This window comes from Streptomyces sp. NPDC041200, from assembly GCF_055591805.1.
Window position 1 is genome coordinate 57,672 of sequence record NZ_JBVIZF010000023.1, and the last position, 44,193, is coordinate 101,864.

General features: G+C 70.0%; 47 protein-coding genes (1 of these 47 cut by a window edge). 22 read left to right on the plus strand and 25 right to left on the minus strand.

Annotated features, from left to right (window positions below; all coding sequences use genetic code 11):
- Positions 1–565 carry the 5' portion of a WD40/YVTN/BNR-like repeat-containing protein gene (locus ACZ6CL_RS32680; RefSeq protein WP_468942527.1) on the minus strand. It extends 1,712 nt beyond the left edge of the window, so the window shows 565 of its 2,277 coding nt (coding positions 1–565); it begins with the start codon at positions 563–565; its stop codon lies beyond the left edge, outside the window.
- 240 nt (positions 566–805) lie between these two features.
- Here ACZ6CL_RS32680 and ACZ6CL_RS32685 point away from each other — a divergent pair, with 240 nt between their 5' ends.
- Positions 806–2,029, plus strand: coding sequence for a glycoside hydrolase family 10-like protein (locus ACZ6CL_RS32685; protein WP_468942401.1), 1,224 nt, complete (start codon positions 806–808; stop codon positions 2,027–2,029).
- Between the two features lie 171 nt (positions 2,030–2,200).
- Here ACZ6CL_RS32685 and ACZ6CL_RS32690 read toward each other — a convergent pair whose 3' ends face one another.
- Both ACZ6CL_RS32690 and ACZ6CL_RS32695 read right to left on the minus strand, forming a co-directional pair.
- Entirely contained in the window at positions 2,201–2,401 is a 201-nt protein-coding gene (locus ACZ6CL_RS32690) for a DUF1918 domain-containing protein (protein ID WP_398293184.1), read from the minus strand.
- A 127-nt stretch (positions 2,402–2,528) separates the two neighbouring features.
- Positions 2,529–3,530 (minus strand): DMT family transporter, encoded by a 1,002-nt coding sequence (locus ACZ6CL_RS32695; RefSeq protein WP_468942404.1) that lies wholly within the window; start codon positions 3,528–3,530, stop codon positions 2,529–2,531.
- Here ACZ6CL_RS32695 and ACZ6CL_RS32700 point away from each other — a divergent pair.
- The 3 genes from ACZ6CL_RS32700 to ACZ6CL_RS32710 all read left to right on the plus strand — a co-directional run bounded on the left by ACZ6CL_RS32700 (position 3,529) and on the right by ACZ6CL_RS32710 (position 6,260).
- A complete protein-coding gene (locus ACZ6CL_RS32700; protein WP_468942407.1) occupies positions 3,529–4,974 on the plus strand; it encodes an aminotransferase-like domain-containing protein in 1,446 nt (481 codons plus the stop codon). The two genes, ACZ6CL_RS32695 and ACZ6CL_RS32700, sit on opposite strands and share 2 nt — an antisense overlap.
- A 70-nt stretch (positions 4,975–5,044) precedes the next feature.
- Positions 5,045–5,626, plus strand: a complete 582-nt coding sequence (locus tag ACZ6CL_RS32705) for a histidine phosphatase family protein (RefSeq protein WP_468942408.1) — start codon at positions 5,045–5,047, stop codon at positions 5,624–5,626.
- Between the two features lie 85 nt (positions 5,627–5,711).
- A complete protein-coding gene (locus tag ACZ6CL_RS32710; protein ID WP_468942411.1) occupies positions 5,712–6,260 on the plus strand; it encodes an allene oxide cyclase barrel-like domain-containing protein in 549 nt (182 codons plus the stop codon).
- 15 nt (positions 6,261–6,275) lie between these two features.
- Here ACZ6CL_RS32710 and ACZ6CL_RS32715 read toward each other — a convergent pair whose 3' ends face one another.
- The 5 genes from ACZ6CL_RS32715 to ACZ6CL_RS32735 form a co-directional block, all read right to left on the minus strand.
- Positions 6,276–6,764 (minus strand): nucleoside deaminase, encoded by a 489-nt coding sequence (locus tag ACZ6CL_RS32715; protein ID WP_468942414.1) that lies wholly within the window; start codon positions 6,762–6,764, stop codon positions 6,276–6,278.
- Positions 6,765–6,797: 33 nt separating this feature from the next.
- Complete coding sequence (locus tag ACZ6CL_RS32720) at positions 6,798–7,313, minus strand: GNAT family N-acetyltransferase (protein ID WP_468942415.1); 516 nt, start codon at positions 7,311–7,313, stop codon at positions 6,798–6,800.
- A gap of 1 nt (position 7,314) precedes the next feature.
- Positions 7,315–8,565: an RNA polymerase sigma factor gene (locus ACZ6CL_RS32725; protein ID WP_468942418.1), complete on the minus strand. Its 1,251-nt coding sequence runs from the start codon at positions 8,563–8,565 to the stop codon at positions 7,315–7,317.
- Between the two features lie 42 nt (positions 8,566–8,607).
- A complete protein-coding gene (locus ACZ6CL_RS32730) occupies positions 8,608–8,964 on the minus strand; it encodes a YciI family protein (RefSeq protein ID WP_468942420.1) in 357 nt (118 codons plus the stop codon).
- Positions 8,965–9,119: 155 nt separating this feature from the next.
- On the minus strand, positions 9,120–10,658 hold the full coding sequence (locus tag ACZ6CL_RS32735) for an MFS transporter (RefSeq protein ID WP_468942421.1): 1,539 nt from the start codon (positions 10,656–10,658) through the stop codon (positions 9,120–9,122).
- Between the two features lie 108 nt (positions 10,659–10,766).
- Between ACZ6CL_RS32735 and ACZ6CL_RS32740 the strand changes: the two genes are divergently transcribed.
- Positions 10,767–11,819, plus strand: coding sequence for a helix-turn-helix transcriptional regulator (locus ACZ6CL_RS32740; protein WP_468942424.1), 1,053 nt, complete (start codon positions 10,767–10,769; stop codon positions 11,817–11,819).
- Positions 11,820–11,871: 52 nt separating this feature from the next.
- Positions 11,872–12,324, plus strand: a complete 453-nt coding sequence (locus ACZ6CL_RS32745) for a PaaI family thioesterase (protein ID WP_468942426.1) — start codon at positions 11,872–11,874, stop codon at positions 12,322–12,324.
- A 90-nt stretch (positions 12,325–12,414) separates the two neighbouring features.
- Here the strand turns inward: ACZ6CL_RS32745 and ACZ6CL_RS32750 are convergent, their stop codons facing one another.
- From ACZ6CL_RS32750 to ACZ6CL_RS32770, 5 genes are all read right to left on the minus strand, one after another.
- Positions 12,415–13,395 carry a methyltransferase gene (locus ACZ6CL_RS32750; RefSeq protein WP_468942429.1) on the minus strand — a complete coding sequence of 327 codons (981 nt, stop codon included), beginning with the start codon at positions 13,393–13,395 and terminating at the stop codon, positions 12,415–12,417.
- A gap of 76 nt (positions 13,396–13,471) precedes the next feature.
- On the minus strand, positions 13,472–14,185 hold the full coding sequence (locus ACZ6CL_RS32755) for a hypothetical protein (protein WP_468942430.1): 714 nt from the start codon (positions 14,183–14,185) through the stop codon (positions 13,472–13,474).
- 42 nt (positions 14,186–14,227) lie between these two features.
- On the minus strand, positions 14,228–14,887 hold the full coding sequence (locus tag ACZ6CL_RS32760) for a TenA family transcriptional regulator (RefSeq protein ID WP_468942433.1): 660 nt from the start codon (positions 14,885–14,887) through the stop codon (positions 14,228–14,230).
- Between the two features lie 90 nt (positions 14,888–14,977).
- The gene (locus ACZ6CL_RS32765) at positions 14,978–15,442 is read right to left on the minus strand and encodes a PaaI family thioesterase (RefSeq protein WP_468942436.1); all 465 of its coding nucleotides are present in this window, start codon (positions 15,440–15,442) and stop codon (positions 14,978–14,980) included.
- Positions 15,443–15,479: 37 nt separating this feature from the next.
- Positions 15,480–16,592, minus strand: coding sequence for a ferritin-like domain-containing protein (locus tag ACZ6CL_RS32770; protein WP_468942438.1), 1,113 nt, complete (start codon positions 16,590–16,592; stop codon positions 15,480–15,482).
- 380 nt (positions 16,593–16,972) lie between these two features.
- Between ACZ6CL_RS32770 and ACZ6CL_RS32775 the strand changes: the two genes are divergently transcribed.
- Together ACZ6CL_RS32775 and ACZ6CL_RS32780 are read left to right on the plus strand one after the other, a co-directional pair.
- The gene (locus ACZ6CL_RS32775) at positions 16,973–18,073 is read left to right on the plus strand and encodes a hypothetical protein (RefSeq protein ID WP_468942441.1); all 1,101 of its coding nucleotides are present in this window, start codon (positions 16,973–16,975) and stop codon (positions 18,071–18,073) included.
- Positions 18,074–18,507: 434 nt separating this feature from the next.
- Positions 18,508–19,371, plus strand: coding sequence for an alpha/beta hydrolase (locus ACZ6CL_RS32780; protein WP_468942444.1), 864 nt, complete (start codon positions 18,508–18,510; stop codon positions 19,369–19,371).
- Between the two features lie 356 nt (positions 19,372–19,727).
- Here the strand turns inward: ACZ6CL_RS32780 and tcuA are convergent, their stop codons facing one another.
- Positions 19,728–21,200 carry an FAD-dependent tricarballylate dehydrogenase TcuA gene (gene tcuA, locus ACZ6CL_RS32785; protein ID WP_468942446.1) on the minus strand — a complete coding sequence of 491 codons (1,473 nt, stop codon included), beginning with the start codon at positions 21,198–21,200 and terminating at the stop codon, positions 19,728–19,730.
- A gap of 241 nt (positions 21,201–21,441) precedes the next feature.
- On the opposite strand from tcuA, the gene ACZ6CL_RS32790 reads away from it, so the two are divergent.
- The 6 genes from ACZ6CL_RS32790 (at position 21,442) to ACZ6CL_RS32815 (ending at position 27,729) form a co-directional block, all read left to right on the plus strand.
- Positions 21,442–22,347, plus strand: a complete 906-nt coding sequence (locus ACZ6CL_RS32790) for a LysR family transcriptional regulator (protein ID WP_468942449.1) — start codon at positions 21,442–21,444, stop codon at positions 22,345–22,347.
- Positions 22,348–22,811: 464 nt separating this feature from the next.
- The gene (gene argC, locus ACZ6CL_RS32795) at positions 22,812–23,840 is read left to right on the plus strand and encodes an N-acetyl-gamma-glutamyl-phosphate reductase (protein ID WP_468942452.1); all 1,029 of its coding nucleotides are present in this window, start codon (positions 22,812–22,814) and stop codon (positions 23,838–23,840) included.
- On the plus strand, positions 23,837–24,994 hold the full coding sequence (gene argJ, locus ACZ6CL_RS32800; protein ID WP_468942454.1) for a bifunctional glutamate N-acetyltransferase/amino-acid acetyltransferase ArgJ: 1,158 nt from the start codon (positions 23,837–23,839) through the stop codon (positions 24,992–24,994). Before argC ends, argJ begins: the two co-directional genes overlap by 4 nt.
- Positions 24,991–25,950, plus strand: a complete 960-nt coding sequence (argB, locus tag ACZ6CL_RS32805; RefSeq protein ID WP_468942456.1) for an acetylglutamate kinase — start codon at positions 24,991–24,993, stop codon at positions 25,948–25,950. Before argJ ends, argB begins: the two co-directional genes overlap by 4 nt.
- Positions 25,947–27,149, plus strand: a complete 1,203-nt coding sequence (locus tag ACZ6CL_RS32810) for an acetylornithine transaminase (RefSeq protein ID WP_468942459.1) — start codon at positions 25,947–25,949, stop codon at positions 27,147–27,149. The genes argB and ACZ6CL_RS32810 overlap by 4 nt, the downstream gene beginning before the upstream one ends.
- Positions 27,150–27,168: 19 nt before the next feature.
- Positions 27,169–27,729, plus strand: a complete 561-nt coding sequence (locus tag ACZ6CL_RS32815; protein ID WP_468942462.1) for an arginine repressor — start codon at positions 27,169–27,171, stop codon at positions 27,727–27,729.
- Positions 27,730–28,026: 297 nt separating this feature from the next.
- Here the strand turns inward: ACZ6CL_RS32815 and ACZ6CL_RS32820 are convergent, their stop codons facing one another.
- Both ACZ6CL_RS32820 and ACZ6CL_RS32825 read right to left on the minus strand, forming a co-directional pair.
- Positions 28,027–29,016, minus strand: coding sequence for a bile acid:sodium symporter family protein (locus ACZ6CL_RS32820; protein WP_468942465.1), 990 nt, complete (start codon positions 29,014–29,016; stop codon positions 28,027–28,029).
- Positions 29,017–29,073: 57 nt separating this feature from the next.
- Complete coding sequence (locus ACZ6CL_RS32825) at positions 29,074–29,664, minus strand: pyridoxamine 5'-phosphate oxidase family protein (RefSeq protein WP_468942468.1); 591 nt, start codon at positions 29,662–29,664, stop codon at positions 29,074–29,076.
- 51 nt (positions 29,665–29,715) lie between these two features.
- On the opposite strand from ACZ6CL_RS32825, the gene ACZ6CL_RS32830 reads away from it, so the two are divergent.
- Entirely contained in the window at positions 29,716–30,102 is a 387-nt protein-coding gene (locus tag ACZ6CL_RS32830) for a DUF488 domain-containing protein (protein WP_468942470.1), read from the plus strand.
- Between the two features lie 18 nt (positions 30,103–30,120).
- Here the strand turns inward: ACZ6CL_RS32830 and ACZ6CL_RS32835 are convergent, their stop codons facing one another.
- From ACZ6CL_RS32835 to ACZ6CL_RS32845, 3 genes are read right to left on the minus strand one after another with little or no spacing between them, the layout of a single operon-like run.
- Positions 30,121–30,912 carry an FAD:protein FMN transferase gene (locus tag ACZ6CL_RS32835; protein WP_468942473.1) on the minus strand — a complete coding sequence of 264 codons (792 nt, stop codon included), beginning with the start codon at positions 30,910–30,912 and terminating at the stop codon, positions 30,121–30,123.
- Positions 30,909–31,370: an FMN-binding protein gene (locus ACZ6CL_RS32840; protein ID WP_468942475.1), complete on the minus strand. Its 462-nt coding sequence runs from the start codon at positions 31,368–31,370 to the stop codon at positions 30,909–30,911. The genes ACZ6CL_RS32835 and ACZ6CL_RS32840 overlap by 4 nt, the downstream gene beginning before the upstream one ends.
- Before the next feature lie 14 nt (positions 31,371–31,384).
- Positions 31,385–32,755, minus strand: a complete 1,371-nt coding sequence (locus ACZ6CL_RS32845) for a ferredoxin reductase family protein (protein WP_468942478.1) — start codon at positions 32,753–32,755, stop codon at positions 31,385–31,387.
- A gap of 133 nt (positions 32,756–32,888) precedes the next feature.
- Between ACZ6CL_RS32845 and ACZ6CL_RS32850 the strand changes: the two genes are divergently transcribed.
- Entirely contained in the window at positions 32,889–33,440 is a 552-nt protein-coding gene (locus tag ACZ6CL_RS32850; RefSeq protein ID WP_468942481.1) for a hypothetical protein, read from the plus strand.
- On the opposite strand, the gene ACZ6CL_RS32855 is transcribed toward ACZ6CL_RS32850, so the two are convergent.
- The 3 genes from ACZ6CL_RS32855 to ACZ6CL_RS32865 all read right to left on the minus strand — a co-directional run bounded on the left by ACZ6CL_RS32855 (position 33,424) and on the right by ACZ6CL_RS32865 (position 35,812).
- Positions 33,424–34,593 carry a Cmx/CmrA family chloramphenicol efflux MFS transporter gene (locus ACZ6CL_RS32855; RefSeq protein WP_468942484.1) on the minus strand — a complete coding sequence of 390 codons (1,170 nt, stop codon included), beginning with the start codon at positions 34,591–34,593 and terminating at the stop codon, positions 33,424–33,426. The genes ACZ6CL_RS32850 and ACZ6CL_RS32855 overlap by 17 nt on opposite strands.
- Positions 34,594–34,730: 137 nt before the next feature.
- The gene (locus tag ACZ6CL_RS32860) at positions 34,731–34,976 is read right to left on the minus strand and encodes a DUF397 domain-containing protein (RefSeq protein WP_468942487.1); all 246 of its coding nucleotides are present in this window, start codon (positions 34,974–34,976) and stop codon (positions 34,731–34,733) included.
- A complete protein-coding gene (locus tag ACZ6CL_RS32865; protein WP_468942488.1) occupies positions 34,973–35,812 on the minus strand; it encodes a helix-turn-helix domain-containing protein in 840 nt (279 codons plus the stop codon). Before ACZ6CL_RS32865 ends, ACZ6CL_RS32860 begins: the two co-directional genes overlap by 4 nt.
- Positions 35,813–35,979: 167 nt before the next feature.
- Between ACZ6CL_RS32865 and ACZ6CL_RS32870 the strand changes: the two genes are divergently transcribed.
- The gene (locus tag ACZ6CL_RS32870) at positions 35,980–36,429 is read left to right on the plus strand and encodes an ATP-binding protein (RefSeq protein ID WP_468942491.1); all 450 of its coding nucleotides are present in this window, start codon (positions 35,980–35,982) and stop codon (positions 36,427–36,429) included.
- Here ACZ6CL_RS32870 and ACZ6CL_RS32875 read toward each other — a convergent pair.
- Together ACZ6CL_RS32875 and ACZ6CL_RS32880 are read right to left on the minus strand one after the other, a co-directional pair.
- On the minus strand, positions 36,410–36,652 hold the full coding sequence (locus ACZ6CL_RS32875) for a hypothetical protein (protein ID WP_468942493.1): 243 nt from the start codon (positions 36,650–36,652) through the stop codon (positions 36,410–36,412). The genes ACZ6CL_RS32870 and ACZ6CL_RS32875 overlap by 20 nt on opposite strands.
- An 89-nt stretch (positions 36,653–36,741) precedes the next feature.
- On the minus strand, positions 36,742–37,128 hold the full coding sequence (locus ACZ6CL_RS32880) for a helix-turn-helix domain-containing protein (RefSeq protein WP_468942496.1): 387 nt from the start codon (positions 37,126–37,128) through the stop codon (positions 36,742–36,744).
- Positions 37,129–37,545: 417 nt separating this feature from the next.
- Here ACZ6CL_RS32880 and ACZ6CL_RS32885 point away from each other — a divergent pair, with 417 nt between their 5' ends.
- From ACZ6CL_RS32885 to ACZ6CL_RS32895, 3 genes are all read left to right on the plus strand, one after another.
- Positions 37,546–37,854: a hypothetical protein gene (locus ACZ6CL_RS32885; RefSeq protein WP_468942499.1), complete on the plus strand. Its 309-nt coding sequence runs from the start codon at positions 37,546–37,548 to the stop codon at positions 37,852–37,854.
- Positions 37,855–38,055: 201 nt separating this feature from the next.
- The gene (locus tag ACZ6CL_RS32890; protein WP_468942502.1) at positions 38,056–38,259 is read left to right on the plus strand and encodes a NucA/NucB deoxyribonuclease domain-containing protein; all 204 of its coding nucleotides are present in this window, start codon (positions 38,056–38,058) and stop codon (positions 38,257–38,259) included.
- Between the two features lie 230 nt (positions 38,260–38,489).
- Positions 38,490–39,221 carry a dienelactone hydrolase family protein gene (locus ACZ6CL_RS32895; RefSeq protein ID WP_468942504.1) on the plus strand — a complete coding sequence of 244 codons (732 nt, stop codon included), beginning with the start codon at positions 38,490–38,492 and terminating at the stop codon, positions 39,219–39,221.
- A gap of 264 nt (positions 39,222–39,485) precedes the next feature.
- Here ACZ6CL_RS32895 and ACZ6CL_RS32900 read toward each other — a convergent pair whose 3' ends face one another.
- Positions 39,486–39,704, minus strand: coding sequence for a hypothetical protein (locus ACZ6CL_RS32900; protein WP_468942507.1), 219 nt, complete (start codon positions 39,702–39,704; stop codon positions 39,486–39,488).
- 58 nt (positions 39,705–39,762) lie between these two features.
- Here ACZ6CL_RS32900 and ACZ6CL_RS32905 point away from each other — a divergent pair, with 58 nt between their 5' ends.
- Positions 39,763–43,815, plus strand: coding sequence for a polymorphic toxin-type HINT domain-containing protein (locus tag ACZ6CL_RS32905; protein WP_468942509.1), 4,053 nt, complete (start codon positions 39,763–39,765; stop codon positions 43,813–43,815).
- Between the two features lie 14 nt (positions 43,816–43,829).
- The gene (locus tag ACZ6CL_RS32910; protein WP_404040179.1) at positions 43,830–44,069 is read left to right on the plus strand and encodes a hypothetical protein; all 240 of its coding nucleotides are present in this window, start codon (positions 43,830–43,832) and stop codon (positions 44,067–44,069) included.
- The last annotated feature ends 124 nt before the right edge of the window (positions 44,070–44,193 follow it).

The window sequence follows — 44,193 nt, forward strand, 5'->3', positions numbered from 1 at the left end:
TGACCCCGGAGTCGGTGGAGCGCCACAGGCCGTTGCCGCTGGGCGCGCCGAGGTACAGCACGCTGTTCCGGTTCGGGTCGACCGCCAGCCGCTCGCCCATGCCACGGCCCGGCATGTTGCCGCCGAGCTTGAAGGGGAGCGCGGTCGCCTGCCAGGTGGCGCCCCGGTTGGAGGAGCGCAGGATCGCGCCGTTGCCCGGGTCCCAGCTGTTGGTGTACGTACCGGCCGCCACGTACACCTTGTCCGGCGCGACCGGGTCGCTGGCCAGGCTGACCACGCCGGTCCACCCCCAGTGGTCCCAGCCCACCGAGTCCAGCAGCGGCACCCACCGCTTGCCGGACTGGTCCCAGCGGTACGCGCCGCCGATGTCGGTGCGGGCGTAGGCGAGGTTCTTCTCCTTGCGGTTGAAGACGATGCCGGGGACGAAACCCCCGCCGTCGACGCGGACGTTCTTCCAGCTGTAGCTGTCGGCCCTGTGCTGTGGTGCGGGGGAGTCGTCGGGGCGGGCCGCGGCGGGGGCGGCGGCCGCGGTCAGTAATCCGCCGACGAGTGCCAGCGCGGCCATGAGCGCGCCGAGCGGTGTTCTCCTGCCTCTGCTGCTGCCTCTGCTGCGCACGGGAACTTCCTCTCCGGGCGTGGGGGTGTGGAGTGTGTGTTTGGGAGCGCTCCCATGCGTGCGTGCTTTCGATGCTAACGGCCGGATGGCCCTGCGAGAAGAGTGAAGTCAGCGGGTACCCATTGCCGCCCGCCCCCAAGGCGCCCATCATCGGCGGGAGTTGTGGTGTGACGCGAGCGAGGAGTGAGCATGGGTCGGATCACGGGCATCACACGGCGAAGTCTGACGGCCGCGGCCGCCGGGGCACTGGCCACGGCCGCCTGGCCGGGCGAGGCGGCGGCGGACGAAGGCGGGGGGCGGCGCAGACAGTTCCGCGGGATGTGGCTGGCCACGGTCGCCAACCGCGACTGGCCCGCGCGCCCCGGACTCCCCGCCGCCGAACAGCGGGCCTCGCTGCTCGCCTTCCTCGACACCGCCGTCGAGCGGCGGCTCAACGCGGTCGTCTTCCAGGTCCGGCCCACCGCCGACGCGCTGTGGCCGTCCCCGTACGAGCCCTGGTCGGAGTGGCTGACCGGCGCGCAGGGCCAGCACCCGGGCTGGGATCCGCTGGGCACGGTGGTGCGCGAGGCGCACCGGCGCGGTCTGGAGCTGCACGCCTGGTTCAACCCGTACCGCGTCGCGAACCACGCCGACCCCACCCGGCTGCTCCCCACCCATCCGGCCCGGGTGCACCCCGACTGGGTCGTGCCGTACGGCGGCAAGCTCTACTACAACCCCGGGCTGCCGGAGGTCCGCCGCTTCGTCCAGGACGCGATGCTGCACGCGGTCGCGCGCTACGACATCGACGCCGTCCACTGGGACGACTACTTCTACCCCTATCCGGTAGCGGGCCAGGTCTTCGACGACGACGCGGCGTACGCGCGCCACGGCGCGGGCTTCCCCGACCGGGCCGCGTGGCGGCGGAACAACATCGACCTGCTGGTGCGGGAGACGGCCGTACGGATCAAGCGGCTGAAGCGGGGCGTGCGGTTCGGCATCAGCCCCTTCGCCGTGTGGCGCAACCGCGCCACCGACCCGCTCGGCTCGGACACCCGGGCCGGGGTGCAGACGTACGACGACCTGCACGCGGACACCCGGCGCTGGGCGCGGGAGGGCTGGGTGGATTACGTCGTCCCGCAGGTCTACTGGAACATCGGCTTCGCGGCCGCCGACTACGCGAAGCTCGTGCCCTGGTGGGCGGATGTCGTGCGGGGCACCGGAGTCAACCTCTACATCGGCGAGGCGCTGTACAAGGCAGGCGATCCGGCGCAGCCCGCGCCCTGGCAGGACCCGGCGGAGCTGTCCCGGCACCTCACCCTGTGCGCGGACTATCCGCAGGTGCGGGGCAATGTGTACTTCTCGGCGAAGGAAGTGGCCGCCGACCGCAACGGCGCCATGGCGCGCGTGGTCGCCGACCACTATCCCCGCCAGTGAGTGAGCCGAAGGGGCGCGCTGGTGTCGAAAGGGAGAGCGCGCGCAGGCCGCGAGGAACGAGTGGCCGAGCACGGTCGACCGTCGACACCGGCTTTTGCGCCCCGGAGGCGAACGAGCCCAGGAAATGGGGCACGTCCGCCCCGCTGAGCCCGGTCCGCGCCGCCGCTACCGCTACCGGCGTCCGGCGGGCAGGTGACGTACGACGGAGTCGGGGCCCGGGGAGAACAGGCATTCGTGGCCGTCGTCCTCGTAACGGACGCGGTACGGCGGTTCACCGTGGTCCCCGAGCACTTCGATGATCTCTGCGGTCCGGTCGTGAACTCCGACAACCCTGCCGTGCACCAGCAGCTTGTCGCCTACGGTCGCCTCCATCTGCGTGACCTCCTGTAGTGGCTACCCGGAGGGCAAATGCGATCCCTGTGGCCAGTCTATGGCCGGTGCGCCCGGATCGCGCCCGCCGGGTTCGCCCCGGTTAGCGCCCGTTGTCCACCCCCGTTGTTCATCCCCGCTGCGTCACCCCGATGCACACCAGCACCGCGACGGCGGCGATCGGCGCGGCGGGGCCGATGTGCTCGCCGAGCAGCAGCACCGACCACACCAGGGTCAGCAGCGGCTGGGCCAGCTGCAGCTGGCTGGCCCGGGCCACGCCGATGGCGGCCATGCCCCGGTACCAGACCACAAGACCCACGAACTGCGAGCCGACCGCCAGCCACAGCAGTCCGGCGACGGCGTGCCCGCCGAGCCGCACCGGCTCGGTGTACAGCGCGATCGCCGCGCCCGGAAGCGCCACCGGAACACACGCCACCAGCGCCCAGCCGATCACCTGCCAGCCCGGCATGGAGCGGGCCAGCCGCCCGCCCTCGGCGTAGCCCGCCGCGCACACCAGCAGCGCGCCGAACAGATACAGATCGCCGGTGGACAGCGCGCCGCCGCTCTGCTGCACCGCGAAGCCGATCACCACAGCGGCCCCGGTCAGCGCCGCCGCCCAGAACCGGCGCGAGGGCCGCGTCCCGGTGCGTACGGCGGAGAACACGGCCGTGGTGAGCGGCAGCAGCCCGACGACCACGGCGGCGTGCGAGGTGGTGGAGGTCTGCAGCGCGAGCGTGGTCAGCAGGGGAAACCCGACCACCACCCCGGCCGCGACCACCAGCAGTCCGGGCCAGTGGCGCCGCTCCGGCGCCGCCGCCCGCCGCGCCACCAGCGCGCCCCCGGCCACCAGCGCGGCGAGCACCATCCGGCAGGTGGTCACCGACCAGGGGCCGAGCCCCTCCAGGGCCCAGGCGGTGCCGGGGAAGGTGAGGGAGAAGGCGACCACTCCGAGGGCGGCCAGCAGCGTGCCGCTCCGGGCGGCCCCGTGTGCGGCGGTGCCCTGTGCGGTGGCGCCCTGTGCGGTGGTGTCGCCTGCGGGGGTGGCGGGCGTGCCCGGCGTGTCCGGCCGGGGGCCCGCCGCACTGCTCACCGCTATCGTGTCGTCGTCAGTAGCGCTATCCTGTGCTCTCATGCAAGAGCGTAGCAGTGTCGCCGAACTGGCAGAAGCGCTGCGGCGGGAGCTGAACCGCTACTCTCCAGGTGAGAAGCTGCCCTCCAGTCGCGCCCTCGTCGAACGCCACCGGGTCAGCCCGGTCACCGTCTCCCGTGCCCTGGCCGCCCTCGCCGCCGAGGGGCTGGTCGTCACCCGGCCCGGGGCCGGTGCCTTCCGGGCCGCGCCGCGCGTCGAGGCGCCACGGGCCGGGGACACCTCCTGGCAGGAGGTCGCGCTGAGCGTCGAGACGCCGGGTGAATCCGTCCCGCGCTCGGTCGACGCCTCGGGCGTGCTGGCCACCCTCGCCGCCCCGCCGCCCGGGATCCTGGAGCTGAACGCCGGGTACCTGCACCCCTCGCTCCAGCCCGAGCGCGCCATGGCCGCCGCCCTGGCCCGGGCCGGACGGCGGCCCGGCGCCTGGGGCCGCCCGCCCATGGAGGGCCTTCCTGAGCTGCGCGCCTGGTTCGCCCATGAGATCGGCGGCCGCGGCGGTACCGTCGCCGCCGCCGACGTCCTGGTCACCGCGGGCGGCCAGTCCGCGCTGACCTGCGCGCTGCGCGCCCTCGCCCCGCCCGGCGCGCCCGTCCTCGTCGAATCGCCCACGTACCCTGGCATGCTCGCCGCCGCCCGCGCCTCCGGGCTGCGCCCGGTTCCCGTCCCGGTCGACGCCGACGGCATCCGCACCGATCTGCTCGCCGAGGCGCTGCGGGCGGGCGGCGCCCGCGTCGTGGTCTGCCAGCCGCTGTTCCAGAACCCGACCGGCACGGTGCTCTCCGCCGAACGGCGCCGCGAGGTGATCCGGATCGCGCGTGCGGCGGGGGCGTTCGTGATCGAGGACGACTTCGCGCGCCACCTCGTCCACGAGGACGCGCCCCCGCTGCCCCCGGCCCTCGCCGCGGACGATCCCGACGGGGTCGTGGTCCACGTCTGCTCCCTCACCAAGATCACCTCGCCCAGCCTCCGGGTGGGCGCCCTCGCCGCCCGTGGCCCGGCGCTGGAGCGGCTGCGCGCGATCCAGGTCGTGGACAGCTTCTTCGTCCCGCGCCCGCTGCAGGAAGCCGCGCTGGAACTGGTCGGCGCGCCCTCCTGGCCGCGCCATCTGCGGACCGTCGCCGCCGAGCTGCGCACCCGCCGCGAGGCACTGGTCACGGCGGTACGGCGGGAGCTGCCCGAGCTGCCCGCGCCACACGTGCCGCCCGGCGGCTACCACCTGTGGCTGCGCCTGCCGCACGGCACCGACGAGGGCGCGCTCGCCTCCGCCGCGCTGCGCGCCGGGGTCGCGGTGGCCCCCGGCCGCCCGTACTTCAGCGCGGAGCCGCCCGCGCCGCACCTCCGGCTGAGCTTCGCGTCGGTCGCGGGCACCGGCGAACTCGCCGAAGGAGTACGGCGGTTGCGTACCGCGTACGACGAGATGCCGGCGTAGGGTCCGGGCCGCCCCCGGGATCTCGCGCAGGAGCCCACCCCGGGGGCCCGGTGAACCGTACGATGCGCGAATGACGTTTCGGCTGACGCTGGTCGCCGCAGGCGCGACCTCCTCGCTGCTCGGGGAGCGCTTCGGCGACGACCGGCCGCTGGATCCGGCGGGCCGCCGCGCCGCCGAGCGCGCCGCGCCCGTCCTCCTGCCGCTGGCCGCCGCCGAGCTGCGCTACTGCTCACCGTCGCCGCGCAGCCGCGAGACCGGCCTCGCGCTCGGGTTCACCCCGCTCGTCCAACTCGCCCTGCGCGACTGGGACATGGGCCGCTGGGGCGGCCGTACCCTCGCCGATGTGATGGCGCGCGAGCCGCGCGCGGCCGACGTATGGCTCGCCGACCCCCGCGCCGCGCCGCACGGCGGCGAATCGCTGCTGGCGTTCATCACCCGGGTCGGCGGCTGGCTGGACACCCGGCCGGTCGAGGAGCACGTCAAGATGCTCGCGGTGGCCGACCCCGGGGTGATACGCGCCGCCCTGATGTACGCCATCAAGGCACCGCCGCACTGCTACTGGAACATCGACGTGATCCCGCTGTCCACGGTCACTCTCACCGGCCGCGCCGGGCAGTGGCGGCTGCGGGTGGAGGGCGACGTGCCGAGCTGACGGCCCCATGATCACCCGGATGATCATTTCGGGTCGCCGTCGCCGGTACGGGCCGCAACGCTGATGCCGGAGCCCCTACGACCCGATGGGAACTGTCATCATGCGCTACCTCCGCCACCTCCGACACCTCTCTCTGAGCGCCGCCACCGCCGTGACCGCCGCCCTCCTGTGCGCCGCCCCGGCGTCGGCCGCCGCACCGACGCCCCTCTGGGGCCACTGGCCTCCGATGTACCCCATCGGGCGCGAGCAGGTCTTCGACCTGGTCGCGCACCAGACGCAGTTCAGCTTCGTCGATGTGGGAACGCCCGGGCCCAGCCAGGGGGACGAGTTCGTCATCAGCGGTGACCTCCTCCAGGGCACTGCCGTGGTGGGCCACTACGGCGAGGTCTGCACGCTGACCCGGGTCGGCCCCGTCGTCGACTCGTTCGACCAGCAGTGCGTGGGCACGCTCACCCTTCCCGATGGGGACCTCACCATTCAGGGGCTGATCTCCGTCACCGCGGCCGGACCCGAGGCCGACATCAACCTCGCGATCACCGGCGGTACCGGGCGCTACCGGACGGCACACGGTTACGTGCACGCCGCCCTCGCCAGTGCGACGGACACCAACTTCACCGTGCACCTCATCCGCTGACCTCCCCCGGGCCCATCAGCCGGCACCGTGGAAGCGGCGGTGCAGCATACGGACCTCCTCGGCGAGCGCCGGATACGGACCCTTCACCACCGCGCCGGGCACCACCTCCCGGATCGGCAGGGTCCGCACCGGCGGCGCGGACACGCCGAGTTCGGCGAGCCAGTCCGACAGCTGCTCCGACGAGCTGGCGTACACGATGCGGCCGAGCCCGACCCAGCCGTGCGCGGCCGCGCACATCGGGCAGTGCTCGCCCGAGGTGTAGACGGTGGCCGCGGCCCGCTCCGCGGGGGTCAGCCGCGCCGCCGCCCAGCGCGCCAGCGCGAACTCCGGATGGCGGGTGTGGTCGCCGCCCGCCACCCGGTTGTGGTCCTCGGCGAGGACGGTCCCGTCGGCCGCGACGAGCAGCGATCCGAACGGCTCGTCGCCCGTCTCCAGCGCCTCGGTCGCCAGCTCCACACAGCGGCGCAGATGCCGCAGGTCGTCGTCGGTCGCGTGGTCCGCCACGATGCCTCCCCGGTGGTGATCAGGGCCAGCATGCTAATCGGTCAACTCCTCGGCCAGCAGGTCCATCAGCAGGGCGTCGTGCCAGCTGCCGTCGGGCCCGCGCTCGTAGCGGCGCATCACGCCCACCGGGCGGAACCCCGCCTTCTCGTACGCGCGGATGGCGGCGGCGTTGTCGGCGGCCGGGTCGATCACGACGCGGTGGTGGCCGTGGTCGTTGATCAGGTGGCGGGCCAGGGTGCGGACGGCGTCGGTGCCGAGCCCCCGGCCGTGCACCGCCGGGTCCAGATAGATGTCGATGCTCGCGTGCCGGTAGTCCGGGTCCGGCTCCTCCGACCACTGGATCATGCCGACCACGGCCCCCTCGTACACGACGGCCAGCGTCTCGGTGTCCGCGTCGGCCAGGTCCTCGGTCACCGCCGCCACCAGGTCCGCGCCGCCCCGCCAGCGCGCGTACACCTCGGGCCGCGCGCGGATGGCGGCGAGCCGGGGGATGTCGGTGGGGACGGTGGGGCGCAACACCACCCGCGCGCCGTGCAGAGTCGTCCGCACCTCAGACCCGCGCGGCCCTCTCCCGCAGCAGGCGGCGCTCGGGGGCGTTGCGGGTGAGGGAGGCGGCGCGCTCGTACTCCGCGCGCGCCTCCTCCCGCCGCCCCAGCCGCTCCAGCAGATCACCGCGGACGCTCGGCAGCAGGTGGTAGTCGCGCAGCGCGGGATCCGCCACCAGGGCGTCGACCAGTACGAGAGCGGCCGCGGGGCCCTCCGCCATCGAGACGGCCACCGCCCGGTTCAGCTCCACCACCGGGGACGGGGTGAGGGCGGCCAGCCGGTCGTAGAGGGTGGCGATGGTCGTCCAGTCGGTGTCCTCGTAGCGGACCGCCCGCGCGTGGCAGGCGGCGATCGCGGCCTGGAGGGCGTACGGTCCGTGGCCCGCGTGGTGCAGGGCCTCGACGCCGCGGTGGATGAGCAACCGGTTCCACTTGGCCCGATTCTGGTCGGCGAGCAGCACCGGCGCGCCGTCCGGGCCGGTGCGGGCCGGGATGCGGGAGGCCTGGAACTCCAGCAGCGCGACCAGCCCGTGCACCTCGGGCTCCTTGGGCATGAGCCCCGCCAGTACCCGGGCCAGCCGCAGCGCGTCCTCGCACAGGGCCGGGCGCACCAGATCGTCCCCGGCCGTCGCGGAGTAGCCCTCGTTGAAGATCAGGTAGATGACCTCCAGCACCGAGGAGAGCCGGGCGGCCCGGTCCTCCCCGTACGGCACCTCGAAGGGGACCCGGGCCTTGGCCAGCGACCGCTTCGCCCGGACGATCCGCTGCGCGACGGCCGCCTCGGAGGCCAGGAAGGCGCGGGCGATCTCCTCCGTGGTCAGCCCGCCCAGCAGCCGCAGGGTCAGGGCGATACGGGCCTCGGGCGACAGCACCGGATGGCAGGCGGTGAAGATCAGCCGCAGCAGGTCGTCGTCGATGTCGTCGGGGTCGTCGAGGTCCGCGGAACCGGGCGGCGGTACGTCCTCCAGCGCCCGCCCGACCTCGGCCAGCTTGCGCGCGTACGTCTCCTTGCGGCGTACGAGGTCGATCGCGCGGTGCTTGGCGGCGGCCATGAGCCAGGCTCCCGGCTTGTCCGGGACGCCCGACTCCGGCCACTGCTCCAGCGCGGCGATCAGGGCATCCTGCGCGAGTTCCTCGGCGATGCCGACGTCCCGCACGATGCGGGCGACACCGGCGATGATCCGCGCGGATTCGATCCTGAAGACCGCTTCGACCGTCCTGGTCGCTTCGGTCGCGTGTGCTGCCGTCACGGCCACCCATCAGAGCAGCCGCCCGGTGGTGCGGCAAGCGGAACCGGATCAGCCCTCGTCGATCTCGCGGACCTCGGCGGTGACGGTCCAGTAGTCCTCGTGGGTCTCCAGGAACCGCTTCGTCCACTCCAGCGCCTCGGCCTTGTCCTTGGCCTGGATGAGGGAGTAGCCGCCGATGACCTCCTTGCTCTCGGTGAACGGCCCGTCGGTGTAGCCGATCTTGCCGCCGGACCAGGTGACCCTGGTCCCCTCGGAGGTGGGCTTGAGCCCGGCCGTGTCGAGCATGACGCCCGCCTTGGTGATCTCCTCCAGCAGCGCGCCCATGCGCTCCATCAGCTCGGGGCTGGGGCCCTCGGCGGGGGCGTTCTTCTCGTCGATGCGGATCAGGGTCAGAAAGCGCGGCATGGTGACTCCTCGGTCGCCGGGCGGGGCCTGTCCCCGCCTCTCACCCCTGCGTCGAACGGGAGACGCCCGGATCGACACCTCCCCGGAAAAATCTTCGGGGATTTTTCCGGGGAGCGCGATCACAGGGGCAGCGCGATCACAGGGGGGGGAACGGATCAGCCCATGTGCACCGGGCCCGCCTCCTCGCCGTGCTGCTGCTTCTTCGCGTTGATGGCGAACGCGGTGACCGCGAGCCCCGCCAGGAACATGACGGCCGCGGCGGCGAAGGCCCGGGTGTAGCCGTGGGTCAGCGCCTCACCGGCCCTCGCCACCAGGGCGGCGTCGTGCGTGGCCAGCCCCCGGTAGAGGGCGGCGGCCGCTCCGGGCAGCCGGTCGGTCGCCGCCGAGGTGGAGAGGGTCGACATGACCGCGAGGCCGAGGGCGCCGCCGACCTGCTGGGCGGTGTTCAGCAGCGCGGAGGCGATTCCGGTGTCCTCCTGCCGCACCCCGCTGACCGCGCCCAGTGTCATCGGCACGAACCCCATGCCCAGGCCCAGCGCGGTGACGAACATCGCGGGCATCAGATGGCCCGCGTACGACGAGTCCGGCTCCAGGGTGGAGAACCACACCATGCCCGCCGCCGCGACCGCCAGGCCCGGCCCGGCTATCAGCCGCGGCGCGAGGTGGGCGACCAGCTTGGAGCTGAGCCCCGCGGCCACGGCCATGCCGATGCTGAAGGGCAGATACGCGAAGCCGGTCCTGACCGGGCTGTAGCCCAGGATCAGCTGCATGTAGAGCGTCAGGAAGTAGAAGGTGGCGAACATGCCCGCGCCGATGCACAGCATGGTGGCGTAGCTGCCCCACCGGCTGCGGTCCCGGAACAGCCGCAGCGGCATCATCGGGTGCCCGGCCCGAACCTGGACCAGCAGGAACGCGGCCAGCAGCACGGCCGCCGCGGCGAAGGAGCCGAGGGTGAGGCCATCGGCCCAGCCGTGGTCGCCGCCCCGGGTGATGGCGTAGACCAGCGCGATCAGACCGCCCGTGCCGGTGATCGCGCCGGGCACGTCCAGCCGCCCGGGACTACGGTCGGCCTCGACCAGGGTCCGGGTCCCGGCGAGGACGGCCAGCCCGATCGGGATGTTGACGAAGAACACCCAGCGCCAGTCGAGGACATCGGTGAGCGTGCCGCCCAGCAGCAGACCGACCGTGGCGCCGACCCCGCCCATGGCCGCGTACACGCCCATCGCCGTGTTGCGCGCCTTGCCCGCCGGGAACGTCGTGGCGATCAGGGCCAGCGCGCTGGGTGCGGCCATCGCGGCGGCCACGCCCTGCAGCACCCGGGCGCCGATCAACAGCCCCTCGCCCGGGGCCAGTCCGCCGAGCACCGAGGCCAGGGTGAAGACGGTGATCCCGGTACGGAACATCCGCCGCCGCCCGAACAGGTCCCCGGCCCGCCCGCCGAGCAGCAGCAGCCCGCCGAAGGCCAGCGCGTACGCGTTGACGATCCACGCCAGATTGCCGTCGGACACGGCCAGATCGGTCTGGATGCTGGGCAGGGCGATGTTGGTGATCGTGGCGTCCAGAACCACCATCAGCTGCGCCGCGGCGATCACGAACAGGGCCAGCCCGAGATGGCGGCCCCCGGGGGATCTTCCGGGGGATGTCCCTGCGGTCTGCGGCCGCGCGGGGACGGCGGTGGTGGTGTCTGCGGACATCGAAGTCTCCATGGAATGAGCTGAATCGCGGACCGGCGTCGGCCCGCGCGCCCACTTTCCCCGCAATACATGACACCTGCCGTCATGTTTTTCGGCGATCCTCGGAGCATGAAATCCGACCGGATGCTGTCGATCCTGCTGCTGTTGCAGACGCGCCGACAGGTGCCGGCCACCGAGCTGGCCGAGCGCCTGGAGGTGTCCGTACGCACCATCTTCCGCGACGTCGAGGCGCTCTCCTCGGCCGGAGTGCCCGTCTACGCCGAACGCGGGCGCAATGGCGGCATCGCCCTGCTGCCCGGCTACCGAACCGATGTGACCGGGCTGACCGCCGACGAGGCGCGGGCGCTGTTCGTGCTGGTCACCGACCGGGCCCACGCCGATCTGGGGCTCGGCCGGGCCATCGGCTCGGCGCTGCGCAAGGTCATGGCCGCGCTGCCGCAGCCGCACCGCGACGCCGCCGCGCTGACCCGCCGCCGCATCCTGGTGGACCCGGTCCGCTGGCGCAGCGGGCCCCGGGCGGCGGTGGCCGACCTGGGGGTGCTCCAGGACGCCGTCTTCACCGACCGGCGGCTGCGGCTGCGGTACCGGCACGGCCGCGACGGCCGCGAGGCGTCGTACACCCTCGATCCGTACGGTCTGGTCGACAAGGCGGGCGTCTGGTACCTGGTGGCCGATCACCGCGCCCGGCCGCAGCTGTTCCGGGTGGACCGCATCCTGACGGCGTCGGTCGCCGACGAGCCCGTACGGCGGCGCGAGGGCGCCGAACTGGCCGATGTGTGGGACACCCTGCGCCGCCAGATCGACGACCTCCCCACGGGGGTGGACGTGGTGGTGCGGGTCCGGCGGGCGTCCCTGCGCCGCTTCCTGAGCATCTACCGCGCCGATCTGTCCGCACCGCCGCCCCCCGAAGCGGACCCCGCCCAAGGTGGTGGCGAGGACCGCGTGGAGTTCCACCTGCGCTTCAGCGTCATGGGCGCGGCCCTGCCCCTGCTCGCCTTCGGCGCCGACGTCGAGGTGATCTCGCCGGAGTCGCTGCGCGAGGAGCTGGCCCGCGTCGCGGCGGAGGGCACGGCCCTCTACTCCGGCGGATGCCAGGCGGGGGTCGGGGCCCGGGGCCCGGAGGATTCGCAGGGCTGCCCGCCGTGGCCGTCCTCGGAGTGACTGCGCAGCCGCTATGGTCTCGTCTTCCCCCTCCGTGAGCTCTAGGGTCGGGATGGTGACCACAAATCAACAAAGGCAAGGCGTGTTCTGGGATGTGCAGGCCGGGCGGGTCCAGCCACCTCCCGCGGCCGTGACTCTCGGCTGGGAGCTGATCGAGGTGGATCCGGATGCCGGCACCATCGAGGTGGCTTTCACGGCCGGGGAGCAGTTCCTGAATCCGGTGGGTTCGGTCCAAGGTGGATTCCTGGCGGCGATGCTCGATGACACGCTGGGGCCCGCGTTGGTCGCGACGTTGCCGGAGGGGCAGTTCGCGCCGACGCTTGATCTCCATGTCCAGTTTCTGCGGCCGGCCTTGCCCGGGCGCCTTGTCGGGCGCGCACGGATCGTCCAGCGCGGATCCGAGGTGTGCTTTCTCGCGGGTGAACTCCTCGACTCGCGTGGCAGGCCAGTGGCCGTGGCAACGGCGACCGCGCGAATCAAGTCCATTGCGAAGAAGTCCGGCTGAACGCGGTCGAGGAAGGCCGGAATGGCTCCCCGTCGGATGCCGTGCTTTGACGGGGAGCCGGGGCACGCGGACGTCGTACCGTTTCCGAGGTCAGGCCGGGACACCTTCGAACAGGCAGTAGCCGAACGGAGGGAAGGGCTCCGTGGACCGAGCCAGCTTGAACCCGGCCTCCTCGAAGAGGCGACCGAATTCACTCGCGGTGCGTTCCCGTCCGCCGGTCACGACCAGCATCAGGATGTCGCGCAGGTACCAGTGGCTCTCGTTCCTGCCGGCGGCGGCCGTTTCCGGCAGCCTGCGCTCGGTGACGAGCAGGCGCCCGTCCACCGGAATGGCGGATCGGATCTTGCGCAGGATGGCCACAGTCTGCCGGTCGTCCCAGTCGTGCAGAATCTCCTTCAGGAGGTAGGCATCGCCGCCGGCGGGCACTCTCTCGAAGAAGTCGCCCTCCACCACCTGGCACCGTGACGTGACGCCGGCGTCGGCGAGCGTGCTGTCAGCGCCTGCGAGTCCGACGGACGTATCGAAGAGGACGCCCTCAAGCTTCGGATGATCTCGCAGGATGCGGGAGAGGAGGGTGCCATCGCCGCCGCCGATGTCGACGACCTTGTGGAATCTGGAGAAGTCGGCGGCAGCAATGATGCCGGGCGTCGTATCGCGGGTGTGCTCGGCCTGCGAACGGTTGAAGACGGCGGCTGCGCCTGGATTGCGCGCGTAGTACTCGGTCCAGCTCATGCCGTGTGCCAGGTCCCAGGCCGGTGTTCCGGTCCGCAGGCTGGGCACCAACTGCTCCCAGCTACGCCACGTCTCGGGGCCGCCTCCCATGAGCACGAGGCCACGGACCGAATCCGGCACGCCCTCGCGGAGAGGCTGCCCCAGGTCCGCGAGCTCGAACTGGTCGGCTGAGGCCTGGACGACGATGCCCAGCCCGGCCAGAGCCAGCAGCAGCCGCCGCAGCGACGGGGCGTGAGTGCCGGTACGGTCGGCCAGGCCGTCGGTGGTACACACACCCTCGGCGAGCAGATCGGCGATTCTGAGTTCGGCCGCGGCGTGTATCGTCTTTGCCGCCATCATGTGAAGCAGCGGAAGTAAGAGGTGAACGGTTCCGGGCGAAGCGGCGGGAACAGGGTCCGGCTGCTCATTCTTCGGGTCAACCGTTGAGCGCAAGTTCACCGTCCATGGAGTGCGGGCGGGCACGCTTCGCCTCAGCATCGATTTTTTTCATCGTGACCTTCCGATGAAAGTAGTGATAGCCGCGGACGATGGCGTAGTCGACCTGTTCACGGTCCTCCGTCCTGAAATACGTGACGAAGTCGTTGATGTTGTCGTCGCCCAGCAAGTGAAGGGGTTCGTGGCATACCGGGATGGTCCCGAAGTCGACGAACAACGGAAGGATTTCATGCCTGATGACACCGGCGACGATGTCGTACCCCTTCTCGTGGGACAGCACCGCACAGTTGCGCAGGATGACGCCGAGCAGGAGGTCGCCCCGGAAGGTCTTCTCGATGGCAACGTTGTTCACTTCGAGAATCCGCTTGTCGCGGGCGCCCGGGATGACCTTGTGCAAGGTCGAATCCGGTTCCGCCGGCGTGAGCCGGAAGATTGCCACCAGCCGACCTTCGAAAGTGATCTTGTAGCAAACAGCGGCGGTTCCGGGGAGGAATTCTTCGCTGTACAGGCCGAGCGGCTTGAGGGCCTCCCTCAGGAACTCACGGTAGTCGTCAAGGCCCTTCGCTCCGGCGATCTCATGGATCTGGTACTTCCGCACTTCCTGAAGGACGTCCTCGTCCTGGGGCGCTGCCGTGAAGGTTGACGTGTTCTTCGGATTACTGTCGTCCAAGTCTGCGATCACTTCGGACTGCATGACGTGTTCCCCCGCATCGGATTGTCGGAGTCCGGGTCCGGATCACGCGCTCTCAAGCACGTCGCGGAACATCTGCGCGTAGTAGTAGATGGTCATGCGGCGTCCATGGATGACCTCGTCCAGGTCGGACTCCTTCAGCAGAAGGTCGTTGACAGCCTCCTTCACGTCCTCGATGTGCCGGGCGTCGAAGCCCGCGTGGCTCTTGATGAACGTGACCTGGTTCTTCTCCAGACCGTAGGTCTCTCTGAGCATCTCGGCCATGGACTTGCCGAGGTCGGCACCGAGCCCCTCGGTCAGGCTCGCGACGCCGAGGATGCCAAGCGGACTCCCGTAAGTCGCCATGTAGTAGTTCTGGGAGACCAGCCCCCACGAGCCGCGTTTGGGCGGAACGGCCAACACCTGCTCGACGTCCACGCCCAGGTTCTCCAGGTCCCGGATGCACAGCAGGTCGTGGTTGTTCTCCTCGGCAACCTGCTCGAAGAACCAGTCGCGCAGCTTGCGGTACTCGTCGTCGAGCCGGGCACCCGCCAGTGACAGCATCCGGGAGGTGTGGCGGACCATGTGGTAGGTCTCGCGGAGGTAGGCGACGTAGTGTTCCTGCTTCATCTGGCCGCCGGCGACCACCTCGATCAGCGGATTCTGCCCGATCTCGCTGTCGAACTCGTTCTGGGTCGCGGCCAGGAGCTTCTCGAAGTTGCTCATGGGGGTATCCCCTTTCGGTGACTGTTGCGCATGACGCTGCTCAAGGAACGGTGCGACGGCGCCCTCGGAGGATCGCGAACTCGTCCGGTGTCAGGCCGGCCTTGGCCGCAGGCTCTCCGGCCAGGGCAGCAGGCGGTAGACACCCGTCGCGCGGGCCAGGGCGAGCCCGTCCGCGTTCCTCAGGCGTGCCTCGAGAAACGCGGACTTGCCGTTCATCGAGGTGATCCGCCCCTCGCCGAAGATCTCTCCGACCATGACCGGCTTGATGAAGTCGATGGACATGGAGACGGTGGTGGGCAGGAACCGGGCCTCGTGGAGGCCGACGATCGCCGACCCCATGCACTCGTCCAGCATGGCGGTGATGAAACCGCCGTGCACCGTGCCACCGGGGTTGGTGAACTCAGCCGCTGAGCTGAATGACAGGTGAATGGTCTCCGATTCTCGGTCGAGCTTCAGAAGGGTCCAGCCGACCAGCTTCGCCACCGGTGGCACGTCGCCCGGCAGGCGGTCGTATACGGTTTCTTCCTTCTCTGCCTTGATGACCAGCTCAGTCACTTTCTGGAGAGCCCTTCGAAAGTTGATGCGGATCGGATCAGTCGGTGGGTGCTTGCCCACGGGAGATGGCCTCGTCCACTTCTCGCTTGCGGACGGCGAGTTCACTTTCGTATCGTTGGCGGTCGACCTCCTCGGCGATCTGCTCGTCCTGCCGAATCAGGGCTTCGAGGTCCGTCTTGGCGTTGTCGAGAATCCCCATGGCACGGTAGGCGCCCTGGATCCGGTCGCCCCACAGTCCGATGTCCTTCACGCAGGGAACGACACGGCTGAACAGCAGGGACTGATAGAGCTGATACATCTCGGAGTTCTCGACATAGTCCATGCACGTGTCGAGCGGCAGCCCGAGCTGTTCGTAGACTTCACGGGCCTTGAACCGGTCACGCAGCAGATAGCATCCCTCGACCACGAACTCCTCGCGCTCGGCGCGTTCCCTCTCGGTGAGTTCCGCGTAGTAGTCCCTCAGCGAGAGCCGGCCGAATGCGACGTGCCGGGCCTCGTCCTGCATGACGTAGGCCAGGAGTTGCCTGACCAGCGGAGTGGTGGACACGTCACGGAACAGTCCGAACGAGGCGAGCGCCAGGCCCTCGATCAGTACTTGCATGCCGAGGTAGGGCAGGTCCCAGCGGGAGTCCTCCAGTGATTCCGCGAGCAGCCTGGCGAGATCCTGGTTGATCGGGTAATACATTCCGATCTTCTCGTGCACGAACTTGGTGTACAGCTCTACGTGTCGCGCCTCGTCCATGGTCTGGGTGGCGGCGTAGAACTTGGAGTCCAGGTCGGGCACCGACTGCACGATGCGTGCCGAGACGTTCAGCGCGCCCTGCTCGCCGTGCAGGAACTGACTGAAAACCCACGCTCCCTGGTGCCGCGTGAATTCTTCACGTTCCTTGCGGGTCATGCGGTCCCAGATCTGGGACCCGAAGATCGGGTTGAACTCCTCGGGCAGACCTGCGGGGTCGACCGGGTCGACGGCAAGATCCCAGTCGATGCGTTTGGCCGCGTCCCACTGCTTGCTCTTGCCCTTCTGATAAAGGTTGAGCAGTGAATCACGGCCGTCGTTGTATTCCCAGGTGAATCGGGTGTCACCCGCCATGGGGACGCTCCAGACGTCCTCGGGGACGGGCGGCAGGTAGAACTCGAAAGAACTCACAGGTCATCAGTCTCCGAGTGCAAGATCCTTGCATCGTTTCGTGGCATTTGAAGCCAGTCAGCATGTTCCCGTGCAGTCGAGCGCGTCGCAAGATACTCGTGCCCGAACTAAGTGTCAATGCATCAACGCTATAGCTGGGTTGGGAAGAATGGGCCCTCGCCTGGAGCACACAAATGGATTGTCATCATCCCCATTGGAGTGGCAATCAACGCGGTCGGGCCCTGCCATTCCGGGTCCGTTGGCGAGGTCCGAGCCGGGCCGGGAAGGAGGGCGCACCCACTCCGTCCGCCTAGTCGGCCTCGCTGTCGGCGCTCTGTGTCATTATGCGGACGCGTCCCAGGGGAGTGGGCCGCGGTCTGCTGACTGCCAGGGGGTTGGGGATGGGTGTGGGTACGGGGCCGGACGGTTCGTCCAGATCCGACGAGGAGTGGGAGCGGTTTCTGCGCGAGTCGGTGGCGGGTGCCGCCGACGCGCCCAAGGAGCCGTCGGCGCGGGCCCGCGACGTGGCGAAGCGGCTGCGCGCGGAGCCCGACCGCGGCATGGAGGGCTGGCGCAGCTATACGCCCGCGCGGCCCAAGCGGCGCACGGGCTGGTACGTGGTCGGGCTGCTGGCCTCGCTGGTGCTCCTGGTGGTGGCGCTCGCGCCGGGGCGGGTGGTGGACCTGTTCGCCGCCGACGACGCTGACTCTGCGCCGTCGGCGGCCGAGACCGCCCGCCCGACCCAGGCACCCCCGGCGGTGGCGGCCCAGCGCCCCACCCTGGAGGAGCCGTTCCGCGGCTCGCCGGCGGCGAGCTGGGCGAGCGGAGCGGCGGGGATCACCGTGCCGAAGGCCGGGGCGGTCGGCTGGATGAGTGCGGCCGAGGTCGAGCGGGCCCTCGCCCGCAGCCGGGACTTCCTCGTCGCGTCCGGCCTGGACCGCGGGGTGCTGCGGGGCGAGCGCCCGGAGAAGGCGATCGCACTGATCAACCCGCACCAGAAGGACGTCCAAGACCTTTTGAAAACCGCTTTCCGAGCCCCGAGCGAGAAGAGTGACCCCCTTCTCCTCTTCAGCCGCTTCCAGCCCTCCCGCACCGACCTGGTCGGCGACGTCGTGAAGACCCGGGGCCGGCTCACCTACCGGGAGGGCGAGCGCGGCGCGCTCCAGGTGACCGCCGACGTCACCTTCGTCTACCCGGTCACCCGCGCGGACGCGGGCGGCGACGACGAGATCGTGCGCACGATCGTCCGGCGCGAGCTGGTCCTGAGCTGGGACGATCCTGACAAGGTGATCACAGAGCCGGGCACGTTCTCGATCGTCTCGTACAAGTACCACATGACCAACGGCGGCTGCGGAGCCCCCACGGGCTACTTCGTCCCGCCCTTCGGCACGGACCGCCGGGCGGACGAGGCAGGTACGGAGGTCGACCCGTACGACCGCAGCGCGCCGGTCGGGCGGGGCGAGTCCTCCGGGGACGGCTGCGGGAAGGCGACGCGGTCATAGCCCGAGTGTCAGCCGAAGATCAACATGCTCTGAGCTGAAGGGCATGGAATCCTTCACTCGCAAATCCGCCAGAGGGCCCAAAACTATTCAGTCCGCAAATCCGGCAGAGGGCATGTATTCCGTTCGGCCGCAACAGTCTTTCCCAGAAATTCTAAGCGTGGGGGCGCCCCTTTCCTCGGACTCCACACTCCACTCGTCTGGATCGAGATCCTGTTGTTGATACAGGGTCTCTCGGTCGGCATGGTGGTCGGCCCCGTTACGGCCGCATTGGTCAGCGACCTGCCGTTGGAACAGGCCGGTGCGGGATCGGCCGTCACCAACACCGTGCGACAAACCGGCAGCGTGATCGGAATCGCGGTAGGCGGCACGATCATGTCGATCATGTACCGACGTGCGATCGAACCTTCGCTGGAGGGTGCGCCCGGTCCGGTGCGGTGGGCACCGAGGTCAGCTTCACCAGCAACAATCTGCGAATCGCCGGACTGTTCTTCATCCCCGAGGGCCATGCGGGCCAGCGTCTGCCGGCCATTGTGATCGGCCACCCCGGTGGCGGTGTGAAGGAGCAGACCGCGAACATTTACGCGCGGCGCCTGGCCGACAAGGGCTATGCGGCCCTGGTGTTCGATGCCGCCTACCAGGGTGAGAGCGAGGGTCTGCCGCGCGGCCTGGAGGACCCCTACCAGCGCAGCGAGGACGTGAAGGCCGCCGTTTCCTACCTGACCACCCGCGACGACGTCGATGCCGAGCGCATCGGGGCGCTGGGGATCTGCGCGTCGGGCGGGTACGTGCCGTTCGCCGCACAGGCCGACACGCGGATCAAGGCGGTCGGAACGGTGTCCGCCTTCGACGCCGGGGACGCGGTCCGCAACGGTGTCGACGGGCAGCAGGGCCCCGAGGGCCTGCAGCGGATCCTGGGCCTCTCGGCCGCGATGCGCACCGCCGAAGCGGGCGGCGCCGAGCCGGCCTACGCGCCGATCGTGCCGGAGTCCCTGGGGGAGGGCGGGGAGGGGTACGCGTACTACCGCACCCCGCGCGGTCAGCACCCCCGCTCGGACAACAAGCAGCTGGTGCGCAGCCTCGACCGGCCCGTGCAGTTCGACGCCTTCCGCTTCATGTCGATGATCGCGCCCCGCCCGGTGCTGATGATCGCCGGATCCGAGGCGTTCAGCCGCCCCTACAGCGACACGGCCGTCGCCCTGGCCGGGGAGTCGGGCGAGCTGTTCGTGGTCGAGGGCGCCACCCACATGTCCCTGTACGACCAGGACGAGCACGTCACCCCGGCGAATGGTCCACTGTGACTGAGCGCTTCACTTGGCCAGTTGAGCTTGGCCGGGCAGTGTACCGGCAGATCCTCTGTCGTACGTGCTGCCCGGCCGTGCCACGGAGCGGCTGGACCTGGAGCCGGGATGGCCGCGTACGTGGACGGTGACGTGGAAGGCCGGGAGATCCGATGTGATCACCTCGGTGAAGGACCTGTCGGAGGGGTCGGCGATGGCGTCGGTGCCGGTGCGGCGGTTCGCCTGGCGGACCGGTCAGCGTCACAGACCCGGGTTGGCCTCTCGCGGCTCGGCCGTGTTGCCTCGCCGAGTCGACGACGTCGCGCTTATGGTGCGTCCTCCATGGCCGTGTGAGCTCTCACTCGGCTGGGGCGCCGTCAACGCGTGTCGGCTGCTGCTGAGCGCCCGGCGCGCCTGCCGAGCACCGAACCGGCGGTGAGGCCGGAGCCACCAGGGTAGTTGAACCAGAAGAGCCCGCCGACGAGTTCGCCGGCCCCGTACAGTCCAGGGACGGGGCGGCCGCTCAGGTCCAGCACGCGCGCGTCGGCGTCGATCCGCAGCCCGCCGAAGGTGAAGGTGATGCCGCAGGTCACCGGGAAGGCGACGTACGGGGGAGTGGTCAGCGGCTGGGCCCAGTTGGACTTGGGAGGGGTGATGCCCTCGGTCCGGCAGCCGTCCTTGACCGTCGGGTCGAAACGACCGGGGACAACGGCGGCGTTGAACCGCTCAACCGTCTCCGTCAGCTGGCCCTCGTCTATGCCGAGTTCCTTGGCCAGGCCCTTCACGGTGTCGGACTCCACCCTGGTGATGCCCGCCGAGGCGTACTCCTCGGGGCGCAGCAGCGGCGCGGACGTCGCGTCGAAGAGCTGGTAGGCGACGCCTGCCGGTTGCTTGAGGATCTCGGCACCGTACTTGGCGTAGGTGTAGTTGCGGAAGTCCGCTCCCTCGTCGACGAACCGGCGGCCCTCGGCGTTGACTACGATGCCGAACGGGTAGCCGCCGCGCGTGAGTTGGTTGGTCAGCTCCCGGTCGCCGGTCGCTCGGGCTTGGCTGTCCCAGGCCACCGCGTGGCAGCCGCTCCAGTGGCCGTAGGGTTGCGCGCCGGCCGCCAGGGCCATGCGGATGCCCTCGCCGGTGTTGTGCGGGGTTCCGCGCACCAGGGCCAGGTCCCAGCCCGCGCCCAGGTAGCCGGCCCGCATCTGCGGGTTGGCCTCGAAGCCGCCGCTGGTGAGTACCACGCCGTCGGCCTCGATGCGCTGCCCGTCGGCGAGCATCACGCCGTGGACGGAGCCGTCGGGTCCGGTGGCCAGGCCGGTGACGGGGCTGTCGAAGCGGACTTCGATGCCGCTGCGATCGGCGGCGGCAAGGTGCTGGTCGATCATTCCCTTGCCCCCGCCGACCACGCCGACGGCCAGTCCGCCCCAGAACCGGTAGCGCCCGTCCACCTCGTAAGCCTGCCGGTGGAACATAAGCTCGAATCGCAGGCCGAGGCTGCGCAGCCAGGTCATCGTCTCGCGGGATTCACCGACCAGGATCCTGGCGAGTTCGGGGTCGGTCCTTCCCTGGGTTACCCGGGTCAGGTCGGCGAGAAAGTCGTCGTCGGTGTAGGGGGCGAGGTCGACGCGTCCTGCGCGGTCCGCGGGAAGTGGCTCGACCAGCGAGGTGAGGTCGGTGAGCCCGCCGTGGCTGGTGCGCATCGCCCCGGCAGTGAAGTAGGAGTTGCCTCCGGCCCACTGGCGGGGGGCCTTCTCCAGCAGCAGCACCCGTGCTCCCTGCTGTCGGGCGGACTGAGCCGCGCTGAAGCCGGCGTTCCCGCCGCCGACCACGACGACGTCCCACTGCTCGGTCATGTGTACTCCCATGGGTTCGGATAGCAGATGTCCGGATCGGAGACCCTTTCGGGGCTGGGGCGTACGGATCAGGGGCTGTGTGCGTACGCGACCGCAGCATGGATCTCTTTCACCAGGGCCCGGTGAGCGGGTCGACGGCTGCGCGGCCCGCCTGCCGGTCAGTACGACGATGCGCCAGCAGTGCCATCAGTACAATCGAAAGAAATTGAAGTTGCTTTCATAAATGCTTAAGGCGGTTGTGATGAGCTTCGACGTACGCCGCATGCTGGTGCTGGCCGAGGTGGCTCGCCGGGGCTCCATCACGGCGGCCTCGATTTCCCTGAGCTATACGCCCTCGGCGGTGTCCCAGCAGATCAGCAGGCTGGAAGCGGAGGCCGGGCAGCCGCTGATCGCGCGGCACCCCCGGGGCGTCACGCTCACCGAGGCCGGCCGCACTCTGGCCGAGCATGCTGCACGGATCGATCGCCAGTTGCGGGCCGCACGCCGATCCCTCGATGACATCGCGGGCCTGCACAGCGGGACCTTGCACATCGGTACCTTCCCCACCATCGCCGCATCCCTGCTGCCCCGCGTCGTGCGCGCCTTTCGCACCCGGTACCCGCAGGTTGAGCTGGCCGTGCACAGCGACCGCAACACCGGCCTGATGGACATCCTGGAGAGTCGGGAGATCGAGCTGTCCTTGATGTGGGACTACCCGTGGCGGCGCCTGGACGAGACCAACCTCGATGTCATCCATCTGCTGGACGACCACACCTGTCTGGTCGTCGCCACCAGCCACCCGCTCGCCGCCCGGCACTCCGCCGGTTTTGAGGAGCTGGCCGAGGAGAACTGGATCGTCCGGGGCGATCACCCGGTCGCCGAGCTGCTCACCCGTAGCTGCCGTGCCGCCGGCTTCGAGCCGAAGATTGCCTACCGGGCACACGACTACCAGGAGGCCCAGGCCATGGCGGCGGTCGGCCTGGGCATCACGCTCGCTCCCAGGTTCGCCCTGGCCAGCCTGCGGGATGACGTCACCACCATCGACCTGGGCCCCGCGGCCCCGGTTCGCCGCATCCTGCTCACCCGGCTGCGCGACAATCCACCGACACCGTCAGCCAAGGCCATCGCGGAACTGTTCATCGAGACCGCCGGGACCCTGTGTTCCTAGACGGCGCTCCGTGGTGTGACTGCCGGCGACCGCCGCCGTCCCGCGGGACCATGCCCAGGACCCGTGGCCGCCGAGCTGCGCGAGCGGACGCAGGAGCGGCCGCAGGCGTCGCCGTTGAGGCCGGCATGGCCTCCAGCGCCAGGCGGGGACCGCTTTTTCACTGGTGACTGCTAGGGGCCCAGGCGGCCTTGAGCCTTCCACCCGAGCACGTCTTGGCGAGAGGCCTCGACAAGTCGCCCTCCGGTGAAACGGGTGAGGCCAACAACAGCTCGCAAGGGTCAACTACAGAGCGTCGCGCCAACACGGACGAGACGGACATGGGGTCGAATGCTCAACCGGCCAACTCAAGCGCTCACCGGCCAAATGAAGCGCTCAGTCACATCCACGAACGCGTCCTCCCGAATATTCTTTGCATAAAGCTGCCGTGGATCGTATAGTCATGCCATCCGTGAGGGAGGATGGCAATGGCGATACGCGCAGCGGTGGCGGGAGCGAGCGGATACGCGGGCGGTGAGGTGCTGCGGCTGCTGCTCGCGCACCCCGAGGTCGAGATCGGCACGCTGACCGGCAATGCCAACGCCGGACAGCCGCTCGGCTCCCTCCAGCCGCACCTGCTCCCGCTGGCCGACCGGGTGCTGGCGCCGACCAGCGCCGAGGCGCTGGCCGGGCATGACGTGGTGTTCCTCGCGCTGCCGCACGGCCAGTCCGCCGCCGTCGCCGAGCAGCTCGGTGACCAGGTGCTGGTGATCGACTGCGGGGCGGACTTCCGGCTGGAGGACGCGGCCGACTGGGAGAAGTTCTACGGCTCGCCGCACGCGGGCACCTGGCCGTACGGCCTGCCCGAGCTGCCGGGGGCCCGTACCGCGCTCAAAGGCTCCCGGCGTGTCGCGGTGCCCGGCTGCTACCCCACGGCCGTCTCGCTCGCGCTGTTCCCGGCGTACGCGGCGGGGCTGGCCGAGCCCGACGCGGTGATCGTCGCCGCGACCGGGACCTCGGGCGCGGGCAAGTCGCCCAAGCCGCATCTGCTGGGCAGCGAGGTCATGGGCTCCATGAGCCCGTATGGCGTGGGCGGTGGCCACCGGCACACCCCGGAGATGATCCAGAACCTGTCCGCCGCGGCGGGCGAGCGGGTCTCGGTCTCCTTCACCCCGACCCTCGCCCCCATGTCCCGCGGCATCCTGGCCACCTGCAGCGCCCCGGCGAAGCCCGGTGTGACGGCGGAGGCGCTGCGGGCCGCGTACGAGAAGGCGCTGGGCGACGAACCGTTTGTCCACCTGCTGCCGGAGGGCCAGTGGCCCTCCACCGCCGCCGTGTACGGATCCAACACCGCCCTGCTCCAGGTCGCCCTCGACGAGGCGGCGGGCCGGGTCATCGTGATCAGCGCGATCGACAACCTCACCAAGGGCACCGCGGGCGGCGCGGTCCAGAGCATGAACATCGCCCTCGGTCTCCCCGAGGAGCTGGGACTTTCCACGATCGGAGTCGCTCCATGAGTGTGACGGCTGCCAAGGGCTTCACCGCCTCCGGCATCGCGGCGGGGATCAAGGAGAACGGGAACCCCGATCTCGCTCTCGTCGTCAACAACGGACCACGGCTGGCCGCCGCGGGCGTCTTCACCTCCAACCGCGTCAAGGCCGCCCCGGTCCTCTGGTCCGAGCAGGTGCTCAAGGGCGGGCAGGTCTCCGCCGTCGTCCTCAACTCCGGCGGCGCCAACGCCTGCACCGGCCCGCTCGGCTTCCAGGACACCCACGCGACCGCCGAGAAGACCGCCGAGGTCCTCGGGCACAGCGCGGGCGAGGTCGCCATCGCCTCCACCGGGCTCATCGGCCTCCGGCTGCCCATGGACCCGCTGCTGTCCGGCATCGAGACGGCCGCGGCCAATCTCAGCGAGCACGGCGGCGAGAAGGCCGCCATCGCCATCAAGACCACCGACACCGTGCACAAGACGGCCGTCGCCACCGCCCCGGACGGATCGTGGACCGTCGGCGGCATGGCCAAGGGCGCGGGCATGCTCGCCCCCGGCCTGGCCACCATGCTCGTCGTCCTCACCACCGACGCCGACCTGGACGCTCCCACGCTGGACGCCGCGCTGCGCGACGCCACCCGCACCACCTTCGACCGCATCGACTCCGACGGCTGCATGTCGACCAACGACACCGTGCTGCTGCTGGCCTCCGGCGCCTCCGGGACCACCCCCGCGGCGAGCGACTTCGCCGAGGCGGTCCGCACCGTCTGCGCCGACCTCGCGCGGCAGCTGATCGGGGACGCCGAGGGCGCCTCCAAGGACATCCGCATCGAGGTCGTCGGCGCGGCCACCGAGGACGACGCCGTGGAGGTGGGCCGCTCCATCGCCCGTAACAACCTCCTCAAGTGCGCCATCCACGGCGAGGACCCCAACTGGGGCCGGGTGCTGTCCGCGATCGGCACCACCTCCGCCGCCTTCGAGCCCGACCAGCTCAACGTCGCCATCAACGACGTATGGGTCTGCAAGAACGGTTCGGTCGGCGAGGACCGCGAGCTGGTCGACATGCGCTACCGGGAGGTCCGCATCACCGCCGACCTGGCGGCGGGCAGCGAGTCCGTCGTCATCTGGGCCAACGACCTGACCGCCGACTACGTCCACGAGAACAGCGCGTACGCCTCATGAGCCAGCCGAACCCCTCTCCGAAGACGGACCAGCCGACCGCCCGCAAGCACACCGCCCAGCCCAAGGCCCGCATCCTCATCGAGGCGCTGCCCTGGCTGACCCGCCACCACGGCAAGACCGTCGTCATCAAGTTCGGCGGCAACGCGATGGTGGACGAGGAGCTGAAGGCCGCGTTCGCCCAGGACGTCGTCTTCCTGCGGCACGCCGGGCTGCGCCCGGTCGTCGTCCACGGCGGCGGCCCGCAGATCAGCGCCCAGCTCGACCGGCACGGCCTGGTCAGCGAGTTCAAGGCGGGCCTGCGGGTCACCACCGACGACGCGATGGACGTCGTACGGATGGTGCTGGCCGGGCAGGTGCAGCGCGAGCTGGTCGGGCTGCTCAACCAGCACGGCCCGCTCGCCGTCGGCATGACCGGCGAGGACGCCCATCTGATGTCCGCGACCAAGCACTTCGCCGAGGTCGACGGCGAACAGGTGGACATCGGCCGGGTCGGCCGGATCACCGACATCGACACCGGCGCCATCAAGGCGCTCCTGGACGACGGCCGCATCCCGGTCGTCTCGTCCATCGCCCGCAGCTCCGACGACGGCCACGTCTACAACGTCAACGCCGATACGGCGGCGGCCGCGCTCGCCGCCGCGCTGCGCGCCGAGACGCTGATGGTCCTCACCGACGTCGAGGGCCTGTACGCGGACTGGCCCAACAGCGACGAGGTGATCAGCCAGCTCGGCGCGAGCGAGCTGGAGAAGCTGCTGCCGGAGCTGGCCAGCGGCATGGTGCCCAAGATGCAGGGCTGTCTGCACGCCGTACGCAACGGCGTCACCACCGCGCGCGTCATCGACGGGCGGGTGCAGCACTCGATCCTGCTGGAGATCTTCACGGACGAGGGCATCGGCACGATGGTCGTGCCCGACTGGGCCGTGGCCGACGCTGACAACGAGGGGGAGGACCAGTGAGCAACGCGGAGCTGACGCGCCGCTGGCAGGGCGCGATGATGGACAACTACGGCACGCCGCGCGTCCCGCTCACCCACGGCGAGGGCGCCACGGTGTGGGACGCGGACGGCAAGGAGTACGTCGACTTCGTCAGCGGAATCGCCGTCAACTCCCTCGGCCACGCCCACCCGGCCGTCGTACGGGCCGTGTCCGACCAGATCGCCACCCTCGGCCACGTCTCGAACCTCTTCGTCTCCGAGCCCCCGGTGGCGCTCGCCGAGCGGCTGCTGCAGCTCTTCGGCCGCCCCGGGCGGGTCTACTTCTCCAACTCCGGCGCGGAGGCGGTCGAGGGCGCCTTCAAGATCGGGCGGCGGACCGGCCGTACCCACATGGTCGCCACCACCGGCGGCTTCCACGGCCGCACCATGGGCTCCCTGGCCCTCACCGGCCAGCCCGCCAAGCAGGAACCTTTCCTTCCGCTGCCGGGTGACGTCACCCATGTGCCGTACGGCGACGCCGAAGCGCTGCGCGCGGCCGTCACCACCGACACCGCGCTGGTCATCGTCGAGCCCATCCAGGGCGAGAACGGCGTCATCGTCCCCCCGGTGGGCTATCTGGCCGCCGCCCGTGAGATCACCCGGGCCACCGGCACCCTGCTCGTCGTCGACGAGGTACAGACCGGAATCGGCCGTACCGGACACTGGTTCGAGCACCAGGCGCAGGGCGTCGAACCCGATGTCGTCACCCTCGCCAAGGGCCTCGGCGGCGGCCTGCCCATCGGCGCCACGGTCGCCTTCGGTCCCGCCGCCGACCTGCTGACCCCAGGTCAGCACGGGTCCACCTTCGGCGGGAACCCCGTCTCGTGCGCCGCCGCCGTCGCCGTCCTCGACACGATCGAGGCCGATGGCATCCTCGACCGCGTCAAGCGGGCGGGGGAGCGGCTGCGTGACGGAATCGAATCGCTCGACCACGCTCTGATCAGCCACGTCCGTGGTGCGGGCCTGCTGCTCGGTATCGTGCTCACAGAGTCCCTCGCGCCGAAGGTGCAGCAGGCGGCTCAGGACGCGGGACTCCTGGTGAACGCGACCGGTCCGGATGTGGTCCGGCTCGCGCCCCCGCTCGTCGTCGGCGACGACGAGGTGGACACCGTGCTCCGGGAGCTGCCCGGCGTACTGACCGCCGTCCTGAACGCCGCGCATGAGGGCCAAGGGGAACGATGATCCGGAGACTGACGAGACGATGACCGAGGCGCAGCACACCGACGCGGCGCACGACGCGGACGCGAACCACAACGGCCAGTCCGTGCCGCAGACCCGCACCGCCCGCCACCGCCGGATCGTGGACATCCTGAACCGGCAGCCGGTCCGCTCCCAGAGCCAGCTCGCGAAGCTCCTCGCCGACGACGGACTCTCCGTCACCCAGGCGACGCTCTCCCGCGACCTGGACGAACTGGGCGCGGTGAAGATCCGAAACACGGGTGGTGAGCTGATCTACGCGGTGCCGAGCGAGGGCGGCGACCGCACCCCCCGCGCCCCGCTCGGCGAGTCGGCGAGCGAGGCGCGGATGGCGCGCCTCGCGGGCGAACTCCTCATCTCGGCGGAGGCCTCCGCCAACCTCGTCGTCCTCCGCACCCCGCCCGGCGCGGCCCAGTTCCTGGCCTCGGCCATCGACTCGGCCGAACTCCACGTCATCCTCGGCACGATCGCGGGCGACGACACGGTGCTCCTCATCAGCCGAGACCCGAGCGGCGGCCAGGCCCTGGCCGACCACCTCCTCCGCCTGGCCCAAAAGGCCCGCTGACCGGGCGGGGCCCACGTTTCGTTCCGGGTGCGGCCCGGTGGCGGGGGCGTTGCCCCTTGCGGTTTCGCCGCCGGGTGCGGGCCGGTGGCCGGGTTGTGCCCACCGTTCCGCCCCGCGGAACGATTGCCCACAACCGGGTGCACACCACTCAGCCCTCCGGCGATTGAGGAGCGGGGGTGCGGGGGCGGAGCCCCCGCAGCGGGGTGGGGCGGACGTGTCCCACCCCCCAGCCCCTCCGGCGATTGAGGAGCGGGGGCCGGGGCGGAGCACCGGTTTCGGGAAGGGGCGGGGTGGGGGCTAGACCTCCTGCCGACGGGAGCGGTGGGCCATCCACGCCGCCACCACGGACCCCGACACGTTGTGCCACACCGAGAAGACCGCCGCCGGAAGCGCGGCGAGGGGGCTGAAGTGGGCCGCAGCAAGAGAGGCAGCGAGCCCGGAGTTCTGCATGCCGACCTCGAAGGCCATCGCCCGGCTTGCGGGCGCACCCAGTCGGCCCACCTTGCCCGCCGCGTACCCCAGGGCCAGCCCGAGACCGTTGTGCAGGACGACGGCCAGCAACACCAGCGCCGCCGCCGACCGGATCGCATCCGCACTGCCCGCGACGACGATCGCCACGATCACCCCGATCGTCACGGCCGAAAGCCACGGCAGCACCCCCAGCACCCGCGCGATAAACCGCCCGGCCACCAACCGCACCACCAAGCCGCCCATCACCGGCAGCAGCACCGTCTTCACGATGTCGGTCACCATCGACCCCGCGTCCACGGGCAGGAACTCCCCGGCCAGCAGCAGCGTCAGCGGCGGGGTCACCAGCGGCGCGACCACCGTCGAGACGGTGGCGACGGAGACGGACAGCGCCACGTCACCCCGCGCCAGATACGTCACGACATTCGACGCCGTCCCGCTCGGGGCGCAGCCGACCAGGATGACACCCGCCGCCAACTGCGGTGACAGCCCCAGCCCTTGAGCGATCAGCCACCCCAGACCGGGCATGATCACATAGTGCGCGACCAGCCCGAGCGCCACCGCCCAGGGCCGCTTCAACACGCCGGTGAAGTCCTGCGGGGTCATGGTCAGCCCCATGCAGAACATGACGACTCCAAGCAGATAGGGCACATTCGGCGCCCACCCACTGAAGGTGTCCGGCGTGCTCAGGCCCGCCGCCCCGGCGGCGAGTACGAGCAGGGGGAAGACGGTGACGGCCCGCCTGGCCGCCCGGTCATCGGGCGCGGGCTCAGCATCAGACGACGAGGACGCTACAGGGCTCTTGGGTTCGGATCGCACCGCGTGATGGAACGCCGTACACCGCCCACCACGCAAGACCGTCTCGATATCTGGTCGCTACAACGACAGCGGCGGCAGCGGAAGCGGCAGTCCCGGCAGCCCGTCCAGACTGCTGGCGACGTGTTCCTTCCGCTCGCAGTAAGCGGTCAGCTTCTCCTCGTCGTCCTCACGCCGGAACCGCTGGGCGTGCAGCGAGCGGTCCTCCCGGTAGTCCATGAAGGGCACCGCGTACCCACACGTGTCCCGGATCAGCTCAGCGGTCACCACGATCACGGCCCGCAGCCCGTGCGAGCGCACATCGACGGACGGAAAGTGCTTGACCAGCTCGCCGAAGCGCGCGTCGTCACGGAACACCGCCTCACCCCGCCCGTGCACCCGCACGATGTTCGGCGGCCCGTCAAAGGCACACCACATCAGCGTGATGCGGCCGTTTTCGCGCAGATGGGCGATGGTCTCCGCGTTGCTCCCGGAGAAGTCCAGGTACGCCACGGTCAGTTCGTCGAGCACGGCGAACGAACCGGTCACCCCTTTGGGGGACAGGTTCACGGTGCCGTCCCCGGCCAGCGGGGCGGTAGCCGTGAAGAAGATCTTCTGCTGTTCGATGAATGTGCGAAGCCTGCCGTCTATACGTTCGTACGTCCTTCCCATGTGGCGCATTATCCGCCGAGGTGAACGCCACCGGGATGGTTCGATGGAGACATGGCAGACAAAAGTGGTCGGCGGGACCGCCCCGGGATCCGGGTCCGCCGCGTGTACGAGGCGCCGGAGCAGGACGACGGCACCCGCGTCCTGGTGGACCGCATCTGGCCGCGCGGCCTGGCGAAGGCCGACGCCCGCCTCGACGAGTGGGCCAAGGCCGCAGCTCCCTCCACCGAGCTACGACGCTGGTACGGGCATGAGCCGGGGCGGTTCGCGGAGTTCGCCCGCCGGTACCGCGCCGAGCTGGCCGAACCGGAGCACCGCGAGGCCGTGGAACACCTCCGGGAGCTGGCCGGACAGGGCACCCTCACGCTGCTCACGGCCGTGAAGGACCTGAGCTACGGCCACGCGGGCCTCCTCGCCGACGCGGTACGCGGCCACCGCTGACCGTCAGCGGACGTCTGCTCATGACACGCACATCTCAGCCGAATAACGTGCGAAACCGCTGGTCTGCCACGTCGTCCCCTCAGCCGTCACCACGAACGCCTCCGCGCCCGGCTGCCGCTGCAGCCACGGGCGCGCGCGCTCGGCGCCCATCGCGCAGGCCGCCGTCGCCCAGGCGTCCACCTCGGTGAGGCTCGTGCCGACCACCGTCACGGAGGCGAGCCCGTCCGCCGGGGGGCGGCCGGTGTGCGGGTCCAGGATGTGGCAGCCGCGCTCCGCCGGACCGGAGGTGGCCACGGCCAGCTCGCCGTGCGCCTCCACCACCGCCAGCAGCTCACCGCGCCGCAGCGGATCGGCGATGCCCACCCGCCACGGACCGCCGTGCACCTGTACGTCGCCGCCGCCGTTGACGCACACCGAACCGGCGCCCGCCGAGGCCAGCATCCGGGCGGCGCGCTCGACCGCCCACCCCTTGACCAGGCCGGTCGGATCGGGCCGCCTCCCGGCGTAGCGCGCGGTGAACCAGCCGTCGCTGCGGTACGAGAACTCCTCGCACAGCTCCAGCACGTCCCGGACCTCCGGCTCGCACTGCGAGAGCGTCAGCTCCTCGCGCCCGAGACGGCTGATCTGGCTGTCCGCGCGGTACGTGGAGAACAGCTCGTCCACCCGGTGGAGCCCCACCACGGCCCCGTCCAAGGCGGCCAGCACCCGGGGCCGGTCGGCGTCGTGGACCTCGCGCAGGTCGAAGGAGAAGACGGTGCCCATGACGTGTTCGACATGGCGCAGCGGTTCCGGCTGGTCGTAGGACGTCATTTGGCACCCGCCTGGTCGAGAGCGCTCTGCAGGGACTTGGAATAGCCCTCGCTGGTGTACGTCGCACCGGACACGGTGTCGACCTTCGCGGCGGACATCGCCTGCTGGTTGAGCTTCGGGATGGAGTCCTTGGCGATCTGTACGCTGCGCGGCCCGGAGTCCGGCGTCTTGACGGCCTGCGCGGCGGTGATCTTCCCGCCGCTCATGGTGACGCTGACCTGCACCGGCCCGTACTGCGTGTCGACGACGTCACCGGTCAGGGTCTGCCCGCCGGCGGCCCCGCCCGCCCCGGGCGCCCCTGGCGCGGTGGCCGCGACCGGTGGCGCCTGTCCGGCCGGTGGCGAGGCGACGGTCTGGCCGCCACCGGCGGGCTGCTTCAGCGCCAGCAGCGCCACCACACCGGCGACGGTGGCGGCGGTGCCCAGCAGGATACGGCGCAGCGGATGCTTCCTCTTCATGGCTCCACCTCAGGTCACAGCTCGAAGGATTCATGATGGATACGGCGGTCGGGGACCCCCGCGTCGTGCAGCGCCTCGTACGCGTGCTCGGTCAGGCCCGGAGGCCCGCACAGATAGACGTCGTGCTCGTCGATGTCCGGCAGCAGCGCCCGCAGCCGCTCCGCGCTGATCTCCGGACGGGCCCCGTCCGGGCCGTTGACGGCGTACAGCAGCCGGGCGTCCCGCTCGGTCGCGATCTGCTTCAGCTCGCCCCACAGCGCCAGGTCCTCGACGGTCCGGGCGCGGTAGAGCAGGGTCAGGTCGCCGCCCTTGCCGGGCAGCGTCTCGAACAGGGCGCGGATGGGGGTGATGCCCGCCCCACCGGCGATCATCAGCACCTTGCCCTGGCTGCGGCGGGACGCGGTCATCGCCCCGTACGGCCCCTCGGCCCACACCCTGGTCCCGGGCTTCAGGTCGGCGAGCCGTGTGCTGCCCCCGCCCACCGCCTTCACGGTGATGCGCAGCAGGTTGGGCCGGGGAGGGGCGGACAGCGAGTACGGATGGGAGCCCCACCGCAGCCCCGGGGCGAGGAACCGCCACCGGAAGAACTGGCCCGCCTCCGCGCCGATCCGGTGCAGCTTGCGCCCCTTGATCAGCACCGAGACGATCCCGGGCGCCTCCTGGACGACCGCCTCCACCCGCATCCGGTGCCGCATGTTCAGCCGCAGCGGCACCAGCAGCCGGTACCAGATCGCGAGCGCGCTGACCGCGCCGTACAGCGCGTACCACGCCGTCTGCGCCGTCATGTTGCCCACGAACTCGGCGCCGTTGGTCAGCTGGTGCCAGAAGGTCAGGAAGACGGCCGCGTACGTGAGCAGGTGCAGGTAGTACCAGATCTCGTACGGGATCCTCCGGCGCACCATCCCGGCCGAGATCAGCCCGATCACCACGAGGGTCACCGTGCCGACCGTCGCCTCCAGCATGTCGGGGAAGGTGAGCACCATCGTCTCGGTCTGCTCGACGAACGAGATGCCGCCCTGGGTCGCGTACCCCGCGATGATCAGGCCCACGTGGGCGAGGATCAGGCACAGCGCGTACCGCCCGCTCATCGCGTGCCACCGCGCCACCCGGTCCGAGCCCACCCGCCGCTCCAGCGCGGGCACCCGAGCCATCTGCAGCACCACCAGCGCCAGGACGTACCCGGCGAGCAGCCCGCTGAGCCGCCCCGCGCCGTTCAGCCAGGCGGCGTTGCCGGTGACGTTCGGAGTGTTGAACCACCACAGGGACAGCACCGCCCCCGCCCCTGCCCAGCTCAATAGCACCAGCGGCACGGCGGGGGACCGCCGTGGCCGAATCTGGCGCAAGGCCAGCCGTCGACCGGCCCGGCTGTTCAAAAGCGTCGTCACGGCCCGTCCCCTTCCTATGGGCTCCGGTGCACAGGGGTACGGGCGGGAGCGGGGGATGACTCAAAGGCCGACGAAATTCACAGGTTTCCGTTTCGTATGATCGCTGACCACGTCATTTCTTGGTGAGGAACTCATGTCGATGCCGCCCCCGCCGCAGGGGAACCCGTATGCCGCCGCCCCGCCCCAGGGGAATCCGTACGCCGCGCCGCCCCAGGCCCCGTACGGACACCCGCAACCGGCCCCCGGCTACAACCAGCCACACCAGATGCCCGGTTACGGCCAGCAGATGGCCGGGGTGCCGCAGGTGCCCGCCTGCCGCATCTGCGCGGCGCAGCCCGCCGCCGAGGTCACCATCCGCAGCCACGTCGGCCTGCTGCTGATGATGCGCTTCAAGAAGTGGGAGGGGCCGTTCTGCCGGACCTGCGGTACGGCGCTGCGCCGGGACGCCACCACCAACACGCTGTGCCAGGGCTGGTGGAGCCCGTTCTCCGCTGTGATCTTCAATCCGTACACGATCATCCACAACCTGGTGGTGCGCGGGAAGCTCAACAAGCTCCCGGAGCCGGGGCCCGCCATGTACGGGACGCGCCCCGACCCCGGAAAGCGGGTGCTTCAGCGCCCGGTGTCGTACGTGGCGCTGGTGCCCATCCTCTGGTTCCTGTACCTCGTCATCGTGCAGCCGTAGCGGTCCGGTCGGCGGGCGCCGCCACGCCCGCCACGCCCGCCATGACGATGGCCAGCGCCACCAGCAGCGCGCTCACCCAGACCGGTGAGCGGTAGCCCAGCCCCGCGCCCAGGGCGAGCCCGCCGAGAGCGGGCCCGGCGGCCGCGCCCACATTGAGCGCGGCGGTCGCGAACGCGCCGCCCAGCGCGGGCGCTTCGGCCGCCGCGTACAGCGCCCGCGTGATCAGCGTCGACCCGACGCCGAACGACAGCGTCCCCTGTACGAGGACCAGCGCGACCGCCACCCCCGGCCGGTCCGCGCCCACCGACAGCAGCAGCCAGCCGAGCAGCAGCGCGAGCCCGCCCGGCACCAGGACCAGCATCGGCCGTGCGTCCGACCACCGCCCGGCGACGGTCACCCCGGCGAACGACCCGATCCCGAAGAGCGCCAGCACGGCCGGTACCCAGGCCTCCCCGATGCCGCTCACGTTCGTGATGAGCGGCGTCAGATAGGTGAACGTGCAGAAGGTCGCGGCGTTCACCAGCATGCCGAGGCCCAGCGTGATGAGCAGCCGGGGGCTGCGCAGCGCGCGCAACTCACCGCGTGCGCTCGGCGCCTCCTGCGCTGCGGGGTTGTGCGGCACCGACCGTACGATCGCGAGGAGCGCCGGTACGGAGACGAGCGCCACCGCCCAGAACGCCGACCGCCACCCCCAGACCTGCCCCAGCAGCGCCCCGGCCGGAACCCCGGCGACACACGCCAGGGTGACTCCGCCCAGCAGCGCGGAGGTGGCCCGCCCCTTGGCGCTGGGCGGCACCATCCCGGTCGCCGCCGCGAGCCCCACTGCCAGGAACCCGGCGTTGGCCAGCGCCCCGAGCACGCGGGTGGCCAGCAGCACGGCAAAGCTGGTGGTGAGGGCACCGACGACATGGACGGCCATGAAGGCCGTCAGAAACACCAGCAGCGCGCGGCGCTGAGGCCACCGCATGCTGAGGAGCGCCATCAGCGGCGCCCCGACGATCATCCCCACGGCGAACGCCGACGTCAGCGCGCCCGCAGCGGGGATGGACACACTCAGATCACTGGCGATGTCCGGCCCGAGGCCAGACAGCATGAACTCGGATGTCCCTTGGGCGAAGACCGCCAGTCCCAGGACATAGATGGCATAAGGCATGAAGGCTCCATGCATCGGCTCGAAGAAGAGAAGAAGGGCCGATGACCGGAAGCCCGGTGGGGCGGTTGGTGTGGAGGCGCCACCGAACGACCGGTGGCTAGAGCCTGGATGCCTCGGGACTGGACATGGCGGCTAGGTTAGCGGTTCGCCGTGTGCGTGACGAACGCGGACCACGCCGTGGGGGAGAAGGCGAGCTGAGGGCCCTGCTTGTCCTTGGAGTCCCGCACGTGGACGGTGTTCTCCGGGCAAGTGGCGACCTCGACACAGCTGTCGCCGTCGCCCCTGCTGTAGGTGGACTTGTGCCAGGAGAGGGCGACCTCGACGCAGTCGTCGCCGTCGCCTCCGCTGTAACTGCTCTTGAACCAGGCCAGTTCGCTGCTCATAGCGCTCCTCGGATCTGCTTCAACAGGCTCACGGAGTCCCCAGGGGTGAGAGCCTGTGAGCGCAGTTTCGCATACCGCATCTGGAGCACGCTGACCTCTTTGCGCTCGGAGATCAACTGACCGCTGCGCTGGCCTTCCGTGTAGCCGAGCCATTCGTTGTCCGGAGTTTCCACCAGCCGCATGGGCCCCTCCAGCCCCGCGTGACGCTCCTGGACGATTGGCATGATCTGGATCTCGACGTTGCGAAGCTTCGCGCATTCCAACACGTGGTCGATGAGTTCCCGGGTCGTCTCCACCCCTCCGGTGCACCGTCGGAACAGCACCTCCTCGACGATGAAGCTGTACGCCGTGTTGGGCCTCTCGCGGAGCAGGCGTTGCCGTTCCTGTCGGGCTGCGAGCTGGGTTTCGATCTGCTCGTCGGTCAACGGAGGCACCCTCTCGCGAAAGACCGCCCGCGCGTACGCCTCGGTCTGCAGCAGGCCCGGTACGACCCGGCACTCGTACGTACAGAGGCTGATCGCCAGCTCCTCCAGTCCAGCCCACTGCCGGAACCACGCCGCCAACCCCGGCTTCCTCACCAGACACTTCGCCGCCGCTCGCAGGACCCCGAACGCATCGAGTACGTCCTCCGCCCGGTCCACGTACTCCCGCTGCGGGAACCGCCGCCCCTGTTCGATCGAGGCCTGCGTCTGGACGGAGTACTGGAGCAACGGGGCCAGCTGCTCCTGCGTATAGCCCGCCCGCTCTCGGAAGACCTTGACGATTGCCCCGAACGTCTTGAGGCTGTCCGAGGACTCCGGTTCGTTGTTGTTGCTGCTGCCCGCGTTGTCCGCCATCGCGGCCACCTCCGGTGGTGCCATCCGTACTGAACCTGACTATCTGCCCAACTCGGCCATGGTCACGGTCCGTTATCCGTACAGTCCACCACGCGTACTCGTACAGTGACGCAGCGTACGAGAAGGCGATCTGGTCCGGTCATACGTCGAGCCGGAACGGTGACGCCATGCCAATCCCAGCGCATCCACGGACGACTTCCGACCAGTTCACCCACCGCTTCAGCTCAACCCGCCGTGGCGCCCGACTCGCCCGGCTGCTGGTGCTTCAGCAACTCGACCATTGGGGGTTCCCGTACCGCAGCGAGCCGTCCGACCTCGTCGCCGCGATCGTGGCCGAACTCGCCGCGAACGCCGTCACCCACGGTCGCGTCCCCGGCCGGGACTTCGAGGTAGGGCTCGCCCGCACCGCCACCACGCTCCGGGTCGAGGTCGCGGACACCCGTACGGAGGGACGGCCGCCGGTCGATGACACCCCGGCCGCGCCCCCGCCCGACTCCGAGACCGGCCGTGGCCTGCTGCTGGTCGCGGGTCTCGCCGCGCGCTGGGGCGTGGCGGAGCGGCAGGGGCCGGGAAAGACGGTCTGGGCCGAGATTGACCTCACTCGCGGTCGAACTTGATCGGATAGGACACCGTGGAGCGCGGCACCGGCTTCTTGGTGCCCTTCTTCCCGTCGCCCTTCTTCGCGCCGTCCTTCTGGAAGTGGACGGGATACCGCCCGGTCTGACGCGGGTTGGGCGACTTCCCGTCGCCACCCGTGTCGACATCACCCCGGCCGTTGATCCACAGGACCCCCACCACGACCACACCGAGCACGATCATCTGGTTCTTCCTGTCCGCCACCGACTCCCCCTCGGTCCGCAGAACCCGCCACCCCCGCCCGCCAGCCATGGTGACACCACCGCACCGGCGCCGACCAGGGTCGGCGCCTGTTATCCGTGCAAGACTGTTCGCGTCGCTTGCCTGAGTGCGGCGACGGTCGGCTTGTCGCGATTCTTGGGCAGCCAGGCGAGGGCCGTCCGCCACGGTTCGAGGTCGACGACATCGACGTAGGCGACGCCGGAGCGTGGGTAGAGCCAGCGGGCGCTCTCCGGCGGCAGCATGATCCCCTTCCCCATGGCGATCAGCGTCCTGCGCGTGGTGCGGTCCACCAGATCCGCGTCCAACTGGCGCTCCAGAGCCCGGATGTGACGTGAGAACGTCGGCTGGGCCAGGTAGGCGCGCCGTGCCGCGCGGCCGAAGTGCAACTCCTCGGCGAGCAACAGGAAAAGCCGCAGCTGGCGTATGCCCGGATAGCTCGTGCCCCCTGGATCCGCCATAGCCGTCACGCTATCAATCCGGTCCGGACCCGCATGGTGGTCGTCTTCCCCGAGCGCACCGGGCAACGGAGGATATTCACACCCCCTACCCCCGGGCGTGCGCTGGTGCGCCTGCGCACTCCGCGGGGTTTGTCATGTAATCGACAGCGCAACGGGGAATTCAGTGCCTCTTCACGCAGGGCTCAGGAGACACGGCGCGGTAGCGGCAGCGATGGTGCTGCTACCTCTCTCCGCCACCGAATCGGCTTCCGCGGCACCACAGCAGCCGGAGCCCCAACCCTCCGCCGCGGCGGAGTCGACGACGCACGTACCGGAACAGGGCACTCACCCACCGGGCGAGCCCGACCGAAGTTCATCGAGGAGTGCGAGGCCGACCCGGAGGCGCAAAGCCTCAAGGGCAGGGTCTACCACCGCGGCGTGTGGTGCCAGACCGCCGAGGTCGAACTGCCCACCGCGCAGGGGAAGCTCACGCTGGACATCACGGCGGCCGCCTACGCCGACCCCGCCGCGCGCCGGGTACGGGTCTTCTACCGGGTCAACGACTGGAACACCGACCTCGTGAACCTGCCGTGGATCAATGGCACCAGAACCTTGCGGATGCGCCTGAACTGCGACAACCAATGCGGCGTTATCGGTAACGACGCCCCGACACCGGATCCGGCCCGGAGCACATGCTCCAGCACGCGTGGCAGTTCCAAGGCACCCTCGAAGGGCAGCCGGGACTGAGCGACGACCATGAGTTCGGCCTCCCGGAGCACCGCGTCCGCTGCGACTCGGCCGGTCTGGCTCCGGGATACGGCAACTGGACGCCACGGGCCTGCATCAACGGAAGTGGCCGAGGAAAACCGGCGGGTGAAGGATGCCATCCGCGACCGCTAAGGCGAGTGGAACGGCCCCGACGATCTGCCGCCCAAGGAACATCCCGACATGCAGGCCGACGAGTACCCCTTCGCGTCAACCGAAGAGGGACTGGGCCGGGCCCGCGCCGAGGACGGCATCCTGGACGCCTCCGTGGACTGGGTCGAGGGTGAGCAGAACCGCATCGCCGGTATTCGGCTCCAGGAGTTCTATCGCAAGGACCGCGTCCTCTTGGGAGGCAGGGACGAGTTCTGGGTCGACATCCAGCCCTGATGGCCTTGGCCTTCGGGCGAGTGGCTCCGTGGCATCCGGCCACGGAGCCTCCGTGAAAACCCGTTGGCGGACCACGGCGACCACTGCTACTTTTCCGGAGGCCGTGCGAGAGAACGAGGAGGTGGTACCCGTGAACGTATCGACATGGGTGCTCCCCTCCGGGGTCACGGTCGGGCGATAGGCAGGTCGTCCGGGAGCGCCGTTCAAGCGGACTCCCGAAAGGCACGACCATGCGATTCACCTCCGAACAGCGCCTCGACGACGGCGTCCTCGAACGCGAATTCACCCTCGGCGAGATCCCCGGCATCCTGTGGACGCCCGGATCCGCATCCGCACCGGCGCCGCTGATCCTGCTCGGCCACCCCGGCGGACTGCACAAGATGTACCCCCGACTGGCGGCCCGGGCCCGGCATTCCGCGGCGGAAGGCTTCGCCACGGCCACCATCGAGCTCCCCGGAAGCGGTGACCGGCCCCGTTCCCCCGCCGCCGAGCAGGCCCGCGCCGACCTGCGCCGGGCGCTGGAGGCCGGCGAGCCGGTCGACGAGGAGATCGTGGACCGGCTCGTCCTCCCACTGGTCGAAAAGGCGGTCCCGGAATGGCAGGCCGCCCTGGACGCCCTCCTTTCGCTGCCCGAGATCGGCGGCCCGGTCGGGTACTCGGGGGGAGTGATCGCCATCGGGATCCGGCTGGCGGTGATCGAGCCGCGCATCTCGGCCGCCGTTCTGTTCGCCGGGAGTTTCGTGCCTCGCGCCCTGTTCGAGGAAGCCCGGCAGGTCACCATCCCGCTGCACGTCCTGCTCCAGTGGGACGACGAAGGGAACGACCGCCAGCGGGCCCTGGACCTGTTCGACGCCTTCGGCTCCAACGAGAAGACGCTGAACGCCAATATGGGCGGGCACACCGGCGTCCCGCAGGCCGCGGGGGACGCCGCGGCCCGGTTCTTCACCCGGCATCTGAGCTAGCCGCCACAACCGCCCCGACCGCGGCGGTACCGGCCATCGGGGGGGCGGTACCGGCCGGTCGGGGCGGCGCTGGGCCACCAGCGCCGCCATCAGCGGGGCCCACGCCGTGAGACACGGCTGATGCGGGCACGTGAGGCGTAAGGCGGCACCCCGGTCCCGCTCACGCTCGCGCCGGACACCCGGCCACTCGCCGCATAATCGAAGATTCTGTGACTCCGGGGTGGGGACTGTGGGGTTGGGGTGGAGCCGTCGCGTGCGCGACGGTCAGACAAGTGCGTCGCGCCGCGCTGTGGTGGGGACGTCGGTTGGGGCGATCATCGCCGCATCGCTGGTCTTGTTACCGGCTGTACGTGCGGACGCGTCGCCGGTACCGAAGACGATGACCGCATCGGAACGAGCGGCCGCATCAGGCGAGCCGGTGGAGGTGACGGCCCAGCGAGCCGAGTACTCGCAGACGTTCGCGAACCCGGACGGGACGTTCACGCTGGAACAGTCGTCGGTTCCGCAACGGGTCAGGGCGGATGACGGGACATGGCGTGCCGTGGACACCACTCTGGAGCGCCGTTCCGACGGGAGCGTCGCGCCCAGGAGCGTGGTGGTCGACGTGGCGTTCTCCGGCGGAGGCGACGGCAAGGACCTCCTGCGCCTGGGAACGGCGGATAAGACGATTCTCCTCTCCTGGCCCGAGCGACTGCCCGTGCCCAGGCTGGACGGGGCCACCGCGACGTATCCGGACGTGCTGGAGGGAGTGGACCTCCAGCTCACCGCCACCGCGGAGGGCTACCGGCAGGTTCTCGCGGTGCGGACGGCTCAGGCGGCCCCCGCGGCGGCCGGTCCGTTCACCTCCAGCGAGACCGCCGACGCCAAGGGCTTCAAGACCACCACCACGGTCGATCCGGCGCGGGGCTCGCCGCTCAAGGTCTCCGACCCCAACAAGAAGATCACTCAGACCGAGTACGACAGCCTCGGCCGGACGACCAAGGTGTGGCTCCCCAACCGCTCCGAAGCGCTCGATGAGAAGGCCAACTACGTATTCGCCTACAAGGTCGGCGACTCGTCCCTTCCGTGGATCTCCACGGGCACGCTCAAGGGCGACGGTTCCGGCTACAACACCACCTACGAGATCTTCGACAGCCTGCTGCGGCCCCGTCAGGTACAGAAGCCCTCTCCGGTCGGCGGGCGCGTCATCTCGCAAACCCTGTACGACGACCGCGGGCTGGCCGTCTCCTCCCAGGACGGCATCTGGGACGAGAAGAACGGACCGTCCGGCGAGGCGGTGCAGACCGACGGCGGTCAGGCGCCCCTTCAGACGGACACCAAGTACGACGGCGCCGCCCGGCCGGTCCAGGCCGTCACCAAGGTCCGCGGCACCGACCGGTGGAGCACGGCGACCACCTACACCGGCGACACCACCGCCACCACCGCCCCCGCGGGCGGAACCGCCACCGCCGAGGTCACCGACGTCCTGGGACGGGTCACCGAGCGCCGGGAGTACCCGGGCACCAGCCCGACCGGCGCCACGTACACGACCACGAAGCTCACCTACACACCGGACGGTGACCAGAAGACCATCGTCGGCCCGGACAAGGCCACGTGGACCTACACCTATGACCTCTTCGGGCGTCTGAGCACCGCTGACGACCCCGACAAGGGCAAGATGTCCACGCGGTACGACGAACTCGACCACGTCAGTTCCACCGAGGACGCGAACGAGAACACCCTGCTGTACGAGTACGACGAACTGGGCCGCAAGACCGGGATGTGGCAGTCGTCCAAATCGCCCGCCACCAAGCTGGCGTCATGGTCCTTCGACACCCTGGCCAAGGGTCTGCAGGACTCGTCCACACGCTATGAAGGCGGCTCCGACGGCAAGGCCTACACCCGTAAGGTCACGCGCTACAACAGCCTGTACGAGCCGACCGAGTCCCAGCTCCTCCTGCCGGGCAACGAGGCGCTGGTCCAGGCGGGCGTCCCCGCCACGCTGACCTTCACCACCGACTACGGCCTCGACGGGACGGTCAAGAAGACCGGGGAACCGGCCGTGGGCGGGCTGCCGGGCGAGTCGGTGTCCTACACGTACAACGCGACCGGCCAGCAGCTCACTGCCTCGGGCGCGTCCAACTACCTCCTGAGCGCCGTCTACGCACCCGTCGGCGATCTGCGTCAGCTGGAACTGGGCACGTCCCCCGCCTCGGACAGCAAGAAGCTCTACACGAGCTACGAGTACGAGGACGGCACCCGGCGCCTGACCCGGGGCTTCACCCGTGATGAGACCTATGGGTACCTGCTGCAGGACCTGAGGTACACCCAGGACGACGCGGGCAACGTGACGTCGATCTTCGACAGCACGAACCTCGGCGGTACCGGCAAGGCCGACTACCAGTGCTTCGGCTACGACGGCTATCGCCGCCTGACCGAGGCATGGACGCCGAGGGCGGCGGACTGCGCGGCCTCCGGCCGTACCACCGCGAACCTCGACGGAGCCGCCCCGTACTGGACGTCCTACTCCTACAACGCCTCGGATCAGCGCGAATCCGAAACGCAGCACGCGGTGGCGGGCGATACGACCACCCGCTACACATACGGCACGGACAAAGGCCAGCCACACCCGCTGGCCGAGACCCGCACCACCAAGCCGGGCAGCACATCACCCGTCACCGCCACGTACGGCTACGACGCCGTGGGCAACACCACCACGCGGCCGGGCACCCAGGCCGAACAGTCACTGGTCTGGAACACCGAGGGCAAACTCGCGGCGTCCTCGGAACCGGCGAAGGGCGGTAAGGCGGCCACGGGAACCGGCTATCTCTACGACGCCGACGGCGAACTCCTCATCCGCCGGGCCACGACGGCCGACGGCGACACGGTTCTCTATCTGGGCGCCACCGAGGTCCGCCTCAGCGTCCGCGGGACAGCGAAGACCCTGACCGGTACCCGCTACTACACCGGTGCCGGTCAGACCATCGCGGAACGTACGGGGACGAAGGGCCAGTCCACCACGAAGCTGATCTTCGTGGCCGCCGACAACCACGGCACCGGCACCCTGGCCGTCGACGCCGGGACCCGCGGGGTCACCAAGCGCTACACCACCCCCTTCGGCGCACCCCGGGGCACCAAGCCCACCGCGTGGCCGGACGACAAGGCGTTCCTCGGTAAGCCGGCGGACACCGTCACGGGTCTCACGCACATCGGCGCTCGCGAATACGACCCCGTCATCGGACAGTTCATCAGCGTCGACCCCCTCCTCGTGCCCGATCAGCCCCAGTCCCTCAACGGCTACGCCTACGCGGCCAACAACCCGGTCTCGTTCAGCGACCCGACCGGCCTCATGCTCTGCAGTGGCGGAATCTTCGACACCTGCGGTGCGGGTGGCGGTCCCGGGCCCACCTGCGGAGTGCCGCCGCTGAAGCCGTGCGGTGGTGGCGGTGGTGGCGGAGGCGGCGGCGGTGGTGGTGGCGGTCGCCACGGCGGCTGGGGCGGCGGCGGAGGTACAGCCTCCACCTCGTCGTCCTACCCGACCCCCGCGCCGAGCCCCGGCCCCGCGCCTGTGCCAGGCCCGTATGACGAGAAAGCGGGCACGGGATTCTTCAGCATCATCAAAATAGCCGTCGACTTCCTCGGACCTGACACCGCGGAGTGGAAGAAGTGCAAAGATTTCAAACTCTCCGGTTGCGGCTGGGCCCTGACTGATCTGCCCGGCCCCGGAAAGGCCTTCAAGGGCTACAAGATCTGGAAGAAGGCCAGAAAGGCGGAGGAGAAGGCTGACGACGCGGCCGACGCGGCGAAGGCAGCCAAGAAGTGCCACAGCTTCACCGAGGAAACCCAGGTAGAACTGGCGGACGGCGAGCAACGCGACATTGACGACGTCAAGGTCGGCGACAAAGTACTCGCAACCGATCCCGAAACCGGAAAGACCGAGGCCCGCCCGGTCGTCGCGACGATCGTCACCAACGACGACAAGGATTTCACCGACCTCACGGTGAACACCGCTGACGGCTCGGCGTCCATCATTACCACCGACACCCACCCGTTCTGGGTGACCAGCGAGGCCCGCTGGCTGGACGCCGGTGACATCACCACCGGCATGAAGCTCCGCACGGCCAAGGGCATGGCCGTAACGGTCACCGCTGTACGCCACTTCACCAAGCTGCAGCGCACCTACGATCTCACGGTCAGCAGCACCCACACGTACTATGTGCTGGCGGGTCAGACTCCGGTTCTGGTTCACAATTCCAACTGCCCGCTGACTGGCGGGTTCAAGGTGGGTGTCAGCCCGGACGAGATCGCCGATATTAACCGCGGTTTCGGTGGGGAGACGTTGTTGAGCGGTTCGCCAGCAAACACCTTGGCTAATGCCAGTCGCTATAACAGCTTCTGGGATAAGTCGGCAGTTGTGATCCGGGATATCGCGGGAAGCCACATGTTCAACAACGGAAATAAGCGAACTGCTCAGGCTACCGTTGAGCAGTTGATGCAACGGAACGGCGTCACGAGCGGTCCCACTTCCGCTGATCTCCGAAGTGTCATCGACAGGGTAGGCAAAGGTCAGCTGCATGACGTCAGTGACATCTCAGCAGCCTTGAGAGGCTATTGATGGGAGTGAAAGTGATGGATATCGAGCAGCTCATGGACAAGTTGGGCCGCTCTGGCGTCACTGTCATCCTCAAGGTGGATGATGAGAGGATGGCGGAAGGTGGAGAGCCTTGGACGTTGGTAATGTCGGGGCCGGGGCTAGGTGGGCAGGGATTTATCCGTGCCGAATCTTCCAGCCTCAATGACTGCCTGGAGCAAGGGTTCGCACGGCTGCGTGCCAGGCCCGGCGACTGGGAATGGCTGACTGAAATCTAGTAGTCATCGAAATGAGGCCCTCCCGAGAAGGCGGATTCCAGGGGTCGTCGCAACACAAGTGATCAGCTGGTTGTGGCCAGGAGCTTAGCGAGGCGCTCGGCTGGGGTTTCCCAGCCGAGCGTTT

Coding starts and splice junctions, on each gene's coding strand:
- ACZ6CL_RS32685 (WP_468942401.1), top strand. CDS start 806: ATGGGTCGGATCACGGGCATCACACGGCGAAGTCTGACGGCCGCGGCC.
- ACZ6CL_RS32690 (WP_398293184.1), bottom strand. CDS start 2,401: ATGGAGGCGACCGTAGGCGACAAGCTGCTGGTGCACGGCAGGGTTGTC.
- ACZ6CL_RS32700 (WP_468942407.1), top strand. CDS start 3,529: ATGCAAGAGCGTAGCAGTGTCGCCGAACTGGCAGAAGCGCTGCGGCGG.
- ACZ6CL_RS32695 (WP_468942404.1), bottom strand. CDS start 3,530: ATGAGAGCACAGGATAGCGCTACTGACGACGACACGATAGCGGTGAGC.
- ACZ6CL_RS32705 (WP_468942408.1), top strand. CDS start 5,045: ATGACGTTTCGGCTGACGCTGGTCGCCGCAGGCGCGACCTCCTCGCTG.
- ACZ6CL_RS32710 (WP_468942411.1), top strand. CDS start 5,712: ATGGGAACTGTCATCATGCGCTACCTCCGCCACCTCCGACACCTCTCT.
- ACZ6CL_RS32730 (WP_468942420.1), bottom strand. CDS start 8,964: ATGCCGCGCTTTCTGACCCTGATCCGCATCGACGAGAAGAACGCCCCC.
- ACZ6CL_RS32735 (WP_468942421.1), bottom strand. CDS start 10,658: ATGTCCGCAGACACCACCACCGCCGTCCCCGCGCGGCCGCAGACCGCA.
- ACZ6CL_RS32740 (WP_468942424.1), top strand. CDS start 10,767: ATGAAATCCGACCGGATGCTGTCGATCCTGCTGCTGTTGCAGACGCGC.
- ACZ6CL_RS32745 (WP_468942426.1), top strand. CDS start 11,872: ATGGTGACCACAAATCAACAAAGGCAAGGCGTGTTCTGGGATGTGCAG.
- ACZ6CL_RS32750 (WP_468942429.1), bottom strand. CDS start 13,395: ATGATGGCGGCAAAGACGATACACGCCGCGGCCGAACTCAGAATCGCC.
- ACZ6CL_RS32755 (WP_468942430.1), bottom strand. CDS start 14,185: ATGCAGTCCGAAGTGATCGCAGACTTGGACGACAGTAATCCGAAGAAC.
- ACZ6CL_RS32760 (WP_468942433.1), bottom strand. CDS start 14,887: ATGAGCAACTTCGAGAAGCTCCTGGCCGCGACCCAGAACGAGTTCGAC.
- ACZ6CL_RS32775 (WP_468942441.1), top strand. CDS start 16,973: ATGGGTGTGGGTACGGGGCCGGACGGTTCGTCCAGATCCGACGAGGAG.
- tcuA (WP_468942446.1), bottom strand. CDS start 21,200: ATGACCGAGCAGTGGGACGTCGTCGTGGTCGGCGGCGGGAACGCCGGC.
- ACZ6CL_RS32790 (WP_468942449.1), top strand. CDS start 21,442: ATGAGCTTCGACGTACGCCGCATGCTGGTGCTGGCCGAGGTGGCTCGC.
- argC (WP_468942452.1), top strand. CDS start 22,812: ATGGCGATACGCGCAGCGGTGGCGGGAGCGAGCGGATACGCGGGCGGT.
- argJ (WP_468942454.1), top strand. CDS start 23,837: ATGAGTGTGACGGCTGCCAAGGGCTTCACCGCCTCCGGCATCGCGGCG.
- argB (WP_468942456.1), top strand. CDS start 24,991: ATGAGCCAGCCGAACCCCTCTCCGAAGACGGACCAGCCGACCGCCCGC.
- ACZ6CL_RS32815 (WP_468942462.1), top strand. CDS start 27,169: ATGACCGAGGCGCAGCACACCGACGCGGCGCACGACGCGGACGCGAAC.
- ACZ6CL_RS32825 (WP_468942468.1), bottom strand. CDS start 29,664: ATGGGAAGGACGTACGAACGTATAGACGGCAGGCTTCGCACATTCATC.
- ACZ6CL_RS32830 (WP_468942470.1), top strand. CDS start 29,716: ATGGCAGACAAAAGTGGTCGGCGGGACCGCCCCGGGATCCGGGTCCGC.
- ACZ6CL_RS32835 (WP_468942473.1), bottom strand. CDS start 30,912: ATGACGTCCTACGACCAGCCGGAACCGCTGCGCCATGTCGAACACGTC.
- ACZ6CL_RS32840 (WP_468942475.1), bottom strand. CDS start 31,370: ATGAAGAGGAAGCATCCGCTGCGCCGTATCCTGCTGGGCACCGCCGCC.
- ACZ6CL_RS32850 (WP_468942481.1), top strand. CDS start 32,889: ATGTCGATGCCGCCCCCGCCGCAGGGGAACCCGTATGCCGCCGCCCCG.
- ACZ6CL_RS32855 (WP_468942484.1), bottom strand. CDS start 34,593: ATGCCTTATGCCATCTATGTCCTGGGACTGGCGGTCTTCGCCCAAGGG.
- ACZ6CL_RS32860 (WP_468942487.1), bottom strand. CDS start 34,976: ATGAGCAGCGAACTGGCCTGGTTCAAGAGCAGTTACAGCGGAGGCGAC.
- ACZ6CL_RS32865 (WP_468942488.1), bottom strand. CDS start 35,812: ATGGCGGACAACGCGGGCAGCAGCAACAACAACGAACCGGAGTCCTCG.
- ACZ6CL_RS32870 (WP_468942491.1), top strand. CDS start 35,980: ATGCCAATCCCAGCGCATCCACGGACGACTTCCGACCAGTTCACCCAC.
- ACZ6CL_RS32880 (WP_468942496.1), bottom strand. CDS start 37,128: ATGGCGGATCCAGGGGGCACGAGCTATCCGGGCATACGCCAGCTGCGG.
- ACZ6CL_RS32890 (WP_468942502.1), top strand. CDS start 38,056: ATGCAGGCCGACGAGTACCCCTTCGCGTCAACCGAAGAGGGACTGGGC.
- ACZ6CL_RS32895 (WP_468942504.1), top strand. CDS start 38,490: ATGCGATTCACCTCCGAACAGCGCCTCGACGACGGCGTCCTCGAACGC.
- ACZ6CL_RS32910 (WP_404040179.1), top strand. CDS start 43,830: ATGGATATCGAGCAGCTCATGGACAAGTTGGGCCGCTCTGGCGTCACT.